Source organism: Mesonia sp. K4-1 (assembly GCF_008017825.1).
Classification (GTDB): Bacteria; Bacteroidota; Bacteroidia; order Flavobacteriales; family Flavobacteriaceae; genus Mesonia.
The window spans coordinates 57,672-115,342 of sequence record NZ_VRLS01000012.1; the positions used below are offsets into that span (position 1 = coordinate 57,672).

At 33.1% G+C, this 57,671-nt stretch carries 56 protein-coding genes and 1 tRNA gene (1 of these 57 only partly in view); 14 read left to right on the forward strand and 43 right to left on the reverse strand.

Annotated elements, in window-relative coordinates; genetic code table 11:
* Window positions 1–40 precede the first annotated feature (40 nt).
* Together FT986_RS01300 and FT986_RS01305 are read right to left on the reverse strand one after the other, a co-directional pair.
* Window positions 41–1,357 carry an HTTM domain-containing protein gene (locus FT986_RS01300; protein ID WP_147863471.1) on the reverse strand — a complete coding sequence of 439 codons (1,317 nt, stop codon included), beginning with the start codon at window positions 1,355–1,357 and terminating at the stop codon, window positions 41–43.
* An 8-nt stretch (window positions 1,358–1,365) separates the two neighbouring features.
* A complete protein-coding gene (locus FT986_RS01305) occupies window positions 1,366–2,274 on the reverse strand; it encodes a bifunctional riboflavin kinase/FAD synthetase (RefSeq protein WP_255505876.1) in 909 nt (302 codons plus the stop codon).
* A 93-nt stretch (window positions 2,275–2,367) separates the two neighbouring features.
* Here FT986_RS01305 and FT986_RS01310 point away from each other — a divergent pair, with 93 nt between their 5' ends.
* A complete protein-coding gene (locus FT986_RS01310; RefSeq protein WP_147863473.1) occupies window positions 2,368–5,646 on the forward strand; it encodes a reprolysin-like metallopeptidase in 3,279 nt (1,092 codons plus the stop codon).
* 47 nt (window positions 5,647–5,693) lie between these two features.
* Here the strand turns inward: FT986_RS01310 and pth are convergent, their stop codons facing one another.
* From pth to FT986_RS01325, 3 genes are all read right to left on the reverse strand, one after another.
* Window positions 5,694–6,314: an aminoacyl-tRNA hydrolase gene (pth, locus tag FT986_RS01315; RefSeq protein ID WP_147863474.1), complete on the reverse strand. Its 621-nt coding sequence runs from the start codon at window positions 6,312–6,314 to the stop codon at window positions 5,694–5,696.
* Window positions 6,315–6,391: 77 nt separating this feature from the next.
* A complete protein-coding gene (locus tag FT986_RS01320; RefSeq protein ID WP_111539927.1) occupies window positions 6,392–7,039 on the reverse strand; it encodes a 50S ribosomal protein L25/general stress protein Ctc in 648 nt (215 codons plus the stop codon).
* 31 nt (window positions 7,040–7,070) lie between these two features.
* Window positions 7,071–8,012 carry a ribose-phosphate pyrophosphokinase gene (locus FT986_RS01325; RefSeq protein ID WP_147863475.1) on the reverse strand — a complete coding sequence of 314 codons (942 nt, stop codon included), beginning with the start codon at window positions 8,010–8,012 and terminating at the stop codon, window positions 7,071–7,073.
* Between the two features lie 146 nt (window positions 8,013–8,158).
* Here FT986_RS01325 and FT986_RS01330 point away from each other — a divergent pair.
* From FT986_RS01330 to FT986_RS01345, 4 genes are all read left to right on the forward strand, one after another.
* A tRNA-Leu gene (locus FT986_RS01330) sits at window positions 8,159–8,240 on the forward strand.
* Between the two features lie 119 nt (window positions 8,241–8,359).
* Complete coding sequence (locus tag FT986_RS01335; RefSeq protein WP_147863476.1) at window positions 8,360–8,941, forward strand: HupE/UreJ family protein; 582 nt, start codon at window positions 8,360–8,362, stop codon at window positions 8,939–8,941.
* Window positions 8,942–8,988: 47 nt separating this feature from the next.
* Window positions 8,989–9,420, forward strand: a complete 432-nt coding sequence (locus FT986_RS01340) for a dCMP deaminase family protein (RefSeq protein WP_147863477.1) — start codon at window positions 8,989–8,991, stop codon at window positions 9,418–9,420.
* A gap of 3 nt (window positions 9,421–9,423) precedes the next feature.
* Window positions 9,424–11,013, forward strand: coding sequence for a S41 family peptidase (locus tag FT986_RS01345; protein ID WP_147863478.1), 1,590 nt, complete (start codon window positions 9,424–9,426; stop codon window positions 11,011–11,013).
* 3 nt (window positions 11,014–11,016) lie between these two features.
* Here FT986_RS01345 and FT986_RS01350 read toward each other — a convergent pair whose 3' ends face one another.
* Window positions 11,017–11,214: a hypothetical protein gene (locus FT986_RS01350; RefSeq protein ID WP_147863479.1), complete on the reverse strand. Its 198-nt coding sequence runs from the start codon at window positions 11,212–11,214 to the stop codon at window positions 11,017–11,019.
* Between the two features lie 2 nt (window positions 11,215–11,216).
* The gene (locus FT986_RS01355; RefSeq protein ID WP_147863480.1) at window positions 11,217–11,792 is read right to left on the reverse strand and encodes a MarC family protein; all 576 of its coding nucleotides are present in this window, start codon (window positions 11,790–11,792) and stop codon (window positions 11,217–11,219) included.
* A 142-nt stretch (window positions 11,793–11,934) separates the two neighbouring features.
* Between FT986_RS01355 and FT986_RS01360 the strand changes: the two genes are divergently transcribed.
* From FT986_RS01360 to FT986_RS01380, 5 genes are all read left to right on the forward strand, one after another.
* Complete coding sequence (locus FT986_RS01360) at window positions 11,935–12,498, forward strand: DUF3109 family protein (RefSeq protein ID WP_147863481.1); 564 nt, start codon at window positions 11,935–11,937, stop codon at window positions 12,496–12,498.
* Between the two features lie 738 nt (window positions 12,499–13,236).
* On the forward strand, window positions 13,237–14,511 hold the full coding sequence (locus tag FT986_RS01365; RefSeq protein ID WP_147863482.1) for a ribonucleotide-diphosphate reductase subunit beta: 1,275 nt from the start codon (window positions 13,237–13,239) through the stop codon (window positions 14,509–14,511).
* 3 nt (window positions 14,512–14,514) lie between these two features.
* Window positions 14,515–16,293: a ribonucleoside-diphosphate reductase subunit alpha gene (locus FT986_RS01370; RefSeq protein ID WP_147863483.1), complete on the forward strand. Its 1,779-nt coding sequence runs from the start codon at window positions 14,515–14,517 to the stop codon at window positions 16,291–16,293.
* A 115-nt stretch (window positions 16,294–16,408) separates the two neighbouring features.
* Window positions 16,409–17,749 (forward strand): deoxyguanosinetriphosphate triphosphohydrolase, encoded by a 1,341-nt coding sequence (locus FT986_RS01375; protein WP_147863484.1) that lies wholly within the window; start codon window positions 16,409–16,411, stop codon window positions 17,747–17,749.
* Between the two features lie 109 nt (window positions 17,750–17,858).
* Window positions 17,859–20,522 (forward strand): T9SS-dependent M36 family metallopeptidase, encoded by a 2,664-nt coding sequence (locus FT986_RS01380; RefSeq protein WP_147863485.1) that lies wholly within the window; start codon window positions 17,859–17,861, stop codon window positions 20,520–20,522.
* Between the two features lie 325 nt (window positions 20,523–20,847).
* Here FT986_RS01380 and FT986_RS01385 read toward each other — a convergent pair whose 3' ends face one another.
* The 22 genes from FT986_RS01385 to FT986_RS01490 all read right to left on the reverse strand — a co-directional run bounded on the left by FT986_RS01385 (window position 20,848) and on the right by FT986_RS01490 (window position 41,178).
* The gene (locus FT986_RS01385) at window positions 20,848–22,071 is read right to left on the reverse strand and encodes a murein hydrolase activator EnvC (protein ID WP_147863486.1); all 1,224 of its coding nucleotides are present in this window, start codon (window positions 22,069–22,071) and stop codon (window positions 20,848–20,850) included.
* A complete protein-coding gene (locus FT986_RS01390; RefSeq protein WP_147863487.1) occupies window positions 22,068–22,844 on the reverse strand; it encodes a DUF4292 domain-containing protein in 777 nt (258 codons plus the stop codon). Before FT986_RS01390 ends, FT986_RS01385 begins: the two co-directional genes overlap by 4 nt.
* Window positions 22,844–24,217 carry a lipopolysaccharide assembly protein LapB gene (locus FT986_RS01395; RefSeq protein ID WP_147863488.1) on the reverse strand — a complete coding sequence of 458 codons (1,374 nt, stop codon included), beginning with the start codon at window positions 24,215–24,217 and terminating at the stop codon, window positions 22,844–22,846. Before FT986_RS01395 ends, FT986_RS01390 begins: the two co-directional genes overlap by 1 nt.
* A gap of 4 nt (window positions 24,218–24,221) precedes the next feature.
* Window positions 24,222–25,238 carry a sugar phosphate nucleotidyltransferase gene (locus FT986_RS01400; RefSeq protein WP_147863489.1) on the reverse strand — a complete coding sequence of 339 codons (1,017 nt, stop codon included), beginning with the start codon at window positions 25,236–25,238 and terminating at the stop codon, window positions 24,222–24,224.
* Window positions 25,239–25,317: 79 nt separating this feature from the next.
* The gene (dut, locus tag FT986_RS01405; RefSeq protein ID WP_147863490.1) at window positions 25,318–25,749 is read right to left on the reverse strand and encodes a dUTP diphosphatase; all 432 of its coding nucleotides are present in this window, start codon (window positions 25,747–25,749) and stop codon (window positions 25,318–25,320) included.
* Between the two features lie 6 nt (window positions 25,750–25,755).
* Window positions 25,756–27,186 (reverse strand): lipopolysaccharide biosynthesis protein, encoded by a 1,431-nt coding sequence (locus FT986_RS01410; RefSeq protein ID WP_147863491.1) that lies wholly within the window; start codon window positions 27,184–27,186, stop codon window positions 25,756–25,758.
* A gap of 148 nt (window positions 27,187–27,334) precedes the next feature.
* Window positions 27,335–28,198: an ATP synthase F1 subunit gamma gene (atpG, locus tag FT986_RS01415; protein ID WP_111539909.1), complete on the reverse strand. Its 864-nt coding sequence runs from the start codon at window positions 28,196–28,198 to the stop codon at window positions 27,335–27,337.
* A gap of 125 nt (window positions 28,199–28,323) precedes the next feature.
* Complete coding sequence (gene atpA / locus FT986_RS01420; protein WP_111539908.1) at window positions 28,324–29,904, reverse strand: F0F1 ATP synthase subunit alpha; 1,581 nt, start codon at window positions 29,902–29,904, stop codon at window positions 28,324–28,326.
* A gap of 50 nt (window positions 29,905–29,954) precedes the next feature.
* Window positions 29,955–30,500 (reverse strand): ATP synthase F1 subunit delta, encoded by a 546-nt coding sequence (atpH, locus tag FT986_RS01425; protein ID WP_147863492.1) that lies wholly within the window; start codon window positions 30,498–30,500, stop codon window positions 29,955–29,957.
* A 16-nt stretch (window positions 30,501–30,516) separates the two neighbouring features.
* A complete protein-coding gene (locus FT986_RS01430) occupies window positions 30,517–31,011 on the reverse strand; it encodes a F0F1 ATP synthase subunit B (RefSeq protein ID WP_111539906.1) in 495 nt (164 codons plus the stop codon).
* Window positions 31,012–31,099: 88 nt separating this feature from the next.
* Window positions 31,100–31,321: an ATP synthase F0 subunit C gene (gene atpE / locus FT986_RS01435; RefSeq protein ID WP_111539905.1), complete on the reverse strand. Its 222-nt coding sequence runs from the start codon at window positions 31,319–31,321 to the stop codon at window positions 31,100–31,102.
* Window positions 31,322–31,348: 27 nt separating this feature from the next.
* Window positions 31,349–32,431: a F0F1 ATP synthase subunit A gene (atpB, locus tag FT986_RS01440; RefSeq protein WP_147863493.1), complete on the reverse strand. Its 1,083-nt coding sequence runs from the start codon at window positions 32,429–32,431 to the stop codon at window positions 31,349–31,351.
* 121 nt (window positions 32,432–32,552) lie between these two features.
* Window positions 32,553–32,951 (reverse strand): hypothetical protein, encoded by a 399-nt coding sequence (locus FT986_RS01445; protein ID WP_147863494.1) that lies wholly within the window; start codon window positions 32,949–32,951, stop codon window positions 32,553–32,555.
* A complete protein-coding gene (locus tag FT986_RS01450; RefSeq protein ID WP_147863495.1) occupies window positions 32,938–33,177 on the reverse strand; it encodes an AtpZ/AtpI family protein in 240 nt (79 codons plus the stop codon). The genes FT986_RS01445 and FT986_RS01450 overlap by 14 nt, the downstream gene beginning before the upstream one ends.
* Window positions 33,137–33,556 (reverse strand): polymer-forming cytoskeletal protein, encoded by a 420-nt coding sequence (locus FT986_RS01455; RefSeq protein ID WP_147863496.1) that lies wholly within the window; start codon window positions 33,554–33,556, stop codon window positions 33,137–33,139. The genes FT986_RS01450 and FT986_RS01455 overlap by 41 nt, the downstream gene beginning before the upstream one ends.
* Window positions 33,557–33,567: 11 nt before the next feature.
* Entirely contained in the window at window positions 33,568–36,198 is a 2,631-nt protein-coding gene (locus tag FT986_RS01460) for a hypothetical protein (protein ID WP_255505877.1), read from the reverse strand.
* 315 nt (window positions 36,199–36,513) lie between these two features.
* On the reverse strand, window positions 36,514–37,215 hold the full coding sequence (locus tag FT986_RS01465) for a hypothetical protein (RefSeq protein WP_147863497.1): 702 nt from the start codon (window positions 37,213–37,215) through the stop codon (window positions 36,514–36,516).
* A gap of 54 nt (window positions 37,216–37,269) precedes the next feature.
* Complete coding sequence (locus tag FT986_RS01470; RefSeq protein ID WP_147863498.1) at window positions 37,270–37,965, reverse strand: ABC transporter ATP-binding protein; 696 nt, start codon at window positions 37,963–37,965, stop codon at window positions 37,270–37,272.
* Window positions 37,966–37,987: 22 nt separating this feature from the next.
* Complete coding sequence (locus FT986_RS01475) at window positions 37,988–39,460, reverse strand: DUF5687 family protein (protein ID WP_147863499.1); 1,473 nt, start codon at window positions 39,458–39,460, stop codon at window positions 37,988–37,990.
* A 73-nt stretch (window positions 39,461–39,533) separates the two neighbouring features.
* On the reverse strand, window positions 39,534–40,238 hold the full coding sequence (locus FT986_RS01480; RefSeq protein ID WP_147863500.1) for a hypothetical protein: 705 nt from the start codon (window positions 40,236–40,238) through the stop codon (window positions 39,534–39,536).
* Window positions 40,235–40,843, reverse strand: a complete 609-nt coding sequence (locus FT986_RS01485; protein ID WP_147863501.1) for a hypothetical protein — start codon at window positions 40,841–40,843, stop codon at window positions 40,235–40,237. The genes FT986_RS01480 and FT986_RS01485 overlap by 4 nt, the downstream gene beginning before the upstream one ends.
* The gene (locus FT986_RS01490; RefSeq protein WP_147863502.1) at window positions 40,840–41,178 is read right to left on the reverse strand and encodes a PadR family transcriptional regulator; all 339 of its coding nucleotides are present in this window, start codon (window positions 41,176–41,178) and stop codon (window positions 40,840–40,842) included. Before FT986_RS01490 ends, FT986_RS01485 begins: the two co-directional genes overlap by 4 nt.
* A 131-nt stretch (window positions 41,179–41,309) precedes the next feature.
* Here FT986_RS01490 and FT986_RS01495 point away from each other — a divergent pair, with 131 nt between their 5' ends.
* Window positions 41,310–42,362: a ferredoxin--NADP reductase gene (locus tag FT986_RS01495; RefSeq protein WP_147863503.1), complete on the forward strand. Its 1,053-nt coding sequence runs from the start codon at window positions 41,310–41,312 to the stop codon at window positions 42,360–42,362.
* A 133-nt stretch (window positions 42,363–42,495) separates the two neighbouring features.
* On the opposite strand, the gene FT986_RS01500 is transcribed toward FT986_RS01495, so the two are convergent.
* From FT986_RS01500 to FT986_RS01535, 8 genes are all read right to left on the reverse strand, one after another.
* Window positions 42,496–42,681: a hypothetical protein gene (locus tag FT986_RS01500; RefSeq protein WP_147863504.1), complete on the reverse strand. Its 186-nt coding sequence runs from the start codon at window positions 42,679–42,681 to the stop codon at window positions 42,496–42,498.
* A 214-nt stretch (window positions 42,682–42,895) separates the two neighbouring features.
* Window positions 42,896–43,114 carry a PLD nuclease N-terminal domain-containing protein gene (locus FT986_RS01505; RefSeq protein ID WP_147863505.1) on the reverse strand — a complete coding sequence of 73 codons (219 nt, stop codon included), beginning with the start codon at window positions 43,112–43,114 and terminating at the stop codon, window positions 42,896–42,898.
* A 232-nt stretch (window positions 43,115–43,346) separates the two neighbouring features.
* Window positions 43,347–44,240 (reverse strand): CPBP family glutamic-type intramembrane protease, encoded by an 894-nt coding sequence (locus FT986_RS01510; protein ID WP_147863506.1) that lies wholly within the window; start codon window positions 44,238–44,240, stop codon window positions 43,347–43,349.
* A complete protein-coding gene (locus FT986_RS01515; RefSeq protein ID WP_255505878.1) occupies window positions 44,241–45,278 on the reverse strand; it encodes a glycosyltransferase family 9 protein in 1,038 nt (345 codons plus the stop codon).
* A 10-nt stretch (window positions 45,279–45,288) separates the two neighbouring features.
* Window positions 45,289–45,897, reverse strand: a complete 609-nt coding sequence (locus tag FT986_RS01520) for a DUF4254 domain-containing protein (protein WP_147863507.1) — start codon at window positions 45,895–45,897, stop codon at window positions 45,289–45,291.
* 11 nt (window positions 45,898–45,908) lie between these two features.
* Window positions 45,909–46,907, reverse strand: coding sequence for a DNA adenine methylase (locus FT986_RS01525; protein WP_147863508.1), 999 nt, complete (start codon window positions 46,905–46,907; stop codon window positions 45,909–45,911).
* Window positions 46,904–47,545, reverse strand: a complete 642-nt coding sequence (locus FT986_RS01530) for a hypothetical protein (protein WP_147863509.1) — start codon at window positions 47,543–47,545, stop codon at window positions 46,904–46,906. Before FT986_RS01530 ends, FT986_RS01525 begins: the two co-directional genes overlap by 4 nt.
* On the reverse strand, window positions 47,539–48,468 hold the full coding sequence (locus FT986_RS01535; RefSeq protein ID WP_147863510.1) for a DUF6427 family protein: 930 nt from the start codon (window positions 48,466–48,468) through the stop codon (window positions 47,539–47,541). Before FT986_RS01535 ends, FT986_RS01530 begins: the two co-directional genes overlap by 7 nt.
* A 47-nt stretch (window positions 48,469–48,515) precedes the next feature.
* Here FT986_RS01535 and FT986_RS01540 point away from each other — a divergent pair, with 47 nt between their 5' ends.
* Window positions 48,516–48,761 carry a uracil phosphoribosyltransferase gene (locus FT986_RS01540; RefSeq protein WP_111539885.1) on the forward strand — a complete coding sequence of 82 codons (246 nt, stop codon included), beginning with the start codon at window positions 48,516–48,518 and terminating at the stop codon, window positions 48,759–48,761.
* Here FT986_RS01540 and purD read toward each other — a convergent pair.
* A complete protein-coding gene (gene purD, locus FT986_RS01545; RefSeq protein WP_147863511.1) occupies window positions 48,758–50,029 on the reverse strand; it encodes a phosphoribosylamine--glycine ligase in 1,272 nt (423 codons plus the stop codon). The two genes, FT986_RS01540 and purD, sit on opposite strands and share 4 nt — an antisense overlap.
* 78 nt (window positions 50,030–50,107) lie before the next feature.
* Here purD and FT986_RS01550 point away from each other — a divergent pair, with 78 nt between their 5' ends.
* Both FT986_RS01550 and FT986_RS01555 read left to right on the forward strand, forming a co-directional pair.
* Entirely contained in the window at window positions 50,108–51,415 is a 1,308-nt protein-coding gene (locus tag FT986_RS01550) for a phenylacetate--CoA ligase family protein (protein ID WP_147863512.1), read from the forward strand.
* Window positions 51,412–52,578, forward strand: a complete 1,167-nt coding sequence (locus tag FT986_RS01555) for a glycosyltransferase family 4 protein (RefSeq protein ID WP_147863513.1) — start codon at window positions 51,412–51,414, stop codon at window positions 52,576–52,578. The genes FT986_RS01550 and FT986_RS01555 overlap by 4 nt, the downstream gene beginning before the upstream one ends.
* Here FT986_RS01555 and FT986_RS01560 read toward each other — a convergent pair.
* The 5 genes from FT986_RS01560 to FT986_RS01580 all read right to left on the reverse strand — a co-directional run.
* Window positions 52,575–53,927 carry an undecaprenyl-phosphate glucose phosphotransferase gene (locus FT986_RS01560; RefSeq protein ID WP_147863514.1) on the reverse strand — a complete coding sequence of 451 codons (1,353 nt, stop codon included), beginning with the start codon at window positions 53,925–53,927 and terminating at the stop codon, window positions 52,575–52,577. The genes FT986_RS01555 and FT986_RS01560 overlap by 4 nt on opposite strands.
* Before the next feature lie 2 nt (window positions 53,928–53,929).
* On the reverse strand, window positions 53,930–54,916 hold the full coding sequence (locus tag FT986_RS01565) for a UDP-glucuronic acid decarboxylase family protein (protein WP_147863515.1): 987 nt from the start codon (window positions 54,914–54,916) through the stop codon (window positions 53,930–53,932).
* Between the two features lie 22 nt (window positions 54,917–54,938).
* Window positions 54,939–55,676: a WecB/TagA/CpsF family glycosyltransferase gene (locus FT986_RS01570; RefSeq protein ID WP_147863516.1), complete on the reverse strand. Its 738-nt coding sequence runs from the start codon at window positions 55,674–55,676 to the stop codon at window positions 54,939–54,941.
* A 27-nt stretch (window positions 55,677–55,703) separates the two neighbouring features.
* Window positions 55,704–56,498: a hypothetical protein gene (locus tag FT986_RS01575; RefSeq protein ID WP_147863517.1), complete on the reverse strand. Its 795-nt coding sequence runs from the start codon at window positions 56,496–56,498 to the stop codon at window positions 55,704–55,706.
* Window positions 56,499–56,841: 343 nt separating this feature from the next.
* Window positions 56,842–57,671, reverse strand: the 3' portion of a protein-coding gene (locus tag FT986_RS01580) for an O-antigen ligase (protein ID WP_147863518.1). Its footprint extends 457 nt past the window's final position; the window shows 830 of its 1,287 coding nt (coding positions 458–1,287); its start codon lies off the right edge, out of view — the gene reads right to left on this strand; the stop codon is at window positions 56,842–56,844.

Here is a 57,671-nt window from a genome sequence, read left to right on the forward strand (position 1 = left end):
AATAAAATAAAGCCTCAAAGTTAAAGATTTGATTTAAGATTTACCGCTCTTCGGGTAGTAAAATCCATTCGTTATGAAAGAAATAATCCCACTCTGCTGATGCCATATCTACAGATGAATCTATAAGAGAAACATACGGACCGCGATTAATGCTCACTTTAGCATCTACATACACGGCAACATCTTGTCCTTTTGCTGCGTATTCTTGCTTTAAACGTCTAGAAAATTGCCAAATAACATCGGGTTTGGTGCTTACCGTTCGTAATTGCTTTTTAGAGAGGTAATCGCCTTTTTTTATAATGGTAGTTTTTCCTGTATTTTTATCTACTACTTTAAACGTGCTAATTCCGCTTTTGCTACGCAACATCATACGCCAGCTTAAGCGGTGGCCTTCTTCGGTTAACAAAACATCGCCTTTAATAAACCAATGCCTTAACGGAAGACTAATTTGAACCACAAACCACGTTATAAAAAAAGCTTTCATTAATCCGCTTCTAGATGGTACTTTCACCTCTCCTTGATCATAATATTCTTTTTTTAATTTAAAACGCCTATGAACAATTTGTGTAGGAAAGAAAAATAAACAAAAGGCAAGTGACAAATAAGGGAAAATTCCTATTTGAAAAACGATGCTATTAAATAAATGAAAAAAGATAGCGAATATGAATACTGGAGTTCTAGTTCTCTTCCACAACAATAATGGAACAACGAGTAAATCGAATAAAATTCCAAAATAAGTGATGGTTACGTGGGTCCATTTTTCTTGCAACACATCGCCAATTAACCAATAATCCTGTTTAGATTTCATTAGCAGCTCTGGCACAGAACCATCTAACCAATCGGGGTATAGTTTTGCACAAGAGGCATAGGTATAAACAATTAGTAGCTGCAAAATAATAAATAAGTGTACCCAGCGTGGTGTGGATAAGGAACGTATTCTGTCATTTTGTTTTGCATCGATAGAGAAATAGGCGTTTGCTGGTACCAATAACATAAATACGCAAATAAGAACAAGTAAATAATAATGATTGTTGTAACTAGATTTTTGCATCAGGTAGACGCACGTCCACATAATAGTATAGGCAGAAAGGCTCCAGCGGTATTTATAGCCAATAGTCACTAACACACCAAATACCCCCATTAAAAAATAATAGAAGTACATACCGTTACCCGGAAGCGGTTGTAAGAAATCGAAACCTATAAAATTAAAAGTTTGCTGAGGTTCTATTAAAGTTCTAGTAATCCATCCTGTAAAGATTGCTCCCCAGGCTTCTAAGGTAATTAAAATACCAAAGAAGATTCTAAAAAGTATTAAAGCACTATTATCTATATGCTTAAACAACCACTTATTAATCATTACCAAATTTATTTTAATTGCTGAATATAGGTTTTTGTTTGCTCTAAATCTTTATTCATAGCTTCGATTAACTGATCTACATCTCCAAATTTTCTTTCATCACGTATTCTTTTTAGCATTTGAATGTTGAGTTCTTGACCGTATAAATCTTGACTAAAATCTAAAAAATAAGTTTCGATGGTTTGTATATCTCCTCCAACAGTAGGATTAGTCCCGATATTCATCATACCGAAAACCCACTTATTATTTAAGTAAGCTTTTACAATGTAAACTCCGTTTTTTGGAATAATTTTATAGTCTTCTTTGATCTCTAGATTAGCCGTTGGAAAACCTAAAGTTTTACCTAAGCTCTTACCTTTTATTATTTTTCCGTAAAGGGAAAAAAGATTACCCAAAAATGTATTAGCTTTTTCTATATCGCCTTCTTCTATAGCTTTTCTAATTTTAGTAGAACTTACTGCAACATCTTCTACATCTTGTTTAGAAATTTCTTCTACCGTAAACCCAAAGGTTTTACCAAGCTCTTTTAAATCTTGAATGTTGGCGTTTCTATTTCTACCAAAACGATGGTCATAACCTATGATAATTTTTTTTGCATTGAGTTTTTTAACTAGAATTTGCTCTACATATTCTCTTGCTGTAAGTCTAGAAAACTCTTTTGTAAAAGGATACACCACTAAATGGTCTACCCCTTTGCTCTTTATAATCTTTTTTCTCTCTTCTATCGTGTTTATTAACTTGATTCCCACTTCTTTTTGTAAGACCATTCTTGGATGCGGAAAAAAAGTAAGGATCGCAGATTCTAAATGATTTTTTTTAGCTACATCTATCAATCGGTCAATGATTTTTTGATGACCAATATGAACCCCATCAAACGTACCAATAGTAACTACCGATGGGTTAATTATAGTGTTCATTTCCTTAGAGTTATTCATACTTTAACTTAAATATCTTTTCTTAAACCTTAAAATTACACTAATTTTAAAGCTTAACTTAATCCTACATACACAATGAATACAAATTTACGTCATGTTTTAGGTTTGTTATTATTTTTCTTGGCTTTTTCAGTTTCAGGACAAGATAACTATTGGACCAAAACATCTATTGAATCTTTAGAAGGTAAAGAAAGAGTTCATAGATCTTCAATGCCAGAAACTTATCAATTATTTCATTTGGATTTGAATTCTTTTAAAAATGTTTTAGAGAATGCACCTGAAAAAGGAACATTTAAAGGGAAATCTCCCGTAATTGTTGATTTTCCAACTGAAAATGGAGTTTTCGAGAAATTTAGGGTAAGCGCTTCTTCTATTATGGAAGATGCTTTGCAAGAAAAATTTCCAAATATAAGAACATACAAAGCTGTTGGTATTGATGATCCAACTGCTACAATGAGGTTTAGTATTACTCAATTTGGTTTACATACTATGAGTCTTTCTGGCAAAAGAAATGCTACTTACATTGATCCTTTTACCGTAAACACCGAAAATTATATTGTTTATAACCGAAAAGATCTACCAAGAAGTGCTTCAGATTTTGTTTGCTCTACTCAAGAGGAGGTTGAGTTACCTAGTTTACAGGGAAAAGGAAGCAGTTTAATGAATAACATTGATGATAGTATTCATAGAACATACAGACTTGCACAGTCTTGTACTGCAGAATACGGGAATATTTTTGCTAATTCGGGAACGGAGGTTGCTGATATTCAAGCACAAATGACCATTACGATTAATCGTGTTAACGAAATCTATGAAAGAGATTTAGCAATGACCTTAATATTTGTAGCTAATAACGATCAAATCATATATTACGGAGCCACTAATAGCGATCCTTGGAATGGAGAATATAATAATACTACGCAAACCACTATTGATAATATTATTGGTAATGCAAATTACGATATAGGTCACAACTTTAATACTTCTGGCGGAGGTAGCGCTGGATGTATTGGTTGTGTTTGCTCTAGCGGACAAAAAGGAAGTGGTTATACAGGAAGCTCTAACCCCACTGGGGATCCTTTTGACATCGACTATGTAGCCCACGAAATGGGACATCAATTTGGTGGCTATCATACTATGAATACCTGCTCTAGAAGCGGTAGTGGACAAACTGAAGTAGAACCTGCCAGCGGAAGTTCTATTATGGGTTATGCAGGTATATGCCCGACCAACGTACAGTCTAATAGTGATGCACATTTTAATTACGTAAATATTAGAGATATTAGTAGCAATATACAAACAGGAACAAGTAGTTCTTGTGATGTGGAAACCATCATTACTAACCAACCTCCTGTAGCTGATGCTGGTATAGATTTTACCATACCCAAATCTACTGCTTTTGTTCTAAAAGGAAGTGCTACAGATCCTGATGGTTTGAATACACTTACTTATAATTGGTCACAAAATGATCCAGCACAAGCACCTGGCTCAGGAACACCTCAATCTACATGGACTCAAGGTCCGCTATATAGATCTATTTTACCTTTAGATTCTCCCAACAGATATATGCCTAATCTTGCTAGTGTAATTAATGGAAATTTAACTCCCACTTGGGAAGTAACACCTTCGGTGGGCAGAACTATGAATTTCTCTTTTATAGTAAGAGATAATGGTAGCGGTTTAGCAGATGGAATTGGACAAACAGATTCTGATTTGATGACCGTTACCGTTGATGATACTTCTGGACCATTTGTGGTAACTTCTCAAAACACTTCAGGAGTTTCTTGGAAAGTTGGAGAAACCCAAACCATAACATGGGATGTAGCTAACACTAATAATGCCCCTATAAGCGAATCTAATGTAAATATTTTATTAAGTATTGATGGAGGGTTAACATTTAGTACTGTTATAGCGAGTAATGTTCCTAATAACGGATCTGCTCAAATCACAGTTCCTTCTGTAGGTCCAATTACTAACGCTAGAATCATGGTTGAAGCTGCAGATAATTTATTTTATGCGGTAAATCAAGAATCTATTACAATTGAGGAAGTTGAATTTGTTTTAGCTTTTAATGAAAGTAATGTTTCTATTTGTCAACCAAATGACGCTACTTACAGTTTCACCTATAATACATTTTTAGGGTTTACTGAAACCACTACATTTTCTACCAATAATCTTCCTTCAGGTTTAACAGCAATCTTCAACCCTACTACTGCAGTATCAGATGGGACTAATGTTACATTAACTCTTTCTGGGACTTCATCACTAACCGTTGGAAGTTATGACTTTGAAGTCGTAGGCACCTCTCCTTCAGAAACTATAGCATTTGACGCCTCTGTTCATATTTTTGATAATAACCTTATAACTCCTTCACTAACAAGCCCTGCTAATAACTCAATTGATATTATTGACCCAATACTTACTTGGGTAGACTCTGATAATTCAAATACTTATCAATTACAGGTTTCTACGGATGCTACTTTTAGTACGACAGTAGTGGACACTCAAATATCTAGTAATTCTTATGTGTTTTCAGCAGCCTCTAGTGATACAACTTATTATTGGAGAGTAAAAGCAAGCAATACCTGCGGTGATTCCATTTTTTCTAATGTATATCAATTTAGAACAAAATCCTGTTCAGTATGTTTATCAGAAGGAAATATGGATTATGATACAGGGACCACTTTGGTTTCCTTCAACACAATCAACAATCCTACACCTTTAACTAAATCTGCAGGGTATAATGACTATACAAATATTTCTACCGATGTTGAAATTGGAAATTCTTACGATTTAACTATACACATAAATACCGATGGAAACACTTCAGCAGGTACTTTTGTATGGATTGATTGGGATCAAGATTGCAACTTTGATGATGATGAAGAATATAGTTTAGGCTACGCTATAAATGTTGCAGATCAACCTACCAATCAATCTCCGTTGTCTATTAATGTTCCTAATGATGCCGTTTTAGGCGCTACCACAATGAGAGTATCTACAAGGTGGTTCACCTACCCTACAGCCTGTGGCTCAGGGTATGACGGGGAGGTTGAAGATTATACAATTAACGTAGGGAACCTCTCTACCGACAACACCTCAATGGATTCTGCTTTTAATTTATGGCCTAACCCAAATCACGGAGAGTTTACGGTTAGCTTAAACTCTACAAATCCACAACCAACTAAATTAACTGTTTATGATGTTGCTGGAAGGGTGATTTTTAAGAAATATTTACAAGCTCAAAATAATATTCAAGAAAATGTAAGCTTAGCTAAGACTCAAGCAGGGGTTTATTTTGTGAAAGTAAGTGACAGTAATAATTCTACTACCAAGAAAATTATTATTCAGTAATTAGAATATAATTTATATAAAAAGAGGAAGCAATTGCTTCCTCTTTTTTATTTTCCGTTAAAACTATTCATCGTATTAGACAAACCTGCGGTACCAAAAGACTTTATTAAGGCAACCGACTTATCTAGTCGCTCTTTCATTTGTTTATTTTCTTCTTCACTCCACTCTCCTAACACATAATCTATTTGTTTGCCTTTAGAGAATTCGTCACTAATGCCAAACCTAAAACGATTGTATTTAGTGGTATTTAGCTGCTGTTGAATATCTTTTAAACCATTATGACCTCCATCACTACCTTTAGCTTTTAGTCTTAAAGTCCCGAATGGAAGATTTAAATCGTCGGTAATGACTAATAAATTTTCTAAATCTATTTTTTCTTTTTCTAGCCAATATCTTACTGCTTTTCCGCTAAGGTTCATATACGTACTAGGTTTTAAAAGAATAAATGTTCTTCCTTTAAATTTATAGGTTGCTTTATCTCCTAATTTCACAGTTTCAAATGTGATCTCATTTTCTTGCGCAAGATGATCTAATATTTTAAAGCCTATATTATGTCTTGTATTGTGGTATTTGGGTCCTATATTACCAAGTCCTACTATTAGAAACTTCTTCATATCAGTTTCAATATTTTTAGATGTTGCTAAAATTTTTCCGAAGAAAGAAAGCATGTTTTTAAATTTTAGTAAAAATAAAAAAGCATTCCGTAAAGGAATGCTTTTCTAATAAATAAATTCTTGATTGCTGCTTATGCGTCATTAGATGCTGCTGCTGCTCCTTCGTCTTTAACTTCGGTAGCTGGCACATCTCCTGCATCAACATCATCTTCATCATCTGCATCTGCAACGATGTTTCTAGATGTTTTCACTTGGCAAATTACAGTGTTATCTGGGTGAAGAATAGTATAATCTTCGTTCTCTACAGCAGTAACATATAATTTATTTCCAATTTTAAGTGGAGAAACATCAGCAATAATATAATCTGGTAATTTGCTTGCTAAACCTTTCACTTTCATTCTACGTAAGTTAAAACGTAAAACACCACCATTTTTAACCCCTCTTGGTACACCTTCTGCGTGTACAGGAATTTCCATGCTAATCTCTTGATCTTCACCAAACTCATAAAAATCCATATGTAGGATATTATCTGTTACTGGGTGAAATTGAATATCTTGAAGAACTGCGTTGTACGACTTACCATCTTCTAATTCGATCACTACCGTGTGAACGTCTGGTGTATAAATCAAGCTATTGAATGACACTTCTGGTGCCGAAAAATGTAATGCTTGTTCCCCTCCGTATAACACGCAAGGAACCTCTCCAGCATTACGTAAGGCTTTTGTTACTTTTTTACCTACGCTTTCTCTTTTAGATCCTTTGATCGTAATTGACTTCATTTTTAAATATATAAGTGTTAATAAATAATATTTACATTAAAAACTTTGAACTAATCGATTTGTTTTCGTGTACAGCTTTCATTACATCTGCAAAAAGATGTGCACAAGAAACTACTTTTATCTTATCGCTCTTTTCCGTTAACGGAATAGAATCGGTAACAATTAATTCTTCTAGTTTTGAGTTATTGATTCTTTCATATGCATTACCAGACAATACAGGATGTGTACAAATTGCTCTTACGCTTTTTGCTCCTCTTTCGATCATCACATCGGCAGCTTTAGTAAGGGTACCTGCAGTATCTACCATGTCATCTACCAATACCACATTTTTCCCAGTTACATCCCCAATTAATTCCATATGAGAAATTAGGTTAGCTTTAGCACGTTGTTTATAACAGATTACTACATCACTTTCTAATGCTTTAGAGTAAGCGTAAGCTCTTTTTGAACCTCCCATATCTGGCGAAGCGATTGTCAAATTATCTAAAGCTAAGTTTCTTAAGTATGGTAAAAAAACGGTTGATGCAAATAAGTGATCTACTGGTTTTTCAAAGAATCCCTGAATTTGATCTGCATGCAAATCCATCGTAATGATTCGAGTGGCTCCAGCAGTTTCTAGCATTTTAGCAATCAACTTTGCTGCAATAGGCACTCTAGGTTTGTCTTTTCTATCTTGTCTCGCCCAACCAAAATATGGCATCACTGCGGTAATGTGTCTAGCCGATGCTCTTTTAGCTGCATCTAACATTAACAACATTTCCATAAGGTGATCGCTACTAGGATTGGTAGAACCAATAATAAAAACACGTGCCCCTCTTACAGATTCTTCGAACGAAGGTTGAAACTCCCCATCACTATAGGTAGAAGTAATTACATTCCCTAAAGGAATTCCATAATGCTTGGCAATATCTTGAGCTAGGCTCATACTTTGCGTACAAGCAAAAAGTTTAGCATCGGTAACTACTTGTGACATAACGATTTATTGTTTTAAACCTATTGTACTTTCTGAATATCAATAAGTTTGCAAATTTAAAAATAAAATTGAAGCTAAAAAGCAATATTATAATTTATTTCTTGCGTTATAATCATTTTTATTTCTAATTTTGCACTTCCAAAATTGCTCAAGTGGCGGAACTGGTAGACGCGCTGGATTCAAAATCCAGTTTCTTCGGAAGTGCGGGTTCGATTCCCGCCTTGAGTACAACAAAACCCAAAGAAAATTTTCTTTGGGTTTTTTATTTTAAAAAGCGTATTTCCATTCATTTTTTTAGGTATTTTCTATTTTCAAATGTATGTTTGAAATAGCATAAATTTTTACCTATGAATGAATTTTGGATTTACTTTAAATTAGGACTTACCCACGTTTTAGACTACAACGCCTACGATCACGTATTATTTTTAACCGTTCTAGTCGCTGCCTACACTTTTTATGAATGGAAAAACGTTGTGGGTTTAGTAACAGTTTTCACTATTGGGCATACCATATCACTTATACTAGCTTCGTACGACATAGTAAATGTAAGTAGCAGCATTATTGAATTTTTAATCCCCATCACTATACTTATAACCGCACTTTATAATTTATTTACAGCGGGAAAAAACAACAATTCCAGAATCAGTATTTTATACGCTACTACCCTATTTTTTGGAATTATCCATGGGTTAGGTTTTTCTTCTTTCTTTCTAAGCACAACGGGTAGTAAAGGAGTCGAAATATTAAGACTCTTAGAATTCGCATTAGGAATTGAAGCAGCTCAACTTATTGTAGTACTAGTAGTTCTTATACTATCTTTTATCTTTCAGTCTATTTTTAAGTTTTCTAAAAGAGATTGGACCTTGGTTATTTCATCTATAGTTATAGGTTTAGTAATTCCTATGTTAATTACAAATTGGATTTTATAAAAGCTGAATTCAATAAAACCTTACCAAACTCGTTCTAAGTTTTAATCATGAAAGATAAAAAACAGCTTAAATTTGATAAAGCCTACCTACGTATTGCCAAAGAGTGGGGAAAACTATCTCACTGCAATCGAAAGCAAGTAGGCGCACTTATTGTAAAAGACCGTATGATAATTTCAGATGGTTATAACGGAACACCTACTGGCTTTGAAAATCCTTGCGAGGACGAGGAAGGATATACTAAATGGTATGTTTTGCATGCCGAAGCGAATGCTATTTTAAAAGTCGCTGGTTCAACTCAATCTTGTAAAGATGCCACATTATACATTACTATGAGTCCTTGTAAAGAATGTAGCAAGCTTATACACCAGTCTGGCATTAAACGTGTAGTGTACCATATAGATTATAAAGACAACTCTGGCTTATCTTTTCTAGAAAAAGCAGGAGTTATCATAGATCATATAACCGACTTAAACGAATAATTATTGAAAACATACGCTCAAAAATATTTGCCACTTATTATAGGGGCGGCTTTAGCTGTAGGAGTTTTACTTGGCGGATTTTTTAATTTTGGCGGAGACACTAAAAACACGTTCACCTCTAATGCAAAAAAAGCTAAACTTAACAAACTTATAGATTACATAGATTATGAATATGTTGACAGTGTAAATACTGACAGTATTGTAGATGTAACCGTTAATTCCATCCTTACCAATTTAGACCCTCACTCTACCTATATTCCCAAAAGCGATTACGAAGGAGTAGCTCAAAATATGAAAGGCGACTTTGTAGGTATTGGTATCAATTTTTATAAAATAGACGACACTATAGCTGTTATTCGCCCGTTAACTGGAAGCCCCAGTGAAAAAGCAGGAATAGAAGCAGGCGATAGAATATTATATGCTAACAATATTCCCTTGTTTAACCAGCAAGTAGATAATGATTCCTTAACCAGTATTTTAAAAGGAAAGGTAAACACGTCAGTAAACTTAAAAGTATTTCGCAAAGGCAAAAAAAACCTTTTAGAGTTTAAAGTAAAAAGAGATCACATCCCCATACAAAGTGTAGATGCAACCTATATGTTAAGCAATACTTTAGGCTACATTAAAGTAAACCGTTTTGCTGAAACTACCTATGATGAATTTAACGCTTCCGCGGAAGCGTTACTAAAAGAAGGCGCCAAAAATCTTGTCTTAGACCTAAGAGATAACGGCGGAGGATACGTTGAACAAGCCATACAAATTGCCGATGAATTTCTAAAAGAAGACCAACTTATTTTGTTTACTAAAAATAAAAATAACTCGGTTAAAGAAACTTTTTCTACCAACGGTGGCAAATTTGAAAACAGTAAAGTATATGTGCTTATCAATGAAAATACAGCTTCAGCAAGTGAAGTTATTGCCGGAGCGTTACAAGACAACGACGTAGGAACTATTATTGGGAGACGTTCTTTTGGAAAAGGCTTAGTACAAAGGGAAATGGATTTAGGGGATGGTAGCGCCGTGAGACTTACTGTGGCCAGGTATTACACACCTACAGGAAGGTCTATTCAAAGACCATACACCAACGGAAATGACGCCTACTTTAAAGATTATGAAAATAGGTATAAGAACGGAGAGCTAGAAAGCAGAGACAGTATACATGTAAATGACTCTTTAAAATTTAAAACCCCTAAAGGAAAAATTGTGTATGGTGGAGGCGGAATTATACCCGATATTTTTATTCCCAAAGACACTAACTATAATTCCGAAAGCCTTAAATACATGCTTAGAAGCGGTGTGATGGATCGTTTTATCTTTTCGGAATTAGAAAAAGATAGACTTTACTACAAGTCACTGAGCTTAAATGAGTTTTCTAACTCTTTCGAAATTACCGATGAATTAGTAGAAAATTTCATCGACTATTTAAGACAGTTTAGTTTTGATTACCAAACAGGAAAATACAAGCCTTTATTGAAACGCTACCTTAAAGCCACCATAGCTCAACAATTGTTTGGCTCTAATGCCATGGAAAAAATTGTGAATCAAGAAGATATAATGATTCAAAAGGTACTTGAAGTTGCTAAAGAAAATTAAAATCTAATTTTCGTATTTTTCTTTGATTGCTCTAGACATTAACAAGATAAGCATAAGCACAATTACACACAAACAAGCTAAAATTCCTGCTAAAGCTATACTGCTATCTTTCGCCATAAGATCACTAAAATCTAACAAAGTAGCATTATAACCCAATAAAATAATCGCCGATATAATTAAAAAGTAAATAAAGTATTTCATTTCTAAGAAAATAGATTTTGAATGTTGGTCGCAAAAAGTTTTACTGCGATGGCTAACAAAATTACACCAAATATTTTACGTATAACGTTAATTCCTTGAGAACCTAAAACCTTTTCAATTTTTCCAGAAGATTTAAGCACCAAGTACACAAAAACTACATTTATAACAATTGCACATATAATATTTACAGTTTCATACTCCGAACGTAATGACAATAAAGTAGTCATGGTTCCCGCACCCGCAATAAGAGGAAAAGCCAACGGAACTATAGAGGCCGTCTCTGGCGCATCATCTTTATATAATTGAATTCCTAAAATCATTTCTAATGCTAAAAAGAACAGAATAAAAGCACCAGCAACCGCAAAAGAATTAACATCTATACCAATAAGACTTAAAATTTCTTCCCCCACAAAAAGAAACATCACCATTAAAATTGCAGCCACAATAGAAGCTTTCTCACTTTCTATATGACCTACTTTTTTTCGTAAATCTACTATAATTGGGATACTCCCAATGATATCAATAACCGCAAATAGGATTAAGCTCGCTGTAATTATTTGTTTGAAGTCAAAATTCATAGCTCTAATTTTTCTAGCATTAAAAAGGGGGCAAAATTATTCCAAAAAGCTTAGTATACAAGTATTTAAAAGTGAATTTTTTCTTAAAAGTTAAATCTTATAATTCTCCTTAATTCTTGTAAAATAAATTTAAATTTGCCCTATGTTTCAAATAGGAAAAACCATCGTTTCAGAAGATATCCTAACTAAGGATTTTGTGTGTAATCTTAATGCTTGCAAAGGAGCTTGCTGTGTAGCAGGAGAAGCAGGAGCCCCCGTAGAACCTGAAGAAGTAGAACTTCTAAAAGACGTTTATTCAAAAGTTAAGCCTTTTCTTAGAAAGGAAGGAATAGAATCTATTGAAGAACAAGGCACATACATTACGAATGATTTTGATGAACTAGAAACACCTCTTGTAAATGGCGCAGAATGTGCTTACGTTACTTTTGATGACCGCGGAACTGCCCTTTGCGGAATTGAAGCTGCATACCGAGCAGGTGAAATCTCTTGGAAGAAGCCCATTTCGTGCGAACTTTACCCTGTAAGAGTTCAGAAATACTCCGAGTTTTCTGCTGTAAATTATCATCGTTGGCCAATATGTGATGACGCCTGTTCTTTAGGTAAAGAATTACAAACACCTATTTACAAATTCGTAAAAGAAGCTCTTATCAAAAAATTTGGTGAAGATTGGTATGAAGAAGTAGAGAAAACAGCTTTACAATTGTAAACTCATAAAAATGAACTTTTAGCGTTATCTTTTTTAAATAATATTAAAAAAAACAACTAGAAAACCTCTTAATTATTCTACTCCATTTTTACTTAAACCCCTTTAAAATAAAGAGATTCATTTTTCTAGTAATATCGAAGAAAATCTTTTTTCAGTTAACCAAATAAATTTTTATATTTTTTTGATTATCAACACATTATTTAACAAAATACGCTAATCTTCTTAGACTCTTTGAGTTGCAGCGATGTTTAAAACTTGTTGAAAACCTAAGCTCTTTTTTTGATGCTAAAGCCATGAATATTTCAGATATTTGCAGACTATATTTTTCAGTAAATAAATTGAACCGATGGCGAAAGTAAATTACAATTTCTCCAGAAAAGTTGATAAGATTTTTACCTTAAAATGTTAATCATCATAGAGGCTTATAAGCTGAATTTTATTTAAATAGAAACAATAAAATAGTAACCAATAAAAGATTTTGGGCTAAAGTTTTTAAAAACTAACCCCTTTAAGAGGATAAAAAAAGTGCATTTTAAATTAATGAAACCTTATGTCATCAAGTGAAAACACTATGTTTTTTTTAAAGTTGCAAACTAACTTAACATCAAACACTTAAAGGCTGTTAATAACATGTTAAGAACAAAAAAGCGCTCACTTAAAATCATTTAAATTAATTTATCATCTTTACATATATCGTTTTTATCCCCATTAATTCTTGTTTATTTTTAAGTTTAAATTATGACCATTACCCATATTACAAAAAGAGATTTTAGCCACAAGACATTTGAACTTAGTAAAATTACTCTAGCCATATATAAATCTATGAAGGCTGTTGGCGTTGGAGAAATTGAAGACGCACAACTTATTGCCAACCACGTTCATGATACATTATTAGAACGTAAAAAACAAGATGCAGATTACACTCCAATGGTAGAGGAAGTTCAAGATATTGTTGAAGAACAATTAATGAGAAGCGAGTTTCCTAATGTTGCAAAAGCTTATATTCTTTACAGAAATAAACAAGTACAGGGCAGAAAAACCAATGTTTTTGAAAAACGAATTAACCTTAAACCTTATGAATATCCACAGCTTAACGATTATGTGGCTGCGATAAGACATTCTTACTGGATCCACACTGAGTTTAACTTTACCAGTGATATTCAAGATTTTAAATCTAACTTAAATGAGGCTGAAAAGAATGCTATCAAAAATACCATGCTAGCTATTTCTCAAATAGAAGTAGCCGTAAAGACATTTTGGGGAGATATTCATCACAGAATGCCCAAACCAGAAATTGGTTCGGTAGGGTCAACTTTTGCTGAGAGTGAAGTAAGGCACCACGATGCTTATTCTCATTTATTAGAAATATTAGGACTCAATAAAGAGTTTGAAGAATTAAAGAGAAAACCCGTGATAATGAAAAGGGTTCAATATTTAGAAACCGCTCTTAAAAATTCTAAAAGTGAAAACAACCGAGAATATTCAGAATCTGTTTTATTATTCTCTTTGTTTATTGAACACGTATCTCTATTCTCTCAGTTCTTAATTATCATGGCCTTTAACAAGCATAAAAATATGCTAAAAGGTATTTCTAATGTGGTAGAGGCTACTTCTAAAGAAGAGCAAATTCACGGAGATTTTGGTATTGATATTATTAACATTATCAAAGATGAACACCCAGAGTGGTTTGATGATAATTATAACTACATGATTCAGCAAATGTGTGAAGAAGCATTTTTAGCCGAAAGCAAAATCATTGACTGGATTTTTGAAGAAGGAGAATTAGACTTTTTACCAAAAGATGTTATAAATGAATTTATCAAAAACCGTTTCAATAAATCTTTAGAGAGTATCGGTATTGATAAAGTATTTAGCATCGACGAAAAATTATTAGCACAAACCGAATGGTTTGATGATGAGATTATAGGAACGAAACACGGAGATTTTTTCGTGAAACGATCTATCAATTATAGTAAGAGAACACAAAGTATAACCAGCGACGATTTATTTTAACCTATGGATAATAACACATTACAGCAAAAAGAGCTACAAAAAGATAGCACTCAGCAACTTGTTAACGCAAGAAAAGAAGCTTTACACAACACCGCTAATCAAGAAGGTGATTTTGAATGGTTAAATGATTTTAGTCAGAAATTCTTATTATCTGGTTATCTTACTGAAGGGGTTACTCCTAAAGGACGAATTAGAGAAATTGCAGAAAGAGCCGAACAAATTTTGGATATTCCTGGATATGCCGATAAGTTTTATCACTATATGTCGCAAGGGTTCTTTTCATTAGCTTCTCCAGTTTGGTCAAATTTCGGAAAAGAAAGAGGTTTGCCAATTAGTTGTTTTGGATCTCATGTAGATGATGATATGGGTAATATTTTATACACCCAATCTGAAGTAGGTATGATGTCTAAACTTGGTGGAGGTACTTCTGGATACTTTGGTAAAATTCGTCACCGTGGAGCTGCTGTAAAAAATAATGGACAGGCGTCTGGTGCTGTTCACATTATGCAATTGTTCGAATCTATGGTCGATGTGGTAAGTCAAGGTTCTGTACGTAGAGGTCGCTTCTCTCCATATTTACCAATTGAGCATCCAGATGTAAAAGAGTTTTTAGAAATAGGTACCGAAGGTAATCCTATTCAAGGTCTTACTCACGGAGTTACTGTGACAAGCAAATGGATGGATGAGATGATAGCGGGCGATGAAGAAAAACGTTCTCTTTGGGCTAAAGTATTACAAAGTAGAGGAGAAATGGGTTATCCATATATTTTCTTTACGGATAATGCTAATGAAGGAAAACCAGAAGTTTACAAAGACAAAAATCTACCAATTTATGCTAGTAATCTTTGTACAGAAATTATGTTGCCTTCTAATGATGAGTGGTCTTTTGTTTGTGTACTCTCTAGCGTAAACGCTTTACATTATGACAAATGGAAAGATACAGATGCTGTCGAAACCATGATCTATTTCTTAGATGCTGTTATTACAGAATTTGTAGAAAAGTTAGAAGTTTACCGTGATTCCGATAAGAAAGAAGACCAACAAACCTTTATGTTCATGGAGCGTGCATATAATTTTGCAAAAGAAAATCGCGCACTAGGATTAGGAGTTTTAGGATGGCATTCTTTATTACAATCTAAAATGGTTTCTTTTGAAAGTCAAGAAGCTTTTAATCTTAACCGTGAAATATTTAAAACTATAAAAGAGAAATCTTACAAAGCTTCAGAAGAATTGGCTGAAAGATTTGGAGAGCCAAAAGTTTTAAAAGGCTACGGCAGAAGAAATACAACTTTAAACGCCATTGCTCCAACCACTTCTTCAGCATTTATTCTAGGTCAAGTTTCTCAAGGAATTGAGCCAATTTGGTCTAATATTTATGTGAAAGATATTGCTAAAATAAAAACCACCATTAAGAATCCGTTTTTAGAAGCTTTATTAGAAGAGAAAGGAGAAAATACATTAGAGGTGTGGAGAAGCATTAGAGATATGGATGGTTCTGTACAACACTTAGACTTTCTATCTGAAAATGAAAAAGAAGTATTTAAAACCTACTCAGAAATTGATCAGTTAAACATCATTTATCAAGCAGCAGGAAGGCAAGATTTTATAGATCAAGGACAATCCCTAAATATTATTGTGCATCCAGAAATGCCAGTAAAAGAGATTAACAACATCCACGTTACTGCGTGGAAGTTAGGCTTAAAGTCTTTATACTATCAACACAGTATGAATGCTGCTCAAAAATTTAAACAAAAGAAAGAATGTGCGAGCTGTGAAGCTTAATCAAACTTAAAAAAAGAAAAGGTCGGTTGAGAAACTGGCCTTTTCTTTTTTATAATTAAAATTAAATAGACTACTGAGTTTGTTATTTTTGCAAGGCAACTAAACAAAATATTTTATGAATTGGGAACAATTACTTTCTTTAAAAAGATTTGGAGATACTCAAAAACGATTACGCATAGATCAAGATGATACTCGTCTAGGTTTTGAAGTAGACTATGACAGAATTATCTTCTCTTCTGCCTTTAGAAGCTTACAAGATAAAACTCAAGTCATCCCCCTTTCAAAAACAGATTTTGTACACACAAGGTTAACCCATAGTCTAGAAGTATCGGTAGTAGGAAGGTCTTTGGGAAGAAAAGCAGGTAAAAAAATTATAGAAAAGCATCCGCATCTTGCTGCAACCCACGGCTATCACTTTAATGATTTTGGCACTATTGTCGCTGCTGCCGCATTAGCTCACGATATAGGAAATCCTCCATTTGGACATTCTGGCGAAAAAGCAATAGGAGAATATTTCCTTAACGGAAAGGGACTTCGTTTTAAAGAACAACTCACAGATAAAGAATACCACGATTTAACACATTTTGAGGGTAATGCCAATGGTTTTAAGCTACTCACCGAAACTAAAAATGGTAATAAAGACGGATTGAGATTATCATACGCCACTTTAGGAGCTTTTATGAAATATCCAAAAGAGTCGTTACCCCACAAGCCCACCAAGGCTATAAACGATAAAAAGTTTGGCTATTTTCAGTCAGAAAAAGATATTTTTAAAGACATAGCAAAAGAATTGGGCTTAATTAAAACAGGAATTGAAACTGACATTCACTACAAGCGTCATCCTTTGAGTTTTTTAGTTGAAGCTGCCGATGATATTTGTTATACAATTATAGACTTTGAAGACGGAATTAATCTGGGATTAATAGAAGAGGAAAAAGCACTAGAATTATTAATTAAGCTAGTGGAAAATAACATAAGACCCGAAAACTATTCCCAACTTACCACCACTCAAAGCCGTCTAAGCTATTTAAGATCACTAGCTATTAATACTCTAATTGAAGAAGCCTCGAATATATTTATTGAGAATGAAGAAAGAATCCTAAATGGTGAATTTCACTCATCTCTTTTAGATCAATCAAAATATACCGCACAAATAGAAGATATTATTAGTATTTCAATAAAAAACATTTATCAAAGTCAAGAAGTAACAGAGAAAGAAATTACAGGTTATCAAATTATAAATACATTGTTAGATAAGTTTTGTACTAGTATTGAAAGAGAATCAAACCAAACTGCTACCAATTACGATACATTAATAAGTAATACGTATTTAAAAAACTCATATGCTAATCAAAACACCCACCACTGGCTAATTGATATTTGCAGTTATGTAGCTTCATTAAGCGACGGAAATGCACTAAGGATTTATCAAAAAATTAATGGATTATACATCTAATACATTGAACTTAAACAGTAAAATAGTCATTTTAACAGTTCTTGACTTACATAAGAGGATTAAATTCTTTATTTTTACATTTATTTAACATTTCAAAAATCCCAAATTAATGACAAGAAATTTCTACCCTATAGTGCTTTTAATAGCATTATTTATAGGTAATTCTGTTCAAGCACAAGATGAATACTTACCTATAGTAAAAAAATATTTATCAGAAAACCTGAATGGTTTTTCTGCCTCAGATGTTGCTGAACTAGAAATTACTAATTCTTATTTTTCTAAAAATACAGAAACTCAACACGTTTACGTAAATCAAAAATACAACGATGTTAAGGTTTTTAATGCGCAAGGAAACTTTGCTATTAAAAATAATGAAGTAGTTTATTTTTCAAATAGTTTTCAAGATAGAATAAATACTAGAGCTAACAATTCCTCACCTAGCTTAGACCCTATCACTGCTGTACAAAAATTAGCTTCAAAATTAAATTTAGACCCTTCTAATTTTGAAATTATTAATTCAAACGGTAAAGAATACTTGTTATCTAATGGTGGTATCTCTCAAAAAGATATTCCAGTTAAATTAATGTACCAAACTGTAGGAGATTCTATCAAATTAGTTTGGAATATTAATATTAATACACTAGATGATGAACACTGGTGGGATATTTCTATAGATGCGAACAATGGAGAAATTCTATTTAAGAATGACTGGGTGTTATCTTGTAATTTTGACGATAAAGAGCATACACACACTAAATTTGAAAAAGTAAACCACCCTATCCAAAATTCAAATAACCAATTTGGATTTTCTAACACTACAACTTTAGTTGACAATTCTAGCTATAACATTTTTCCTATTCCAATTGAATCTCCTATGGATGGTGTTAGGCAAGTGGTAAGCCAACCTGCAAATTTAAACGCTTCTCCATATGGATGGCATGATAATGATGGAGGACTTGGTGGTGCAGATTTTACTTATACTAGAGGAAATAATGTTTATGCATTTGAAAGTAGAGATGGAAATATTGGAGATTCTCCAGAAGGCACCTCTACCCTTACATTTGATTTTCCTTTAAACTTAAATCAAAACCCTTCAGGTTATACAGAAGCTTCAGTAACTAACTTGTTTTATTTAAATAATATGATGCATGATGTATGGTATGAATATGGTTTTGATGAAGCTAGTGGTAACTTTCAAAAGACCAATTATTCTAATGTAGGTCAAGATTTAGATTACGTTTTTGCTCGTGGTCAAGATGGTGCTGATGGAGGTCCAGGAAATAACGCCACATTTGGAACTCCTCCAGATGGTCAAAATCCTACCATGAGAATGTATACTTGGACAGCTCCATCATTACCTCAGGTATTAACGGTAAACACTGCTGGAACATTAGCTGGGAATTATAATGGAACCACTGCTAATTTTGGGCCTACAATACCCACTAATGGTATTACTGCTGACCTTGCTCTTGCTAAAGATGATAATTCAGGAACTTCTACAGAGGAATTAGATGCTTGTGATGTTTTAACTAATGCTTCAAGTTTAAATAATAAAATTGCTGTTATTAAAAGAGGTGATTGTGACTTTGTTTTAAAAGTTGAAAAAGCGCAAAATGCTGGTGCTGTCGCGGTAATTATTGTAAATAATGTTACGGCAACACCTATTCAAATGGGAGGTACTCCAACTAATCCAATTACTATTCCATCTGTAATGTTGACTAAATCAGATGGCGATCTTGTAATCGCAGCTTTAGAAAATGGTGAAAATATTAATGCTACAGTTGTTCAAAATGGACCATTTATAAAGGATGGTTCTTTAGATTCTGGAATTGTCGCTCATGAATACGGGCATGGTATTTCAAATAGATTAACTGGGGGACCTGCAAATGCTAGTTGTCTATTTTCATGTGTACAAGTTGACTCAGATGGAAATTGTGTTCAGTATACTGAACAGATGGGAGAAGGTTGGAGTGACTATTTTGCTCTTATTATGACTTTAAAACCTGGTGATAATGCAAATGATGCTAAAACTATTGCTAATTATTCATTAAGTCAAAGCGCTAATGGCTCCGGTTTAAGACCTGCTCCATACTCTAGAAGCACTTCTATTAACCCTGCAACATATTCAACAACAAACAGTACTGGTATATCTGCTCCCCACGGAGTTGGATTTGTATGGGCTACAATGTTATGGGATATGACTTGGGATTTAATTGATGAATATGGTTACGATAATGATTTATTAAACGGTACTGGTGGTAATAATATAGCTATGCAACTGGTAATGGATGGTTTAAAGTTACAATCTTGTAACCCTGGTTTTGTCGATGGTAGAGATGCTATCTTACAAGCAGATATGATAAATAATAATGGTGCTAACCAGTGTTTGATCTGGAAAGCATTTGCGGATAGAGGTCTTGGATATAGTGCTGATCAAGGAAGCTCATTCGATCGATTTGATCAAACACAAGCTTTTGATATGCCTCCTACGAGTGTTTTAGTTTGTTCTCTTAACACTAATTCTACTCTAAATGAAAAAGCTTTTAGTATTTACCCTAATCCTGCTTCAGGATATGTGAATATAAAAGCAAATTCTACTCAAAATGATGCCGTAATAGCAATTTATGACCTTAACGGAAGAATGGTTGTTAATCAACTTCTTCAAAACACTAATAACGCTCAGATTAATATTAATGGGTTAGCGAGTGGTGTGTATGTAGTAAAAATAAATGCAAATGGTAATTCTCAAACTGAAAAATTAATTATTCAGTAAGTAAAACATATACTGTTCTTACAAAAAAAAGCCTCTTGAAAATTCAAGAGGCTTTTTTAATTTTATACAAAATATAATATTGTAAATAATAATATTTAAGACCTCCAAAAAATTCAAAAAGGTTTTTATCTCACAGAGATAAAAAACTACCAACAACAAGCTCTATTGAGACAAAACTTAAGTGTAAGTTAAACTAATGCAACAATAGATGTTATCCGTCAGTAATTAAATTAATAAGGGGAAGTTCCACTTGCCGGTAAGTGTATCCTGAAAGCTATTGAATAACATATAATTGAAAACCTATAAGCTAAATAATAAAATCTTTCTACATCTTATAAATCCATAAAGCAGGATCTAATGAAGTAGTATCTTTAAAAAGTGAAAGGTTTAAGGTAGGGCGTCCTGTAGATGTCGCATTACCGACCAATCCTAAAATTTGCCCTGTAGTAATTGGATCCCCCGTTTGAACCTGAACAGACTCAAGGTTATTGTATACCGAGATATAGTTTCCATGCCTTACCATTACCGCTTTATTAGCTCCCTTGATCGCTTGTATTTTCATTACCTCACCCTTAAAAATAGCTTTTATAGGTTCACTAGCATTCGTTTCTATTCTAACTCCACTACTTTTTACTTTAACTGAAGGAACAGTTTTATGTGGGTGTACACCAAAACGCATAGAGATTACTCCAGATTTTACTGGCCAAGGCAATTTTCCTTTATTAGATGTGAAATCGGCTGCTAAAGCTTTTGCTTCTGGTGTAAGCGCAAATGTTTTGGATGACGTACTACCTTTCTTTTTGTTTTCAGCAGCAATAGCTTCACGAATCAATTTCTCTATTTGGTCATCAATTCTAGAAACTTCTTTTTGTCTTTCTTTCAATTGGTTTTCAAATGTGCCTTGTTTCTCTTGTATCGAGGCAATTAGAATTTGTTGCTGTTTTTTATCTTCCTGTAATTTCTTTTGAGTTACTCTATTTTCCGCCAAAAGCGTTTCTTTAGCTTTACGTTGCTCAATCAAATCTTTATTGAGCTGCTGAAGAAGTTTGGTTTGAGCTTTTATTTCATCCCCTTGTTGCTTCCTATAATTTGCATACTGCTTCATATATTGCAAGCGTTTATAGGCCTGTAGAAAGTTTTCTGAAGAAAAAAGAAACATAATTCTACTTTGATTAGATTTGCTTTTATATGATTTACGAATCATTTTTGCATAATCCTCTTTTAAAGCTTCTAGATCTTTTCTTAGTTTAGTAATCTTGTTGAGATTTTCATTAATCTCTCTGGTAAGTAAATTTGCTTCTTGATTGGTAACTTTTATAAGGTTTTGAGTAGCGTTAATTCGTTTATCTAAATCTTCTACTTGAACTAAAACAGATTGTTTTTTCTTTTTATTATCAATCAACAAACTATTAATCTCCTTAATTTCTTCTCTAAGAGCCAAACGACGTTGCTCTAACTGCTTTCTTTCTTTACTCTGACTAAAGCCATTCAAAAAGCTGAAACAGATTAATAATAAGCTTAAAATAAAGGTCTTTTTATTGCTAATCATTCTACGGTAATTTCTTTGTAACCAGATGGGATACTAAAAGGAAAGCTTACGGGCTCATCTAGATCTATATCTCGATAATCCACTTCTATTTGAGTACTTTTTTCCTCCTGAGTAACTATAATTTTTATCTTTTTTGGAAACCATTGTTTTTTTACTTCCTCATAATCTTCATAAGTAATAAAAACCGATTCATTTTTAGCAACTCTTTCAATACGTTGCCCTTTTAATCTAAAATTAGAAGATTGTATAGCAAACATAGTTTTAAGTAATGATGATTCGTTAGATTTTAAAATATAGTCCGTTTCCGTAAAGTTTAAAGACAATTCATTTTTTTCTAATGGATAAATGGCTTGTCCTAATAATAGATCTTGTACTTTATTAAAATCCAGTTCCATCCCCAACCAATCACTTAATAAACTAAAATCTCCATCAAAATAAGTTCCTTCAATTTTTTCGTAATACTGCACTTGATTTGGAGTAATGTATACTTTTGCCAACGGAATAATACCCGCGAGTTTAGCACTCATCCAAATGGCTTTATCTTTTTCCATCCTTACACTTATAGAGATAGACTGGTCTTCATCTTCCGTTTTATAAGAACCTTTTATTCGTGCTTGTAAAGTATTGAACGATGCCTCGGAATTATTGTGTGCTTTAATGATACTCTTAGTACTTACATTTTCAGAAACAGTACCTGTCACAGCTTTTTTTGTTCCGCAGGAAACCAGTAAAAGAAGGGAGATTAAAACAAATATGGATTTCAATTGACTCATTAAGATTTATTATTTTTTAAGGCTTCTACTTTCTGTTGGTATTTTTTTACCATCTCGACATCACTTAAAACTTTATAACTCTCAAGCATTTCTTGATAAAAATAAAGTTCTAGCTCCTTGTTTTCGATTAAATATTCTAAACCTTCTTGAAAACTATCTACAGCTAAATTTGGCTTGCTTAAATTTCTTAGCGCAACTCCTTTATAGTAATAAAAGAAAGGTTGTGTTGGATAAACATTTAAAGCTTCATTAGAACGTTTAAGTGCCAGCTCAAATTTTTGCTTTTTCACCTCTAAATGTATCACTTTCTTTAACAGTTCAAAATTATTAGGATCGTTTTTTAAACGATTTAAATAATGCTCATAAGCTTTATTATTATTATTTTTTGCTAAGTATTGCCCCACAAGCTCATCTGACTCTTCACTTGAGTCTAATTGATTCTCTAAAGTAGTGATAAGCTCATCTTCATACTGTGGTTTTTCTTTTACTAACTGAATAAATGCTTGTATGACTGACTTCTTTATAACCTCATTATTCGTATTCTCTAAAACAATCTTCATAGAAGCAATTGCTTTTTCGTCTTCATAATTGACTAAGTGCTTTTTGTATAAAATAAAATGTGCGGCACTAGAATTAGGTTTCCTTTGCTGAAGCTCTTCTACAATTTTGTAAGCCTCGTCCATATTATTTTGGGTCGCATAAAAATGCATGAGCTCTAGATAATTATCTTCCATATTAGGAAACTTCTCAATTTCCTTTTTTAGATAGGCTTCCCGTAACTTGGGATCATTAGATTCAGAAAAAATCTTATTCCGTAAAGCTTCTCGGTAATCACTATAACCTTCACTTTCATCTATTTTTTCTAATGCATCTAAAGCTTTTTCATACTGTTTGGTAAGTCCGTAAAGGTTGGCTAAATCTTCATAATAATTTACACTATATTTTGCTAAAGACTCAGCAATTGGAATTGCCTTTTTATAATTTTGAGTAAGGTAATAGACTTCATAGATTTCGCTTAAAACATCTTTATCATTAGGGCGCTCTTTTAAAACTTTTTTAAAACTATCCTCTGCATTATCATAGTTTTTTAAAGCCTTATAATTTTTTCCTAATTCAAAATCTACAATTGTCTTCTTAGGAGCAATTTTCTTGCATTGCATTAAAGCGTCAATCGCTTTCTCATAATTTTCAATACCTTTTTGTGCTAAAGCTTCAAAAAAATATTCTTGAAACTGATCTTCTACATTTCCTAAATTATCTTGAACAAGCGTATCTTTAAGAGGTTCTCGAACTTGCGCTATGGTACTTTTCGGAATAAAAGTTATTCCGAATAGTAGCAAAAATGTGTAATATGTAAAAGACTTATTTTTCAAATGTTTATTCTAAAACGGAATAATCTCCTATACTTATTTGTTTAAAATTGCCATCAAATCTTGCGTGATTACCTATCATCGCCTGGTCTAATTTGGCATTTTTAATTTCACTATGAGTTTGTATTAAACTGTTTTTGATTGTCGAATTACTCACTGTACAGTTTTCACCAATCGAAACATTAGGTCCTACTGTTGTGTTTTCTAACACTACATTTTCTCCAATAAAACAAGGTTCAATAATTTTTGAATTGTTTAATTGAACAGAATCTGCTACCAATTTCTCCTTATCGGAATGAAGAAAATTAAGCATTCTAGTATTAGTTTCTACTGTTACTTTTTTATTTCCGCAATCCATCCACTCATCTACTGTTCCCGTCTTGAAAACTCTGCCCGCTGCCATCATTTTTTTAATACCATCATTGATTTGGTATTCTCCTCCATGCATGAGATTTTCTTCAAGAACTTCTTGCAGCTTATCTTTTAAAACTGAAATATCTTTAAAATAGTATATTCCTATTACCGCTTGATCACTTACAAAGCTCGTTGGTTTTTCTACTAGTTCTATAATTTCTTCCTCATCATTTAAGTTAACAACTCCATAGGCTTCAGGGTTCTCAACTTTTTTGGTCCAAATTACAGCATCTGCAGCTTCATCTAATTTAAAATCGGCTTTGATTAAAGTATCTGCGTAAGCGACTACAGCGGGCCCAGAAAGTGACTCCTTTGCACTCATAATCGCATGTCCCGTTCCCAAAGGTTGATCTTGACGGTAAATGGACGCTTTAGCTTTTAAACCTTTTGCTAGTTCTTTTAAACTTTCTTCTACATCCTTGCCAAAGAATGCTGGATCACCCAAAATAAAAGCAACTTCTTCAATAGGCTGATCTAATACTTTGGCTATATCTTTTACTAAACGATGAACTATAGGTTCTCCTGCCACTGGAATTAATGGTTTTGGAACTGTTAATGTATGTGGTCTTAGACGAGATCCTCTCCCCGCCATTGGTACGATTATTTTCATAAATCTGCCCGCGTAGGCGGGTATCTTTTTGGATTTAACAATTTATTTTTATTATGAGATTCCTGCCTGCGCCGGAATTTTAAACTCCGGTACTTCCAAAACCACCTTCTCCCCGGTCGGTTTCTCCCAAAATCTCTACATTCTCCCAATCTGCTCTTTCGTGTTTAGCTATCACAAGTTGTGCAATACGTTCGCCATCATTAATGACGAAAGCTTCTTTAGAAAGGTTGACTAAAATTACACCAATTTCTCCACGATAATCAGCATCTATGGTTCCTGGTGCATTTAATACGGTAATTCCCTTTTTTGCCGCTAAGCCACTTCTTGGTCTTACTTGAGCTTCATAACCCACAGGTAACTCTATAAATAATCCTGTTTTTACAATGATTCTCTCTAACGGACCTAGTATTATTTTATCTTCTAGATGTGCTCTTAAATCCATTCCAGCAGAAGCTTCAGTTTCGTAGTGAGGTAAATTGTGACTTGATTTGTTGATGATCTTTATGGTCATAATATATTAACGTTGTAAAAATTGAGTAAGGTATTTTCTTTCTTTAAAATAGATGATTCCCAAAAATAAGAAAACTAATAAGCTTCCGATAATTAAATTGTTATCAAAAATATAAAATGAACTAAAGGCAAAGCTAATACCCAGAGCAAGATAGATTCCGATATTTTTTAAATCGTAGGGAATGTTATAGTGTTTTTTTCCGATAAGGTAAGAGATTACCACCATAGCAGTATAAGCCATCAGAGTAGCATAGGCAGCTCCCATAAAGCCTATTATTGGTAATAGAATATAATTAAGACCAATTGTTAGTATCGCTCCGATGATGGAAAAGTACATTCCAAAACGGGTTTTATCGGTTAATTTATACCAGTAAGCTAAATTAAAATAAATACCTAACATTAAATTGGCAAGAAGTACAACAGGAACAATTTCTATGGCTATCCAATAGGATGGTCGTACCACAATCATTTCTTTGAACACATGCAGGTAAGCCACAATGAACACCAGCATTAAACTTCCCAACACTACAAAATATTTCATAATAAGAGCATAGGTGTTTTTTGCATTTTTTTCTTGTGCATGATTAAAGAAAAAAGGTTCTGCTCCCAGGCGAAATCCCTGAATAAATATTGTCATAAAAACAGCTATTTTATAACAAGCGGCATAAGCTCCATTAATATCTTTCCCTAATAATTGTGGTATTAACCATTTATCAAAATTTTCATTAATTATATAAGCTAAACCTGCGACCATAATAGGCCAGCCATAATGAAGTAATTGGTTTAAAATTTTCCAATCAAATACAAGTTGAATTTTAAAGAAGTATGGGGAAAGCAAGAAAAAGGTAAATAAGCTAGCTATTAGATTAGCTATAAAAACATACGTAACCAAATCATGATTATAATCTAGAATTCCTAACGGTATATTAAACTCGGGAACTATCCATAAAAAGAAATAATTTAAAGCTACATATAAAGCGATATTGAGCACTTTTATGATAGAAAATTTAATAGGTTTTCCAGTCGCCCTTAATAGAGCAAAAGGAATCACTACCAAGGTATCTAAGGCAATTACACTTATCAAAAGATTAAAATATCTTAATTTGAGGTTTACATAGTGTGCTAATTCTACATTGTAAGACCATACCAAAGCAAAAAATAAAATGGTGGTGAGTGTTAAGCTAATGAAAGCCGTAGAAAAGACTTTATTTTTTTCTTTGTGCCGACTAAAGAATCGGAAAAAAGAGGTTTCCATCCCGTAAGTAAGCAACACATTGAAAAATGCCGCATAGATATAAAAAGTCGTATTGTCTGAGTAGCCCGCATTTTCAAGAGATCCTGTTAATAGTGGTAGAAGCAAAAAGTTCATCAACCGTGGTAAAACCGTTGCTAATCCGTAGATAAAAGTGTCTTGAAAAAATCGTTTTAAAGTACTCAAATGCGCTTATAATTAAGGGAATAAATGTATAGAATTAAGCGGAGCTTTTCAATAGAATTGGATAAAAAGAAAAAGCCCTGAAAAAATCAGGGCTTTTAAATTTCTATATGTTTTAGTTTACTAAGAAATAAACCTAAAAACTATAAGTCTAACTATTTGCTGCCGCTTCTGCTCCACCAACAATCTCTAGAATTTCATTGGTAATCGATGCTTGACGCGCTTTGTTATAAGATAATTTTAATGAATCTCTTAATTCCGTAGCGTTATCGGTTGCTTTATGCATTGCTGTCATACGTGCTCCGTGCTCTGATGCAAAAGAGTCTCTTAGTGCTTTAAACAATTGCATTTTAAGAGACTTAGGAATTAATTCTTCAATAATCTCTTCTTTATTTGGCTCAAATACATAATCTAAAGTAACCTTCTCTTCAGTTTCAATAGGAACGATTGGTAAAAACTGTTCGTTCATTACGATTTGAGTCGCTGCATTTTTAAATTTGTTATATACTAAGACTACTTTATCGTAATTTCCTTTTACAAACTCATCCATAATATGTTCTGCAATTTCGGCTACAGGCTCATATTCTAAATGATCAAAAATAGTGTTGTCATTTTTGTCTACGGTAAAGGTTTTCTTTAAAATATCATCTGCTTTTTTCCCTAAAGTAAACAAATGTATATTCTTATCTGCAAATTCTTCAGCAGCAATCTTTTTAACCCCTTTAATGATATTACTGTTAAATGCTCCCGCTAAACCTCTGTTAGAAGAAATAGGAACAATAAGTACGTTTTGTACTTCACGTTCTTCTGCAAACTTACTACTTGCACCTTCACTCAACGTAGCACTTAAACCTTGTAAAAGCTCTGTAAGTTTATCTGCGTAAGGACGCATTGCTGTAATAGCATCTTGCGCTTTACTCAACTTAGCAGCAGAAACCATTTTCATGGCACTGGTAATCTGCATGGTTGAAGAAACCGAGGTAATCCTACTACGTAATTCTTTTAAATTTGCCATTTGTTCTTAGTATTGAGTATTGAGCATTTAGAAAAACTAAATACTCAATACTTGTAATTTATATTGTACTTTACTATTCTTTAATTTGAGTATTTTACTACCCAAACCTCAGTACTCAATACTTTTTATTTTTTATATTTTGCTGAAATTTCTTTAGCTGCATTCGTTAATACATCTAAAGCTTCATCAGTTAATTTACCTGATTTTAAAGTATCTAAGGTATCTCTATGCTTAGCATCTAAGAACGCTAAATAATCTGCCTCAAATTCTTTTACTTTTTCTACAGGAACATCTCTCAATAAGTTCTTAGAACCAGCGTAAACAATAGCGATTTGATTCTCTACTGGATAAGGGTCATTTTGAGCTTGCTTTAAGATCTCTACGTTACGCTTTCCTTTTTCAATTGTGCTTAAAGTAGACGCATCTAAATCTGATCCGAATTTAGCAAAAGCTTCTAATTCTCTATATTGAGCTTGATCTAATTTTAAAGTTCCAGAAACCTTCTTCATCGATTTAATCTGTGCGTTACCTCCTACACGCGATACAGAAATACCAACGTTAATTGCAGGACGAACTCCAGAGTTAAATAAATCTGATGTTAAGAAAATTTGACCATCCGTAATCGAAATTACGTTGGTTGGAATATATGCAGATACATCTCCTGCTTGAGTTTCAATAATAGGTAAAGCTGTTAAAGAACCTCCTCCTTTTACTTTGTCTTTTAAAGAATCTGGAAGATCGTTCATATCTTTAGCGATACTATCATCATTGATCACTTTTGCAGAACGCTCTAATAATCTAGAGTGTAAGAAGAATACATCTCCAGGATACGCCTCACGTCCTGGTGGACGACGTAATAAAAGAGAAACTTCACGGTAAGCTACCGCTTGCTTAGATAAATCATCATAAATAATTAATGCTGGTCTACCTGTATCTCTAAAATACTCTCCAATTGCTGCTCCAGCAAACGGTGCATAAACCTGCATAGTTGCAGGATCTGATGCGTTTGCAGCAACAATAGTAGTATAAGCTAAAGCTCCTTTATCTTCTAATGTTTGTGCAATTCCGGCAACGGTAGAAGCTTTTTGCCCTATCGCTACATATATACAATATACTGGTTCCCCAGCATCGTAAAATTCTTTTTGATTAAGAATGGTATCGATACAAACAGTAGTTTTACCTGTTTGACGGTCACCAATTACCAATTCTCTTTGTCCTCTTCCTACAGGAACAAGTGCATCAATAGATTTGATCCCTGTTTGTAAAGGTTCGGTTACAGGCTCACGGTAAATTACACCAGGAGCTTTTCTTTCTAATGGCATCTGGATAGTGTCTCCAGAAATAGGACCTTTTCCATCAATAGGTTTACCTAAAGTATCTACAACACGTCCTACAATTCCTTCTCCTACATTGATAGAAGCAATTTTCTGAGTACGTTTTACCGTATCACCTTCGCTAATTTCTTTTGAAGGACCAAGTAATACTACCCCAACATTATCTTCTGCCAGGTTAAGCACCATTCCTTGCAGTCCACTTTCAAACTCTACAAGCTCTCCATATTCTGCATTTTCAAGACCGTATACATTCGCAATACCATCTCCTACGGTTAATACTGTACCTACCTCGTCTAAAGAAGCTTTTGCTTCGAAACCAGATAGTTGCTCTTTTAAAATTGCTGAAACTTCAGCAGGATTTACGTCTGCCATAATTATTTATTATAACTGGATACTCAATCGCATCCTTTTTATTAATATTTTTATGCGTATGCTTGATTATTAAACTTCTTTCTTAATGTATTTAATTTACCTAATACACTTGCATCATATTGTAAATCTCCTACACGTAGAATAAAGCCTCCTATAATAGAAGTATCTATTTTATTGATTAAAGTAACTTGACTACCTGTAAGCTCTTTTACCTTACTTAAAACTCTTTGCTCCATCTCTGGAGTCAATGCTTCTACAGTAGTTACTTTAGCTACTTTAATATTGTTGAGCTCATCGTAAAGGTAGATAAAACGATCTACGACAATAGATAATATATTAATTCTATTGTTTTCCAACAATACATCAAAGGTCTTAGAGCTAATTTGATTTACCTCTTTAAAGATTTCTTTAAGTATGCTTTGCTTTACGGATGGCTTAACCACCGGACTTTGTAACACATTCCTAAGCTCTTTGTTTTGCTCTAATGTATTTGCGATTAAACGCATATCATTATTTACCTCTGCAAGCATAGATTTCTCTTTAGAAAGATCTAAAATTGCTTTTGCGTAACGTTGAGCTGCTCTTGTATTAGCCATCTTTTAACTAATTTGATTAGTTTAACTTCACATCATCTAACATTGAATCTACCAATTTCATATGGTCTTCTTTGCTAGTTAATTCTTTACTTACTACTTTCTCTGCAATTTCTATAGAAAGACTAGCTACCTGAGTTTTTATCTCATTTAAAGCTGCTTGTTTTTCCATCTTGATAGCTTCTTGAGCAGAAGCGATCATACTTTTTGCTTTTATTTCTGCTTCTCCAGAAGCATCGGCGATCATTTTCTCTTTAATTTGACGCGCTTCTTTAATCATGATGTCGCGCTCTTCTCTTGCTTCCTTTAAAAGCTTTTCGTTGTTGGCTTTTAAATTCTTCATTTCAAGACGTGCATTCTCTGCAGATGCTAATGCATCATTAATAGAATCTTCACGATCTTTTACAGAGTTTAAAATAGGTTTCCAAGCAAATTTTGCCATTAAAAACAACAACACCAAAAAAACGATGGTTTGCCAGAAAAATAACCCAAATTCAGGTTTAATTAAATCCATAATTTATTCTATAATAGTTAACTCACATCAATTTTTAAGAAAATCCCTTCACAACCAACCGTTGTGAAGGAATCTCTCTTTCTAATTCTTAACGTAACACACCTAATAAAGCTGCTACTACTCCGAATAACGCTACACCTTCTACAAGTGCCGCTGCAATAATCATTGCTGTTTGGATTTTTCCTGATGCTTCTGGCTGACGAGCGATAGCTTCCATCGCTGATCCACCAATTTTACCAACACCAATTGCTGCTCCAACAACTGCTAATCCAGCTCCTAAAGCTGCCAATCCTACATATAATAATTCCATAGTAAAAAAAATTAAAAAAATTAAAAATTAATGATGTTCATGTTCTTGTACTGCCATTCCAATGAATAGCGCTGATAGCATTGTAAAAATAAACGCTTGAAGAAACGCTACCAATAACTCCAATACGGTAATAAATAATGCAAATGGAACAGAAACTCCTGCAACACCCGCACTTTCTAATATAAATATTAATCCTAATAAACTTAAAATAATAATGTGCCCAGCTGTAATGTTAGCAAATAAACGTATCATTAATGCCACTGGCTTAATTATTAAACCTAAAACTTCCACTACAGCCAAAATAGGCTTAACAAATGTAGGAATTCCCGGCATCCACAATGTGTGTTTCCAGAAATCTGAATTTCCGTTTACAATAATCAAAACTAAAGTAAATAAACCTAAAGAAACGGTTACAGAAATATTACCTGTTACGTTTGCTGCACCTGGCAATAAACCTAATAAGTTCGTGATCCAGATAAAAAAGAAAACGGTTAATAAGAATGGCATAAATTTCTTATACTTCTTATCTCCTATTTGTGGTTTTGCGATATCATCTCTCACAAAAAGAACTAAAGCTTCTAATGCGTTATTTAATCCTTTTGGTGCGTGCGCGTGTTTCTTGTGATGTTTAGCTAAGCTAAAAAAGAACAACAACATCAAGACAACAGTCAAAAGCATTGCTGCTACATTTTTCGTAATAGAAAGATCAAGAGGCTTCTCTGCATTCAAAGGATGATGATCTGCATCAAACTCAACTTCATTTGCATCCGCTTCTAATTGGTAAATTTTTTCGTGAAAGTTAACAAAACGCATCCCGTTTTTCTCAACAACGTGATGACCTTCTGTATCGTGATGAAACTCACTAGACATAAAAGTAACCAATCCATTATCTGTATACAATATTACAGGTAATGGTAATGTAAATGAACTATCTCCGCTTCCAAAAAAATGCCATCCGTGAGAATCACCAATGTGATGCATAATCATATCGGTTGGATTAAACTCTTCTTCCGCTTCAGCGATATCTTTTTTAGCAAATGACATTAAAGGCAACATAGCAAAGGCTATTGTTAATATCATTATCTTCTTTAAAGATTGGTGTGCTTTCATAGTACCCGAATTATGCTCTCTAAATTTTGCTGCAAAGATATACTTTTAATCTTTATCTGAAAGACTTGCTGTAAAAAATTTGACTCTACGTAAAATACCCAAACAAATTACTGAAAAGCAGCTATTTAGATCGTAATAATCTTACCACAAAAATAGTCTCAAAAAGAAGAAACAAAAAGTAAGGTATAAAAAAAGTAAAAATATCTAAGACCATATTAGCCTTACCTCCTTCTGCAAGTATAATAGGAAGAAGAAAGAGGATAGATAAAAAAATTTTAAAGAAACTTAAGCCCATAAAGGCAAAGCCAGTTTTATCTTCAAAACTTTTGTGAATAAAAAGAAGGAGGGCATAAATCCCCATAGTTACCATAAAAAGAAAACCATAAATGATAAAGGTGGCATAATAGACTTCTTTTTGCAAGAACTGTTCAACCACAAAATATTGAAGCAGCCCCAGGACTAAGGTAAAAGAAAGTAAGTATTTTGAGAATTGAAAAAAGGAAAGTTTATTTTTTGTCATTACCTAAGTCTTTAACGGTTTTATACACTTGATAAAGTGCTATAAAAACCCCCAGCAAGGAACATGAAATAGTAAAAGCAGAATATTTATTTTCGATCTTTTTGTCTAGCCAAATACCCAAAAGCACACCTCCTGTAATGACCACGGCCATTTGAAAAGCTATACCTGTAAAAACAGCCCAATTATTAAGCGGTTTTTCCTTCTTTTTCTTTGGTTCTTCGATCATCGTTTAAATTTTTTACTGAGCTTTTCATTGCACACGTAGCATTAAAATCGGCTCCTGGCTCTATGGCTAATTTGCCTGTAATAACCTCTCCCTCTATTTGGGCTGTAGATCTAAGAGAAAGTGTATTATTCACTTTTAATTTTCCAGAAATTTTACCTTCTAAGTCAGCATTTTCACACTGCATCTCTCCTTTTATAAAACCAGACTTACCTAATACTACTTTCCCTGTTGTAGTTAAAGTTCCTTCTAAAGTTCCTTCTATTCTAAAACTTCCTTGAGCTTCAATATCTCCTTTGATAGTAGTTCCTTGAGCTATTTTATTTTGGTCCTTATTAGGATTAGACGTTTCTTTTCTCGATTTTTTATTGTCTGAAAACATGACGTGGTTTTTTATTTTGTTGCTTGAGAGATGTAATCGCTTAAATTTTTATGAACCTGTACCGTTTTATAATCTTCTGATGCGATTCCTATATTTTGATAATCAATTTTATAATCCTTTTCTTTTAAAAGTTTTTCTCCAAAACCTTCTGCTCCCAATTTACTTTTAAGACCATGAACAATCAATAAAGTTTTATTAGGAGAGTAAATATCTATAGAGGTGTATAAATCCGTAAAGCCAAACTCTACTATAGCTTTATCAATTTTTTCCTTTAAAGCCACAACATCGTCTATTGTAAATTCTTCCTTATTTGCTATTTCTTCTTTTTCCTTATCGGAATTTACTTGGTTAGTATCTACTTGTTGGATAGCTAACTCAAACGGATAAACCAACTTATATTCCTTAGCATTTTTCGGGAATTTAAACGTCTTATTTTTTAATACTGGCAAAGATTTAGAAACAATCTCTTCGGCCCTTTTTCCTTCTTCACTTTGAGGATAGGTAAGCGCAACATAGTTTAAGCCTTTCTTATATTCTTCAAAACCATAATACCTCCCTGAAGCAGTTGCTTTTAACAACTCGAATTTTGGAACAATATCATTTCCAGTAAATACTTCTATATTTTTATTGGCCTCTTCTATAACAGTTTTATATTCTTGATTCTCAAACTTACGATAAACACTAGCATAAACAGCTTCGGGACTATTTTGATCATCCAACAAACCTCTTGGGTTCCTTAAAATAGTAGCATAACGAGAATCTGAATGATTGGTTAATATGTTTTGCTTCCATCTATTAGCATTGGCATCATCTCCCATAGCCTCATAGATTTTATACAAGTTGTATTTAGAAGGTAAAATAAGACGCTCTTCTGGTTTATTTTCTAATAAAGCTTCTAACTTATTAGCTGCCAATTGATATTCTTTAAATTTCTCTTTATAAATAACTCCTAATTGGTAATAGGCGAAGTTTCTTTCCTTACCCAAACTATCGATGAGCTTTTCATCTTTAGGAATGCTCTCTAAATAGGTGGCTGGCTGATATTGAGGATCGCTTTCTATCTCGGCTAAAATTGCTTCTTCAGGGTCGATTTCATCTTCCTGACTCTCATTTTTACCTCCTTTTTCATAACGCCAATTATCGGCTAAAGCACGATTTCCCCAGGTTCTGTTAAATTTTATAACTCCTTTTGCGACTTGCTTGCTATCATAAAAATAAAAATCTCCGCCGTTGCTTGCTCCACCAGCAGTACTTCTTTGTTTTCCGAAAAGGTTACTAGGGGTTTGATTTTTATTTTTCGCTTCTTCCTTGGCCTCCGCTATTGCGGTCTCTTTTAAGCTATTGGTATATTCCGTAAAGAAAGCCAAACGGTCTGATTCAGACATATTTACCAAGTTGAGAATACTGTCATTTTTAGCAGCAATATCTTCATAGAGAATCACATCGTCCAAATTGACACGTTTCTTTCTAATTGCTCTATATTCTCTGGTATTTTCAGGTAAGTTAGTTAAGGTGCTATCGTAATAAGCTCCTGCGTTTTTGTACTGCGCTGCGTCAAAATTTATATTCCCTAAAGTGAGGTAATTTCTTGATTTTAGATACGTGTCTCGTGTGTCGGTTCTTAATGATTTATTGTAAAAAGTGACCGATCCCGGAATGGTATCATTAGCGCGATAATATTCTGCAATTTGATAGTAAATCTTATCTAAGAATGGTCGGTTTTCTCTATCTTCTTCCAACTCCTGAAGCAATTCTAATAAAGCCAAACGGTCTTGCTCATCAAAATCGTAATTTCTCGCTTTTTCCATATATGCATTAATCATATATACTCGGGGAGATTTTCTATTGAGGGCAATAACCTCATCAAAAGTTTTATTAGCACTATCTATTTGCGCTAACCTGTCATATAACTGACCTTTAATATATAAATATCTTCCTCTTTTTTCATTAGAAGGTGTTACTCTAATCGCTTCGGTTAACGGAGCGAGTGCACTATCATTTTGCTCTAAATTAATATAAGCTTGAGCTAAAGTCGCCGAAGCATCGGCTAAATCTTCTTCCTCAAATTCTAAATCTTGAGCTAATAATTCTTTTAAGTTTTTAAGCGCCGTTTCGTTATTTCCCATACGCATATTGGTCTTCTCACGCCAAATCTTTGCGGTAGCAATACGGTCACTTTCAGGGTAATCGGTAATGATATAATTAAAGGCTTCTAAAGCAGGGAAAAAACGCTGATCGTAATAACGGGCCTTTCCTAAAAGCAAAAAAGCTTCATCCATTTGAGGATTGTACTCTGTGCCTCCTATGTTGATGTTGTGTTTTTGAATGGCCTTTGCAGCTTTATCTTCGGCTCTTTCAAAATTTTCATTTTTGCTTTCTCCAGGCAAACGAGCTTCTTCTACAACTTGCATGCGTTCTATAGGAAGTATTTCCCAGTAGTTGTCTATATAAGTTTGCTCTACCTCATCTTTTCCTAGCTCTAAAGCCAAGTTTCCATTGTAGATGATATTATAATAAGCGCCCATCGCATGAAAGTTTCTATTGAGCCATTTGTTCTTTTTTCTCGAACACGAAGCTATAGAAATCGTAGCAAGCAAGATAATTAAGATTCTTGTATATGTAGGTAAGTAATTACGTTTCATTAAGTTAAAATAGGTGTCATACCAATTAAACATTCTAACGCCGCACAAAATTAGTTTATTTTGAGCCAATTCTTCTTCATAAAAAAGAACCGTAGCTATGGCTATGCTTAGTTTTTATTCCTCGACTTTACTAAAAATAAATCAAATTTTTATTACGGCTTTTAAAAATTTAATTGGTATAAAGAATAACTTATTCTTCCCCTTTTTAGTATGGGAGTGCGTAAAAATACATTTCTTTTAAGAAAAACAAATGTAAACCCTTAATAAATTTGAGTTTGGACTTGAAGCGTAAAAATCACCTATACTGGTTTATTTCTAAAAATTTAGCACCGATATTTTATCCTCACTTACCTTGGTATCCTTAATAATTTGTAGATAAGGTTTAAAGTTAAACTCTATTTGCTCCACACTTTTAAGCGTTGCTACAGTAGTTGTTGGTGATGGGCTCACTAAGTTGGTACGTTCAAATTTATAAACTCCTCCTTTGGGAGCTTTATCGCCAAGTGAATCGGCATAAGGCATAATACCTTTTGGTAGAGTAGGGTCAAAATAATAATTGATGACAGTATCCCCAGAGAGGCTTTTCACTTTTAAAAAGTGATAGGTTTTTCCTTTGATGATTGTATCTTTTTCTTCTACCACCTCAAATTTTGGTTGTATTTTTTTTAATCCTACTATTTTATCTTTCCTTGATTTTGTAGTATCAATTTCAAAAAGTCTTTGTTCTTGTTTAAGTAGAAAATTAATAGAAGTATCTTCGGTTGTTGAAGATGTCATCTTCATATTTACGCGACCTCCAGGAGTTTTAAATGATTTTTCTTCTTTAATGTCAAAATTTGCTGAATAATAAAAAGCGTAATCGCTATTTGCTATTACCACATTATTGTTATCAAACTGAGAAAAGGTTAAGTTTATTATACTATCTTCCGCTCTAAAGCTTATATCATAAACTGCTTTATAGGTTTGTGCGTTTATAAAAAGAGGAAACGTTAATAGAAGAAAAATAACTTTTTTCATGGCTTGAACTTTTAAAATTTAAAAACTAAAGTTATAAAAAAAATTATTTTAAAACTACCCCGCAAAATAGGTTTCTAATTCTTGAAGCGTGGCTTCACTTGTCATCATATCTCTCACCACTTCCCCTTTATCTAACAAAACAATGCGCTCACAAACTTCGGTCACATGAATGAGATCGTGACTAGAAACCAACACCGTTACTCCTTTGGTTTGTGCCAAATCTTTAATGATCTGTTTTAATCTAATTTGTGTGGTAGGATCAAGATTGGCGAATGGTTCATCGAGAATCACCACTTCTGGATTACCAATAAATGAAGCTACAATACCTGCTTTTTTCTGGTTTCCTTTAGATAGATCTCTTAAGTATTTTTTTTGCTGAAGTATTTCTCCGTGAAAGAAATCTTCAAATCCGCTAAGGAGTGTATCTACATCGGCTTTGGTTTGTCCGCGTAATTCTCCTATAAAGTAAAAATATTCTTCTGCCGTAAGGTAACCTATGAGGAAACTTTCGTCGATAAAGGAAGACGTAAAAGGTTTCCAATCTTCACTTTCGTTTACTACGACTTGTTTATTTTTTATGTTCCCTGTAGTGGGCTGAATTAAATCTAGCAACAGACTAAAAAATGTGGTTTTTCCTGCTCCGTTGTTTCCTACCAAACCAAAACTTTGTCCTTTAGGAATGTCTAGGGATGGAATGTTCAATACTTGAGTGCTGTTATAAGATTTGCTTAAATTATGTACTTCTATCATGATCTAAAATTGAGAGTCTTAATTATTTTTTTTCGTCGAATGCCGCTATGGTTTTGTATTTTCCTTTTTGGTACACTTTTTCAATTTGATTGAGAAAGAAATTTTTAAAAACCAAACCTAAAATTCCGCTTAAAGCGAGCGCCAAAATACCAGCTTCAAAATTGATAAACTTGTACGGAAGGTAAAAAATAAGCATAGGCCCTGCCATCTTTGGTAAGGCAATTAACAATTGTGTTGGGTTAAAACCTTGTGTATTGCTAAAGGCTTTTGCTTTTACGTTAAGTTCTACCGGTACACGATTAAGAACGCCGCCATACAAAGTTATAAATGAATTTAAACCAATATTAAATAAGGCTCCGGCAGCAATCATACTATAAATTTTGTAGCCAAAATATAAATACGGGGTACTTAAAATAAAGGAAGCTACTACGGCTACGACCATTAAATACCATTTAGACTCTAAATATTTCCGATAAGGGATATTCTGACTCATCAACATTTTATAATATTCGCTATCCCAAGAGGGAACTAACTGTCCGAAAGAAAGTAAAAATCCGCCCGTTATAAATACCGAAGCAAAAGCTAAAAATGCAGGCATATCTTTGTAGGTATCTTGGGTATAAAAGAAAAGTCCATAAAATAAAAAGAGAAAAGACATCATTAAAACTTGCTTGGGTCTTGCGTTACGAATAATGAGTTTTACATCGTTTTTTAAGAAAGGTGCAATCGAGCCAAAACGGTTTAGAAAACCTAAATCTGTAGAACTTACTTCTTTACTTTCTTTACGGATGGCATCGTCTAAATAAAAACCTTCTCTTATAAATTTATAATTTCTACGATACAACAAAATCATTAACAATAACGGAATACTTACCGCATACCACTTGTTATAAATTTCATTAAAAAACAAACCAGCATATTCTGCTATTGGATAAATATTATAGAACTCTAATAAGATTAAAGCTCCTAAAACCGCCACGATTGCATAGAAAACCTTGTTGTTTTTATTTAGTAGAAAATTGAGGTAGTTTAAGGAAATGGTAAAAAACACCATCGAGAAGAACCAACAAATGACTTGAAGCGGATTATAACCTTGCGTTAACAAGACGATACTAAAGGGAAGAAAAAAGAAAAGTGGTAAAATATTAAAAAACGAAAGGGTTGTTTTCCCTAATAAATAATGAATCACCGTTTCTCGTTTTATGGGAATAATCATATAGGGTTTAATATTCATCACTGGTAATTGCTGCATAAAAAACCGAAAACCTAAATCGATCAGAAACCAAAATATTAAATAATTACTTACCATCACGATTGGATCTTCATTAGGGAATGTGTTTTCAATTATAAAGAATGCTGCCACCCCCAATACTCCAAAAGAAACGATAAAATATAGCGCTGCTAAAATGAGTAATATTTTAATGGCTAAGCCTTTTTGAAAGTAGGAAGACCGAGAAAATTGCTTCCACTCTAGTGATAGAAATCGTTTAAACATAAAGTTTCTTCTTAGTTGAGATCATAAAGTAAGCTAAACTTACTATCTAATTAGTGCTAAAATGTTGAAAATGTTACAAAGTCTGTATCTTTAATTCGGGGTATGCCTCTTGCAGTATTTCATCTCGCTTCCGCGGAAGTAAAAACAGGGTAATGTAAAATACTAAGGTAACTCCTGTAAGTAGTAAGCCATATATAATGCCTATCCAAATATTTATCTCCACTTCTTTTGTTATTAAAACTAGAATTTGGATAGGTAAATTTAAAAAAGCTCCAAATTGCCCTGTATGGTTGAGCAAAGTCTCTAATAAATACGGTTTTTGTTTACTTCCTTTTTTTAACCGTTTTGTTTCTTTATTGTTCTTATAAAACCTTACACTAAATATAATTACTAGACAAAGCAAAATTCCTATTAAGGTATAAACCCCATAAGTGATTTGCGTTATCAAGGTAAAACTTACCAAAAACGCAGTAGCTAAAATTACCACCTTAGGCAGTTTTAAAAATTCTTTAGCTTCTTTCCACATGAGTTGATGATAGCGTTTTTGCATTGCAGCTTGTCTCGCTTCTACCACCTCTAGAAAACCAAAAACACCAAACTTTTTAAATTCTTCTTGCAAAGCAGTTTCAAAATCTTTGTCTGGATTTTCTTGCCACTGCTCTTCAATGGCATTAGCAAGGTGATCTACCAATTCTAATTGTACATCGTAATAATCTACAAAATGCTGATCGGTAAACTGAAAAAGTCGATCTATTTGAAGGGAAGTTACTTTTTTCATGCAAAATCAAACTGTTTTTTATATTCATTAAAAAGTTGATAAAGTGATAGGAAGAATGAAATATTTATTAGAATAAATATCGCTAAAACCCATTCATAATAGGGTATTTCTTTTGCTAACACATACATATGCATGATATAATCAAAAGATGTAATAATAGTTACTAACTTATGAATATGAAGGTATTTCTGCTTTTTATAAGTCTTTGTAATTAATACAATGACTACAAATTCTAAAAAGAACAAGCCCAAACTAAAAAGCATTAAATGCTGTTTTAAAAAATCAAATAAAACAACAGTTATTATTACAACAGCAGCAGTAATTACTAATGACAAAGGATGAAATAGGTTTTTGCCTACCATTTGTAAAACTTTCTTTAAAGATTCTTTAGCAAAAGAATCTGTTTGTTTTAAAAGCTCCTTTTTATTCGCTACCATATAAGACTTAAAAGCTTCATAAAAATCAATATGCTCTTCTTCCATTTTAGCTTCTATCGCACTTGCTACATGGTCTAATATTTCTAAACGAACATCTATATATTCTACCCCAGAGTTTTTTAGGTAATTGTCTATAAACTCTAACTCATCCTTGCTCAACTTTCTCATCCTAAACTCGGTTTTGGGTTCATAAGTCCGTTCATGGTTTCCATAAAGCGCTCTAGTTCTTGGAGTTTAGATACTGTTTCGGTAGTTCCTTTTTGGGTAAGTTTATAATATTTACGCAAACGATTATCTACTTTTTGCATTTCTACTTCTAGCAAACCATCGGCTTCTAACTTATGTAAAGCAGGATAAAGGGCACCTTCGGTAATCTTTAATTCACCTTTAGTAAGTTCTTTTACCCGCTGGGTTATTTCGTAGCCATACATTTTATCTTCCTTAGAAAGCAATTTTAAAATGATGGTCGAAAGACTTCCCTTATATAACTTTGAATTCGACATAAATTTTGGTTTCAACTAGAATTCAAACATACATAAATTTCTTATGCATAAAAAACTTAGGTATTAGTTTTTATCTTATTTGCTTTAAAAGAACGGCGGACTTTGTATTTTTGCCAAAAATTTTGAAGAAAATGAAAAATTTTCATCCGTTAACGGTAAAAGAAATCATAAGAGAAACTCCAAAAGCAATTAGTATTGTTTTTGAGATTCCGCAAGAATTAAAAGAAGTATTTCACTTCGATGCGGGACAATATATCACTATCAAGAAAAAATTTGATGGTAAAGAAGTAAGACGTTCTTATTCTATTTCATCTACTCCTGGTTGTAGTCATTTAAAAGTGAGCGTTAAGCAGGTAGAAGGTGGTTTATTTTCATCCTACGCCAACAATCAGCTAAAAGAGGGAGAGGTTTTAGAAGTTTTTCCGCCAGAAGGCAAATTTATCTATCAAGCTCCAAACGATGGCAAATCTCACGATTATTCAGCTTTTGCAGCAGGTAGCGGAATAACCCCTATACTTTCTATCTTAAAAAGTGTTTTAAAGAAAGAACAGCACAGCAGGTTTGTCTTAGTTTACGGAAATAAAACTCCGCAAGAAACCATCTACTTTAAAGAGTTGTTAGAAATTCAGCAAGAGTTTCCAGACCGTGTATTTATCGAGTTTGTATACAGTCAAGCAAAAGATAAAGATTCTTTCTTTGGCAGAATTGAACGCAGTACCGTTAATTTTGTACTGAAAAATAAATTTAAAGGTCATCATTTTGAAGCGGTTTACCTTTGCGGACCTGAACAAATGATCGATTTAGTCTCTGAAGTGTTACAAGAAAATGAGGTTGAAAAAGAACGCATACATTTTGAATTGTTTACCTCAACAGAAACAGGAGAGGTAGATGCCAACCTTGACGGAAAAACCACGATTACGGTGATGGTTGATGATGAGGAAACCACCTTTGAAATGGACCAAAAAGCTACCATTTTAGATGCGGTTCTTGATAAAGATCTAGACGCTCCTTATTCTTGCCAAGGCGGAATTTGCAGTAGCTGCATTGCTCGCATCACCGAAGGAAAAGCCGAAATGATGAAAAATCAAATCTTAACCGACGAAGAGATCGAAGAAGGTTTAACACTTACGTGCCAAGCACATCCTACGACATCGACGATTAAAGTTGATTTTGATGATGTATAGTTAGTAGTGAAGATGAGACGATATGAGCCTCAGGCTTTTCATACTGAACAAGTTCAGCATCTCATCAATATAAAAAATTTAAAAACCTCTCTTTTACAGAGAGGTTTTTTTATGAATTTAATAGGTGTAATATTTATTTTTCCTTCTCAAACCCTCTTTTCATCATTTTGATGGTGGTTCTAGTAATATCATATCCCAAAAGGAGAAGTATTGCTAAATAAGAAGCTGCAGCTAATTTTTCTTCTTCATAATTTACATCGTGAAAATGAAAGATGATAAAAAATACAGCTACAATTTTATATAGTAAATTTAATTTCATAATTCATTCTTTATTGAAGTTGAAACATAAGTTTTATATGCATAGACTCCTAACCAAACTAACCCAGCCGCTATCAGAAATAGGTAGTTGAAAGATGTTCTTTCAGTAAAGAAATACATATATCCTCCAAAGAGAATTAAGGCTATTCCGTTAAAAAGACATCTCTTCTTACTGGGGTTTAAAAATTCTAATGTTTTGTTCATAAAAATTTCGATTAATAAGCAGGTTGTTGTTTTGCTCTTTGATTTTGTATGACTGCATTTGCATAATAAACAGCTGCACCAACGAGAGGAAAAGCCAACACGATGAGTACCCAAAGAACTTTTGGTAAGCTTTCTTTTTCGTTTTTAAGAATTAAAAACAAGCTTCCGCCAATAAAAAAAATGGAAAAAATTAAAAGAATTAGCAAAAATAACGGAGTTTGCAGTGTCATAATTCAAGTATTTAAAAATAAATGTAAAGAAAATCTTTTATACGAAAAATTATTCCTGAGTTATCCTCCATATTTTAGCAATCACGTAAAGCACAAAAACTCCGATAAGGATATACAGTCTTCTTCTCTTATTTTGGTCGAGTTCTTTAAAACGATACAAGTTTACCGAAATATATAAAGCGCATATTCCTATTATGATATACGTAAAAATTGGGGTATTAAAATCCATAGTTTAATTAATAAGTTCTTCTTGTTTTAGTAATTGCTCTAGCTCTTTGCTGTAATGATATACCTCTTTTTGATTGTTCGTGTAGATTTTAAAATCATATCTCATAAAGGGAATATTTTCTACCCAAATGCTTCCTTCTTCAATATTATTTGTTTGTTCGAGCATGGGTTTTGCTTTTCCAATAGACATATTATGAATATACAAAGTATCTTTATTTGCACTCGATGAAAACGTGCTTGTATTACTATCTAAAATAGCTCGTTCTTTATATTCTACGACTAAATTTTCACTTTCTATACGGTGATTTTTAGAAGAAGGATATTGTAAAGCCATAAATAGCAATAACATTAATAACCCGTTGTAAAAAGCGTGAAATAACATTGCTTTTATGAGTCCGAAGTTAATGGTGATCCATAATAAAATTAACCCCATCCCAAATTGTGCTAAAATGGCTATCGTACCTAATGAGGTCATAAAGTCTTCTGCGGTATAATGAATCCCTGCAAAGAGTACCGCATTCATAATAAGTAATGTATTAATGTGTTTTTTGCCACTTCTATCATTCACAAATATCGTCGCGATATATAACACTAGTAATGCTAAAGCAAAATAGCTAAACGACAATCCTATAAAAACAAGCAGAACTATAAAAGATATAATCCTAAGCCATCTTTTAGCGGTAAAAAAACCTCTAAAAGCGACTTCTTCTAAAAGCGGAGCAAGAATAACTGCCATCACAACAAACCACTCAAATAAAAGCTTATCTCCTATCATATCTCTAGAAATAGGTGGATATTCTATTCCTAAAGCTGAAAATATCGCGTATAAAAAGATTAATAAAGTAAAGCTAGCTACACCAAGTTTTAAGAGCCAGTTTTTGAGCGTGTTTTTAAACATTTATACAAATGATTTAATTTTATCTATAATCTTCCTTGGCGGAATACTTTCCATCACAGCTTCATAGCCTTCTACTTGCTTATTTCCATAGATGGAAGTAGGTAAAAAAGGATATTTCTTTAAATTTGGAAGTACTTGATTTTCTATTGGTTGCTGAAATGGTGCAAAACCAGCATAAGGATGAGTGGCTCCCCACACTGTGACTACCGGAATTTGATACATAGCAGCCATATGCCCGTTTCCACTATCCATAGAAAGCATCACGTCTAGATTGGCGATGATATGTAATTCTTCCGCGAAAGCGTAAACACCTACCAAGCTGGTGACATTTTGATATTTTGAAGCTAAAGCAGATAATAATTGCTTTTCATTTTCACCGCCGCCAAACAAGAAAACCTGAAGATTCTCTTCTGCATTTAACTCCGCGATTACCTCTTCCATTAAAGAAAGCGGATACATTTTTGATTCGTGAGCGGCAAACGGAGCTATCCCTATCCATTTTTTGGTATTCGGTTGTAGCTGCTGCTGAAATTGCTTAGGTAAATTTGGTTTTTTAAACTTAACATCTTGCGATAGATCCACAGGAAAACCTAATTGTGCCAATACCTTTTCATAACGCTTGTGAGTCGTTTTTAACGGCCGAATGCTTTTAAGTTTTAAAGCTGTAAGTTGTTTTTTCTCTGTTCTGCCTTTGTCTATCGCTGCAGATTTAATTCCGTAAAGGAAAAAGAAAAACCGAAGAATCTTAGAACGCAAGACGTTATGAACATCGGCTACCGCGTCTACTTCCAAGCTTTTTATCTCTTTCGCTAATTTCCACAGACCAAGAATACCTTTATGCTTTGTTTTTACATCTGCAGCAAGCACATTGACTTCTGGTAAATCTTTAAAAAGCTTTCCAAAAAAAGGTTTGGTTACCACCGTCACTTTTACGTGTGAATGCTGCTTTAAAAATCTTCTTAATATGGGAACCAACATCGCCACATCGCCCAAGGCTGAGAGTCTTATAATGGCGATGTGTTGAACTGTTGTTTTCACTTGGCGTGAATTATTTTTGACCTCTTAAAACAGGATTAAGCTCGTCATCATTGTACATTTTCATTTGCTTGTAAACTTTCATGTACTTGTCACCATTTTCAATATCGGTAAGCAATTGATTAATCGCTGTAGATAAATCTACACGTTGCTCTAACAACACATCTAATTTTGCTTGGCAAGCCATTTGGTGTTCTTGAGAAGCATCTTTACGTGTTGCTTCTTCATGCATATGATAAATTTTTAAAGCTAAAATCGATAAACGATCTACCCCCCAAGCCGGACTCTCGGTATTAATGGTAGCATCTGCCTTTGGAGTTGCATCTTTATACTTCTCTAAGAAATAAGAATCGATATACTCTACCATATCGGTACGATCCTGGTTAGAAGCATCAATTTGACGTTTTAATTTTAACGCAGAAACAGGATCAATTTGTGGATCGCGTATAATATCTTCATAATGCCATTGCACCGTATCTATCCAAGATTTTCTATAAAGCAAATGCGCTAGTAAGTCTTCTTTTTCTCCATAAGGATTCTCAAAAGGTTGATCTACTGTATTTACCTCGTGGTACTTTTCTATTACTTCTTGAAATATTTTATTTGCCTTGTCTGAAAACATAATTTCTTTTTTTATTTCTTTAAAATATGTAAATATTCTTGTGTGGCATTCGCCTTGTGATTTCTATTTTCGGTTTTATCTGCTTTAAAACGTTGGTAATCTTTTACCTTTAAGCTATAACTTCCATACTTTTCCATAATTTCTTTTATGGTTTCGGGAGGCATCAAACCTTCATTATTGTAACTTAAAAATACGGTTGAAAATTGAGCATCTTTAATCAAATTTTCAAATTGCTTGGCTACTTCTCCTTTTCTACAATAAGCAGATTTATAGTAATCGCGCAAACCGGTTTTACCTTTAGGTACAAAGGTATCATATTTTGCGATAGTAGTAAGTAAATGATAGTTTGCACCGTATTGCCTTGCATTATAAGGTGGATCTAAATATAAAATATCTCCGCTTATTTTTTTTATCAATTCATTACCGTCTTCTTGATAAACTTGATGAGCATTTTTGGTTTTATCAAAATCTGCTCCAACAATTTCGATAGCTTTAGCGGCAGATTTTTTTATCTTTTTTAAGTAAGCTCCATATACCGAAGCGGTATTGGCTACCTTATCGGCGCTTTCTAATAGTGATGTTAGCAAAAAGTAGTAAAGCGCATCATCAATTTCTTCTTGATTTTTCCACGTTTCAATTTGCTGTCTAACCGCATCTATTTTTTGTGCATTTTCTTGAGAGAAAAAAAGACGATCGGCATTTCCGTTTTCACCGTAATGCTCTGCAATAAAACCTAATTGAGGGTTAAGCTCATTCAGTTTTTTTATGTAGTCTTGCTTCCGCGGAAGCGCACTGTGGTTGCCAATATAATTTTGAAGCAGGACGTAACTGTAAAACTCTACATCATTAGCAATAACTTGTTTTACTAAAGGTTTGAAGGTTCGCCCTACCCTGCCTGTTCCTGCAAATAAATCGCAAAACACAGCATCTTTTAAGGGTATAGAAATTTCTTGAGATACTACTTCTAAGATCCAAGAGGAGAGTTTATTTTTAGAGCCTATGTAATTCATTTAACTGCCCAAATTATATCGGATAAAGCCGATTTTTCTTTCCATTGCAATGGAGTTAATAAAGAAGCATCAAAGGTACTTACATATTTTTGAATGATAGATTGCAACCACGTGATTTCTGCTTTTAACTTCCAATGTGCGCCATCTTCGGCATAAACCATTAAAAAAAGTCGGTTTTCTAGATGTTTTCGCTGCTGCTGACTTTGATTCTTGTATAACCAATACAGTAGTTCTTCTTTGTGGTTTTGAGCATAATATATGGTTTGCTTAAATCCCTTAGGGAAAACTGAAGTTTTGTGGTCAAAATTAATTCCGTTAAGGTTAAAATCAACTAATCTATCTTTATTGTTTACTGCAGGAGTTACACCTTCAATTTGGGTGAAAATTTTCTCCACCGCTACCGCACTCCAGAAGTTATACCAACGATTTGCAGCGTATTGAAATAGCTCTTTTTTATCTAAATTATAGGCTTCTATTGTAATTTTCATCACCTCTACTACCTCATCCCAAAAAGGAGTTTTATAGATAAAATTGGTGTAACCGTCCCAAATATCATTTTGTTTTCTTCCCCATTCATAAGCATAAGGATGTCTTTTTTTTAACTCTTGTTCTATATCGTATAAAGAAAGACTTACCATAATACAAAAGGAATAATGAGTACGGCCAAAGCTAATATTCCCAATGTTATTTCCTTTAAAATTTTGCCTCCTTTATGCTCTAAGAAAATTGTCCCAATAACACTCACGCCTATAAATGGAAAAATAAGTTCGCTTCCTGTTTTTTGAGGAGATAACAACACTATTAACAAGCCTATAATAAAAAATAAAAAAATAAGAAAAAGCATAGGTTTTCTTTTTCTAATGGTTAATTGTAATTCTTTTAAAAAGAAAAATAGACTTAATATAGTAAACAAGCCTATGATCATTAAGGGTATAAGAACATCTGCCTCTTGATAAACCTCCAAATTAAGACTGGGAAACACAAAATACTGACTTAAATAAAAAGGAGTGTCTAAAACCAAGAAATAACCCGTTGTAACCAAAAAGTAAACACAAAAAACGGCAACGAGGGGAATAAAAAGATTTTTGAAGTCTTGTAGTGCATAATAGAATATTCCTACAAAAGGTAATATTAAAAATAGAATGCTTAACGGATAGAATAAACTCGCCACTACTACCCATAAAGAGGCATCGAAAATTTTCTTTTTGATTTCTAAACCCGATCTTAAACTTATTACTCTTCTTAAAGCTAGCAACACAAAAAATGCCGCGATAAATAACTCATTTGCTTGTAAGACAGGTAAACATAAAGTGGTTAAAAACCCGAATAATAAAATAGTATAAGTATTCTTTTTACTGATCGTATTGCGTTTAACAATAAAATTTAATACCACCATAAGCAAAATATAGTTAATAAGATAGCCTATATTTTTGGTTAGAAACTGCCAAGAGTACTCCGTATTTTGACCAAAAAAGTTAGCTATAATAAAATATATGGTCATAAAAACCCCTACAATTAGAAAATTGATTGGTTTAGATTTTTTAAAAAAGCTTGCTAACATAGAGTAATTTCTTACTTTTGTAGAAATTTATAACAAAGTTCCTAACGATGAAAGATTTTCTTGATCTTATTGCATCTCTTTTTGAAGATGTTTTGTTTTTACCTTTTGACGCTCTTCGTGAGTTAGAATTGTCTGCCTGGTTTGCTGCTAATGGTTTAAACTGGATTTTTATGATTATTGCAGCAGTAGCTTTTGTTTACTGGATGCTTCAATTGAAAAAATTCAATGAAAACAACGAAGAAGACCGTTCTACTAAAGCACATACATTTTTAGGAAAAAACGCTCAGTATTAACTGAGGTCTTTTCCTAAATCTTTTCTATAATACATCTTATCAAAATGTAGTTTCTCTACGTTTTGATAAGATTTTTTTAGTGCTTCTTTATAATCTTTCCCAAAAGAAGTCACTGCAATTACTCGACCTCCATTGGTCAATACTTTACCATTTTCTTCTTTTGTACCTGCGTGAAAAACAATAGAATCTTCTATAGTTTCTATACCTGTAATTTCCTTTCCTTTTTCATAAGCTTCGGGATATCCTCCTGAAACTGTCATTACTGTAGTCGCCGATCTTTCATCTATCTCTAAACTAGCTGTAGATAATTCTTCTTGCGCTACTTTTTGAAATAACTCTACCAAATCTGTCTTTACACGAGGTAAAACCACTTCGGTTTCGGGATCTCCCATACGCACATTATACTCTATTACGTAAGGTTCATCACCTACTTTAATTAAACCAATAAATACAAAACCTTTATATTCTATCTCTTCTTTTTGAAGTCCGTTTACGGTTGGTTTTACAATACGTTCTTCAATTTTTTGCATCAACTCTTCGTCGGCAAAAGGAACTGGAGAAATAGCTCCCATTCCACCCGTATTTAATCCTGTATCTCCTTCTCCAATACGTTTATAATCTTTAGCAGTTGGCAGTATTTTATAGTCTTTGCCGTCGGTTAATACAAATACGCTTAATTCTATACCATCTAAAAACTCTTCAATTACCACAGTTTGACTTGCATTTCCAAACTTACCGCTTAACATTTCTTCTAATTCTGCTTTTGCTTCCTCTAAATTTTCTAAAATTAAAACTCCTTTCCCTGCTGCTAAACCGTCGGCTTTTAAAACATACGGAGGTTTTAAAGTTTCTAAGAAAGCTTTCCCTGCTTCTACGCTTTCTTCCGTAAAGCTTTCATAGGCCGCTGTAGGAATATTATGCATGGCCATAAACTCTTTGGCTCTTTCTTTACTACCTTCCAACAATGCACCTCTTTTTGAAGGTCCTATAACCATCACATTCTTTAGTGCATCATCTTCCGTAAAGAAATCATAAATACCATTGACTAGAGGATCTTCTGGCCCCACTACCAACATTTCTATATTCTTTTCTAAAACTGTGGTTTTAATCGCTTCAAAATCATTAACATTTAAAGCTATATTGGTAGCTATTTGTGAAGTCCCTGCGTTTCCTGGAGCTACAAATAATTGTTTACAATGTTCACTTTGAGCTATTTTGTAAGCAAAAGTATGTTCTCTACCGCCAGATCCTAGAATAAGAATGTTCATTTTGTATGGTTTTGTTTGTGGCTTCAAAAATAATTGTTTGTAAATTGACCCACTAATATTTTCCTATAAAATAGTCTTGTGAATTGGTTTGATTTTACTTTAAAGCTCAAAAAATTTCCGTTAACGGAAGCTAAACAGCAATTAAAAGAAATTCAAGAAATTTCTAACGATGATTACACTGCTTATTTAACGAAGCAAAAGCAAGAAATTTTAAACCATCATCAAACCCATAATAATTTTTACAAAGCCCTCTTACAAGGAAAAAAAATTACCAATTGGGAAGATTTACCTATTCTTACCAAGAAAGATTTACAACAACCTTTAGAAGAAAGATTAAGTGATGGCTATTCTATTACTGAAGTTTATGTAAACAAAACTTCTGGCTCTAGCGGTCATCCTTTTATTTTTGCTAAAGACAAATACGCACATGCCTTAACTTGGTCGGTAATTATGAATAGGTTTGGTTGGTTTGGTATTGACTTTAATTCGTCTTATCAAGCACGATTTTACGGAATTCCGTTAGATAAAATTGGTTACTACACTGAAAGATTAAAAGACTGGTTAGCGACGCGTTATCGTTTTCCTATTTTTAATTTAAATGAAGCCAAATTAGAAGAGTTTTTAGGTCATTTTAAAAAGAAAAAATTTGACTATATAAATGGCTATACCAGTTCAATTGTTCTTTTTGCTAAATACCTTCAGCAAAAAGATCTTATTTTAAAAGACATTTGCCCAAGCCTAAAAGTGTGCATGGTAACCAGTGAAATGTTGTTTGAAGAAGATAAAATTTTACTAGAAAAATATCTGGGAATTCCCATTGTAAATGAATATGGCGCAAGTGAATTAGATCTCATTGCTTTTCAAAACCCAAATGGAAATTGGTCCCTTAATCACGAAACATTATTTATTGAAATAGTAAATAAAAATGGAAAAACCTTACCTCTTGGAGAAGAAGGTAGATTAGTAATTACTTCACTCTATAACAAGGCTCATCCTTTTATTCGGTATGAAATTGGTGATATTGGTGTACTAGACGAAAAGAGCACCCCTAAAAACCCTATTTTAAAAAAAATGATTGGTAGAACCAGTGATGTGGCACACCTACCAAGCGGAAAAGTGGTTCCCGGACTTACTTTTTACTATGTTACTAAAAGCATTATTGAAGAAAATAGTATAGTAAACGAGTTTGTAATCCATCAATTGGCAAAAGACAAATTTAAAATTCTTTATGTCGCTGAAGCGGATTTATCTCAGCATAAATTTCAGGAAATAATTAAAGCCGTAGAAACTTATTTAGAACCAAATCTACAAGTAAAATTGGAGCGCGTTGCTATTCTTAAACGCACCAAGGGAGGTAAATTAAAACAGTTTGAAAGTTTTATATGAAAGAGATTTGCATCATTACTAATTATTTTCCGCCAGAAACTGGAGCTGCCTCTAATAGAATTGCGAAGCTTGCTCTAGGCTTAAAAGAAAGAGGTTTTATAGTAAAAGTAATTTGCCCCTTACCTAATTATCCCAAAGGGAAAATTTTTGAATCTTATCAAGGTAAATGGAAGTTAACAGAAAACTATAAGGGTATAGAAGTAATTCGGCTTTGGGTTTATGCCAATAACTCTTCCCATAAAGTAAAGCGTTTACTTTCTATGGTTTCATTTTCTTTAAGCTTGGTCCTCCATAAATTATTACAACCAAAAGATTTTCCAAATAAAATTTTAATTCAAAGTCCGCCGCTTATTATTGCCAATACGGCATTGCGATTGTTTAGTAATCAAAAAAGACAACTTATCTTAAATGTGTCAGATTTATGGCCTTCTGCAGGATATGAATTGGGAGCACTAAAAAAAGGTCGGTTTTATGAGCTTTTAGAAAAAATGGAAGTTTACAATTATAAAAAAGCGAACTTGGCTTTGGGACAGTCGCAAGAAATACTTGAACGGATTACAAGTATTTTTCCGCAGCAGCAAACATTTTTATATCGTAACTATCCTGCTATATCGCCGCTGAATGATTTCCGTTTAACGGAAGAAAATAATAATGTAAAATTAGTTTATGCAGGTTTGCTAGGTATAGCTCAAGGAATTGTAAAACTGTGTCAACATATAGAATTAGGAGAAAAAGAATTACATATTTATGGAGCAGGAGCTGAAAAGGAAGCTTTAGAAGTTTACTTAAAAACGTCTTCCAAAAACATTTATTATCACGGGGAAGTTACTAGGGAAAAGCTATTAAAAGAACTCTCTAAATATCATATTGCATTAGTACCACTTGTTCATGCAATTTATGGCTCTACACCTTCCAAAATCTACGAAATGGCTCATAACGCTCTCCCAATACTTTATTTTGCTGGCGGAGAGGGTGAAAATGTAATTAAGGAATTTAAATTGGGATATGTAATAACGCCTGGCGATTTTAAAAGCTTAAATACTTGTATCGCGCATTTAAAATCTAAAGACTTAGAAAAAATGAAATCAAATATTCTAGAAACTGCGAGAAATCATTTTAATATTGAAGTACAATTAGATGAGTTAGCAAATAGAATTGCTTAATACGCCTTATCTTCTCCTTTCACAGCATTTCGTACTGTCTGGAAAACTATTTTTAAATCTAATAAAAGTGACCAGTTTTCTAAGTAGAATATATCATAACGTACACGGTTAATAATATCGTTTTCGGTTTCTACTTCTCCTCTAAAACCACTGGTTTGTGCTAAGCCTGTAATCCCTGGTTTTATAAAATGACGCACCATAAATTTATCGATACGCTCAGCATACATATGAGTGTGGCTTACCATATGCGGTCTTGGCCCCACTACCGACATATCTCCTAAAAGTACATTGTAAAATTGTGGCATTTCATCTAAACTTGTTTTCCGAATAAATTTACCAATCTTAGTAATCCTTTTATCGCCACGTTTTACTTGATGTAAATGTGCTTGTGGATTTTCTCGCATAGAGCGGAATTTATAACAGTAAAACTCTTTGTAGTCTAATCCGTTTCTTTTTTGTCTAAAAAAGACTGGACCTTTAGATTCCATCCTGATTAAAATAGCCAAAATTGGAGTAAGCCAAGAGAGTATAAACACAATGACAAAAACAGACATAAGAATATCAAATGTTCTTTTTATCAATTTATTCAAAGCATCGTCTATGGGGATATTTCGTAAAGATAGTATAGGTAAATAACCGTAATACTCCATTTTTAACTGACGGGTATAAATATCTTTGTTATCGGGAAGAAACTTTAAAGGTTTTAGGTTGTTGTCTGCAAAATCAATTACTTGGTTGATTTGCTCGTTGTCTAATTCGGCTACAGAGCAATAAATTTCGTCAATTTCATTTTCTAAAATCCAGTTAAAAACCTCATCTAAATCGAAGTCTTTCTGAGAAAAATCTACTAACCTTTTAGATTGATATCCGTACTCTGGATTAGATTTAAAAAATCTTTCGAGATTTTGAGTTCTATGATTAGCGCCTAAAATAATTGTTCTTCTATAGTTACCGCCTAAATCTTTCCGGTAACTTTTAAGTAAATAAAATATAAGGAGTTTTATCGCAAGAATAGTAAAAAACACCTTAGTGATGTATAGAAATATTTTTTCTTTAGGTCTACTTAGCTCTTCAAAAAAACCAAAAAAGGAGAAAACGAATAAGGCAAAAATAGCAGCCTGCAAAAAGTTAAGCGAAATAATTTTGGTGACTTTGGTAAAGCGATAAACCTCATAAAAGTCTGTTTTAATAGACATCACCAACCAACCTGCGGTAATAAATACTGTATAGTTGATGTAATCTGTCATTTCTAATTTAAACTGAAACGCAAACAACAAAATCACTGCTAAATCTATAAGATAAACCAGTGGTCGTAAATAAGCAGAATATCTCCCTTGCTTAATTTGCATACTTATTTTCTTATGTGTTTACTGAAATCTTTATGTTCTTTCTTAGATAATTCTTCTTGAGAAAGATTTTTAAAGTATTCATAGGTAAGTTTCATTCCTTCTTCTCTTGTTACTGTTGGCTCCCAACTTAATATTTTTTTAGCTAATGAGATGTCTGGCTGTCGTTGCATAGGATCATCTTGAGGAAGTGGTTGATAAATAATCTTTTGATCGGTTCCTGTAAGTTTGATGATTTCCTCTGCAAAATTCTTAATTGTAATTTCATATGGATTTCCAATATTTACGGGTTCTCTGTAATCGCTAAGTAAAAGTTTATAAATTCCTTCAATTTGATCGGTTACATAACAAAAAGATCGAGTTTGAGCTCCGTCTCCAAAAACAGTTAAGTCTTCTCCTCTTAAAGCCTGACCTATAAATGCCGGAATTACTCGACCATCATTAAGTCGCATTCTTGGACCATAGGTATTAAAAATTCTTACAATACGCGTATCTAATCCGTGAAAACGGTGGTAAGCCATTGTAATTGATTCTTGAAAACGCTTAGCTTCATCATAAACACCACGCGGACCTATAGTATTTACATTACCATAGTAATCTTCACTTTGAGGATGTACTAAAGGATCTCCGTATACTTCAGATGTACTTGCAATTAAAATTCTGGCATTTTTTTCTTTTGCTAGACCTAATAAATTATGAGTTCCTAGAGATCCAACTTTTAAAGTTTGTATAGGGATTTTAAGGTAATCTATGGGACTTGCTGGACTTGCAAAGTGTAATATATAATCTAAATTTTCTGGAACGTGTACAAATTTGGTTACATCGTGATGATAAAACTCAAAGTGTTCTAAATGAAAAAGATGCTCTATGTTTTTTAAATCTCCCGTAATTAGATTATCCATAGCAATTACATGGTAGCCTTCTGTGATAAATTTATCGCATAAGTGTGATCCCAAAAAACCTGCGGCTCCTGTAATTAAAACTCTTTTCATTCTTATTTCTCTAACTAAGGGTTTACTTTAACTTCTCTTTTAACACTAAAAGTATGAATTTAGTATTTCCAACTAAATAACGTTTCCACATACGCTTAGGTTCTTGTGCAAAACGATAAAACCATTCTAGTCCGCTATTTTGCATCCATAACGGAGCTCTTTTAGTTTTTCCAGAAAGCACATCGAAGCTGCCGCCTACGCCCATTATAAAGTTAACAGCCTTTAGCGCTTCTCGATGTTTGTGCAAAAATATCTCTTTTTTAGGAGAGCTCATGGCCACAAACAACATATTTGCTTTAGAAGCAACGATTTTTTCGACAATTTGTTTCTCTTCAGCAGCAGAAAAATATCCGTTTCTATAACCTGCAATAATTTTTGGGTTATAATTTTGCTTAAAATTATTGGCTACAGTTTCTACCACATCTTGTTTTGCTCCTAATAAGTAAACAGAATATTCTTTTTGATGCGCTAATTTTACCAGATTTTCGAAAAGGTCTATTCCTGCAACGCGTTCTTTTAATGGCTTATTTAAAATTTTTGAAGCCCAAATTACCGCTTGGCCATCTGCGTTAATAAGATCTGCTTCATTTACACTCTCCCGTAAAGCTTCATCCTTTTGCATAGCAACAATTTTGCCTGCATTCACTACCGTATGATGTAGCTGTTCTTTTTGCTGAATTGATTTATCTACTATTTGCAAGGTTTCTTGCATGGAATAGTTATCAATTTTTGTATTTAGAATATGAATTCTTTGCGGCATATATACTCTGTCTAAGAATTTTCAAAATTAGGAGTATTCTACACCATTTGAAAGTTTCTCTTGCGATTTTATAATAGCTAATTTTAAAACCACAAGATAAATGGGCACTGATGCGTTGTAAAAGAAGTTTCCTGTTATAAAAGGTACAATAAATAGGATTGCCAATAAACACTTTGAATAAAATGCTAATGAAAAATTAAAATAGCTTTTAGCAAAGACAAAGAGATAAAGAATCATTCCTAAAAAACCAAAGTACAGCCACAAATCTATTAATTCTAATTGAGGCCTTACATACGGATTAGATAAACCTCCTATAAAGTAGTGAATGGTTTCCCAATGTTCTTGAATGTAAGGAATTGTATCTTTAATGAATAATTGATCTCTATAAGATAATATTGCTGTAAGCCAACCTTCTTGTTTTATAATTTCTGAAAACAAATCGGTTGAAAAGAAGATATAACCCAACGCGGCTGAAAACAATAAAAAAAAGCTTGCAATTATTACTTTCAATTTCAGTTTTTTCACTAATCTAATCGTTAACACTAAGCCTATTAAAATGATTGCTAGGTATATAGATTTAGTCCCTATTAGTAAACTTGCCAGTAAGGTGAACCAAAATAAAATATCTTTATAGTAAGTTTTAGAATTATAAATAACAAAGTAAAGAATGGCTATAATATAAAAATATGTACTATTAGAAGAAGCCATAAAGAGGCCATTATACCCCCAGCGATCACCTGGGTAAGACTCAAAAATCTCTAAACCAAATAAGGCCGATAATAAAATGATAGTATTATTAACCCATAAAATAATCTCAAGCAAGGTAAAGGCTTTTATTTTTCCCTTAACGGAATTGATTTCCGAAAAAAACAACATTAAACTCAAAAAGAAAAAATATCTCAAAAAACCTACCGTTGCTGAAAAACTAAAAGAGTCACTTAAAAAATATTGGCCTAAACAAAACAAGGCTACAAATACAGTGAGTATCGCTAGCTTAATTCTATCATTGAATAAAAAATAAATCAGTATCCCTACGAGACACAAACCTTTTAAATATTTCTGAATTTCAAAATGGAGTCCGAAATAATAGTCTTGTACTTTATTTAATGCTTCTATTCCAAAAAAAATCAGTAAAAAAAGAAAGATGAAATGTGATTTTTCAATTTTACTGAGCCAATTCATCGTTTTCTAATTTTGATTCTTTAGCTAAAAATTCAGCATAAAAAAGCGTTCCGAAAAGGGCTACGAAATTAATTCCCATATTTCGATCTAAAACATTTTCGATCATAAAGGACCAAAACAAAATCGTTAAAAAACTAAGGAATAACAAGTTTTGATATTTGAAAGCAGTAATAGAATTTCTTACAAAATAGACCAACATAAGTAGAAAACCAAATACTCCAAATCTTAAAGTTGTTCCTAAAAATTGGTTGTGAGCATTATATTCTCGGTTTATGGAGTTTTGCATTTTGTACGCTTCATATTTTTCTAAGAGAATTTCATTTTCTGTACCTCCGCCAAAGCCTAAAATGGGTTTTTCTTTAATAGCTTCTATAGCTACTTTCCACCTAGAGTACCGGGAATCAACTCTAAATGTATTATCTGTATTATACGTACCAATATTATCTTGAAGTTCCCATTCTGTTCCTTCTACCGTTTTTTTGTAAATATAGGTTTGTTCTAAAAATGAAAAACTGAGCACCCCTATAATTATTGTGAGGGTAGCTATGATTGAAAATATTTTAAATGATAGATTATGAATTAAGTAAAGTCCTATTAATAAGACAGTAATAAAATAGGAAATTCTTGAAGCGATAAAGATTATTCCTAATACTAAGAACGTGAAAATAAAAACACGCCACAACATTCTTAATTTTAGATTTCCGAATAGAAGAATAGCAATAGCCATCACATAGTAAATTCCCATATATATGGTATGCATTCCAGAAAAAGGTTCTACAAAGTTTATTCCAGTAAAATCATTATTTAATAGCC

What these genes read in the sequence shown, in the direction of transcription:
- FT986_RS01300 (WP_147863471.1), bottom strand. Translation starts at nt 1,357, where the DNA reads ATGATTAATAAGTGGTTGTTTAAGCATATAGATAATAGTGCTTTAATA.
- FT986_RS01305 (WP_255505876.1), bottom strand. Translation starts at nt 2,274, where the DNA reads ATGAACACTATAATTAACCCATCGGTAGTTACTATTGGTACGTTTGAT.
- FT986_RS01310 (WP_147863473.1), top strand. Translation starts at nt 2,368, where the DNA reads ATGAATACAAATTTACGTCATGTTTTAGGTTTGTTATTATTTTTCTTG.
- pth (WP_147863474.1), bottom strand. Translation starts at nt 6,314, where the DNA reads ATGCTTTCTTTCTTCGGAAAAATTTTAGCAACATCTAAAAATATTGAA.
- FT986_RS01320 (WP_111539927.1), bottom strand. Translation starts at nt 7,039, where the DNA reads ATGAAGTCAATTACGATCAAAGGATCTAAAAGAGAAAGCGTAGGTAAA.
- FT986_RS01325 (WP_147863475.1), bottom strand. Translation starts at nt 8,012, where the DNA reads ATGTCACAAGTAGTTACCGATGCTAAACTTTTTGCTTGTACGCAAAGT.
- FT986_RS01335 (WP_147863476.1), top strand. Translation starts at nt 8,360, where the DNA reads ATGAATGAATTTTGGATTTACTTTAAATTAGGACTTACCCACGTTTTA.
- FT986_RS01340 (WP_147863477.1), top strand. Translation starts at nt 8,989, where the DNA reads ATGAAAGATAAAAAACAGCTTAAATTTGATAAAGCCTACCTACGTATT.
- FT986_RS01350 (WP_147863479.1), bottom strand. Translation starts at nt 11,214, where the DNA reads ATGAAATACTTTATTTACTTTTTAATTATATCGGCGATTATTTTATTG.
- FT986_RS01355 (WP_147863480.1), bottom strand. Translation starts at nt 11,792, where the DNA reads ATGAATTTTGACTTCAAACAAATAATTACAGCGAGCTTAATCCTATTT.
- FT986_RS01360 (WP_147863481.1), top strand. Translation starts at nt 11,935, where the DNA reads ATGTTTCAAATAGGAAAAACCATCGTTTCAGAAGATATCCTAACTAAG.
- FT986_RS01365 (WP_147863482.1), top strand. Translation starts at nt 13,237, where the DNA reads ATGACCATTACCCATATTACAAAAAGAGATTTTAGCCACAAGACATTT.
- FT986_RS01370 (WP_147863483.1), top strand. Translation starts at nt 14,515, where the DNA reads ATGGATAATAACACATTACAGCAAAAAGAGCTACAAAAAGATAGCACT.
- FT986_RS01375 (WP_147863484.1), top strand. Translation starts at nt 16,409, where the DNA reads ATGAATTGGGAACAATTACTTTCTTTAAAAAGATTTGGAGATACTCAA.
- FT986_RS01380 (WP_147863485.1), top strand. Translation starts at nt 17,859, where the DNA reads ATGACAAGAAATTTCTACCCTATAGTGCTTTTAATAGCATTATTTATA.
- FT986_RS01385 (WP_147863486.1), bottom strand. Translation starts at nt 22,071, where the DNA reads ATGATTAGCAATAAAAAGACCTTTATTTTAAGCTTATTATTAATCTGT.
- FT986_RS01390 (WP_147863487.1), bottom strand. Translation starts at nt 22,844, where the DNA reads ATGAGTCAATTGAAATCCATATTTGTTTTAATCTCCCTTCTTTTACTG.
- FT986_RS01400 (WP_147863489.1), bottom strand. Translation starts at nt 25,238, where the DNA reads ATGAAAATAATCGTACCAATGGCGGGGAGAGGATCTCGTCTAAGACCA.
- dut (WP_147863490.1), bottom strand. Translation starts at nt 25,749, where the DNA reads ATGACCATAAAGATCATCAACAAATCAAGTCACAATTTACCTCACTAC.
- atpG (WP_111539909.1), bottom strand. Translation starts at nt 28,198, where the DNA reads ATGGCAAATTTAAAAGAATTACGTAGTAGGATTACCTCGGTTTCTTCA.
- atpA (WP_111539908.1), bottom strand. Translation starts at nt 29,904, where the DNA reads ATGGCAGACGTAAATCCTGCTGAAGTTTCAGCAATTTTAAAAGAGCAA.
- atpH (WP_147863492.1), bottom strand. Translation starts at nt 30,500, where the DNA reads ATGGCTAATACAAGAGCAGCTCAACGTTACGCAAAAGCAATTTTAGAT.
- FT986_RS01430 (WP_111539906.1), bottom strand. Translation starts at nt 31,011, where the DNA reads ATGGATTTAATTAAACCTGAATTTGGGTTATTTTTCTGGCAAACCATC.
- atpE (WP_111539905.1), bottom strand. Translation starts at nt 31,321, where the DNA reads ATGGAATTATTATATGTAGGATTGGCAGCTTTAGGAGCTGGATTAGCA.
- atpB (WP_147863493.1), bottom strand. Translation starts at nt 32,431, where the DNA reads ATGAAAGCACACCAATCTTTAAAGAAGATAATGATATTAACAATAGCC.
- FT986_RS01445 (WP_147863494.1), bottom strand. Translation starts at nt 32,951, where the DNA reads ATGACAAAAAATAAACTTTCCTTTTTTCAATTCTCAAAATACTTACTT.
- FT986_RS01450 (WP_147863495.1), bottom strand. Translation starts at nt 33,177, where the DNA reads ATGATCGAAGAACCAAAGAAAAAGAAGGAAAAACCGCTTAATAATTGG.
- FT986_RS01455 (WP_147863496.1), bottom strand. Translation starts at nt 33,556, where the DNA reads ATGTTTTCAGACAATAAAAAATCGAGAAAAGAAACGTCTAATCCTAAT.
- FT986_RS01460 (WP_255505877.1), bottom strand. Translation starts at nt 36,198, where the DNA reads ATGAAACGTAATTACTTACCTACATATACAAGAATCTTAATTATCTTG.
- FT986_RS01465 (WP_147863497.1), bottom strand. Translation starts at nt 37,215, where the DNA reads ATGAAAAAAGTTATTTTTCTTCTATTAACGTTTCCTCTTTTTATAAAC.
- FT986_RS01470 (WP_147863498.1), bottom strand. Translation starts at nt 37,965, where the DNA reads ATGATAGAAGTACATAATTTAAGCAAATCTTATAACAGCACTCAAGTA.
- FT986_RS01475 (WP_147863499.1), bottom strand. Translation starts at nt 39,460, where the DNA reads ATGTTTAAACGATTTCTATCACTAGAGTGGAAGCAATTTTCTCGGTCT.
- FT986_RS01480 (WP_147863500.1), bottom strand. Translation starts at nt 40,238, where the DNA reads ATGAAAAAAGTAACTTCCCTTCAAATAGATCGACTTTTTCAGTTTACC.
- FT986_RS01485 (WP_147863501.1), bottom strand. Translation starts at nt 40,843, where the DNA reads ATGAGAAAGTTGAGCAAGGATGAGTTAGAGTTTATAGACAATTACCTA.
- FT986_RS01490 (WP_147863502.1), bottom strand. Translation starts at nt 41,178, where the DNA reads ATGTCGAATTCAAAGTTATATAAGGGAAGTCTTTCGACCATCATTTTA.
- FT986_RS01495 (WP_147863503.1), top strand. Translation starts at nt 41,310, where the DNA reads ATGAAAAATTTTCATCCGTTAACGGTAAAAGAAATCATAAGAGAAACT.
- FT986_RS01500 (WP_147863504.1), bottom strand. Translation starts at nt 42,681, where the DNA reads ATGAAATTAAATTTACTATATAAAATTGTAGCTGTATTTTTTATCATC.
- FT986_RS01505 (WP_147863505.1), bottom strand. Translation starts at nt 43,114, where the DNA reads ATGACACTGCAAACTCCGTTATTTTTGCTAATTCTTTTAATTTTTTCC.
- FT986_RS01510 (WP_147863506.1), bottom strand. Translation starts at nt 44,240, where the DNA reads ATGTTTAAAAACACGCTCAAAAACTGGCTCTTAAAACTTGGTGTAGCT.
- FT986_RS01520 (WP_147863507.1), bottom strand. Translation starts at nt 45,897, where the DNA reads ATGTTTTCAGACAAGGCAAATAAAATATTTCAAGAAGTAATAGAAAAG.
- FT986_RS01525 (WP_147863508.1), bottom strand. Translation starts at nt 46,907, where the DNA reads ATGAATTACATAGGCTCTAAAAATAAACTCTCCTCTTGGATCTTAGAA.
- FT986_RS01530 (WP_147863509.1), bottom strand. Translation starts at nt 47,545, where the DNA reads ATGGTAAGTCTTTCTTTATACGATATAGAACAAGAGTTAAAAAAAAGA.
- FT986_RS01535 (WP_147863510.1), bottom strand. Translation starts at nt 48,468, where the DNA reads ATGTTAGCAAGCTTTTTTAAAAAATCTAAACCAATCAATTTTCTAATT.
- FT986_RS01540 (WP_111539885.1), top strand. Translation starts at nt 48,516, where the DNA reads ATGAAAGATTTTCTTGATCTTATTGCATCTCTTTTTGAAGATGTTTTG.
- purD (WP_147863511.1), bottom strand. Translation starts at nt 50,029, where the DNA reads ATGAACATTCTTATTCTAGGATCTGGCGGTAGAGAACATACTTTTGCT.
- FT986_RS01555 (WP_147863513.1), top strand. Translation starts at nt 51,412, where the DNA reads ATGAAAGAGATTTGCATCATTACTAATTATTTTCCGCCAGAAACTGGA.
- FT986_RS01560 (WP_147863514.1), bottom strand. Translation starts at nt 53,927, where the DNA reads ATGCAAATTAAGCAAGGGAGATATTCTGCTTATTTACGACCACTGGTT.
- FT986_RS01565 (WP_147863515.1), bottom strand. Translation starts at nt 54,916, where the DNA reads ATGAAAAGAGTTTTAATTACAGGAGCCGCAGGTTTTTTGGGATCACAC.
- FT986_RS01570 (WP_147863516.1), bottom strand. Translation starts at nt 55,676, where the DNA reads ATGCCGCAAAGAATTCATATTCTAAATACAAAAATTGATAACTATTCC.